Raw genomic sequence first — 56,035 nt, 5'->3', positions numbered from 1 at the left:
CTGCAACAGCCCACGCGCTTCCAGATCGGCAAATTGCTGGCGCAACAGGTGTGCCACCAGCATGCCCGGAATTTCCCCGGCGTGCAGGCTGGCCTGGATATACACCTTGCGCGGCCAGCCGCCACTGCCGCCTGCCGGCCCGAAGTGAAAGCTGGTGATGCTGCGCTGGGTACCCAGGCTGGGGGATAGTAGCGGATGATGTTCGGTACGCATGGATGCTCCTGTAGCAGATATGGCAGGCGGCTTGGCCAGATGGCACAGAACACCACAGCCAAGCGCCGACTTCAAGCAAAACCTGCGTCAGACGCAGATGCCTGCCTGTTTCAGCCGGGCATCAGCACACTGCGCAATGGCAGCCATTGCTCCAGCTTCTGTGCGAAAGGCATGGTATGGGCGGGACTGGAAGATGGCAGCGTCAGACGCGGCAGCAATGCAGTGTCACCGTGCAGCTGTTTGCTGCCGATTCGCGCTGCCGTTGCGCCATTGAAGGCAAGTGCCTGCAACTGCGGCAGGCCCATGCACAAGGTAGAGAGGTCGTTATGGCTGGCTGCGCGGATGGCAGTGTCCAGACTACCCTGCCGCTGCGCCTGGGCCACCACATCCCACAGCCCGACACCGCGCGCTTGCAGGCATGCCAGACGCTGGGCATAGGGCAATGCAATCAGGGGCTGTTGCAGCACCTGTTCCAGCAAACGCCAGAACTGGTTGCGCGGATGGGCGTAATACTGGGCGGCTTGTAGCGAGGCATCGCCGGGTAGCGAGCCCAGGATCAGCAGCCGGGTGTGCGCATCCACTACCGGGGGAAAGCAGGTTTTGGCCACGTCGGTCACGGCGTGGCGGCCTAGAACAGCTGACCTTGCTGGCGTGCCAGCCAGGCCTTGACCGGACCAAAGGACTTGCGATGCTCGGCCAGCGCACCGTATTGCTCCAGTGCCGCCAGATGCTCGGCGGTAGGATAGCCCTTGTGGCGGGCAAAACCGTATTGCGGATGCAGGGCATCCAGCGCAACCAGTTCGGCATCACGCGCTGTCTTGGCCAGAATGGAGGCCGCCGAAATGGCCTGCACCTTGGCATCGCCCTTGACGATGGCTTCGGCAGGCAGGGTAATCTGCTTTGGCACGCGGTTGCCGTCAATCAACACCTTGCCCGGCGATACCGCCAGCCCGGCCACCGCCCGACTCATGGCCAGCATGGTGGCTTGCAGGATGTTGATCTTGTCGATTTCCTCGACACTGGCGCTGGCAATGCACCAGGCCAGCGCATCCTGCTTGATTTGCACCGCCAGCGCATCGCGCCGGGCTTCACTCAGCACTTTGGAGTCCGCCAGCCCGGCAATGGGGCGGGCCGGGTCCAGAATGACCGCAGCGGCAAATACCGCACCGGCCAGAGGACCGCGCCCGGCCTCATCCACACCGGCAATCAGCTCGGTGCTCATGCAGGCTTCGCCTGACATCCGGCCTCCTGCAATACCGCTGCTGCGGCCAGCCCAGCCGTATCAGCCAGCAATGACTGATGCAGATCGGTAAACGTCTGCACCATCTCGGCCCGGGCATCCTTGTCTTCGTACAGCCGCTTCACTTCCGCCGTCAGTTTTTCTACGGTGGCGTCCTTTTGCAGCAGTTCCGGCACCACAAAACGTCCGCACAGGATATTGGGCAAGCCGACGTAAGGCAGCTTGATCTTGCGCTTCACCAGCAGGTAGGTCAGCCAGGACAGCTTGTAGCTGATCACCATCGGCCGCTTGGTCAGCGCCACTTCCAGCGTGGCGGTGCCACTGGTCACCAGCACCACGTCGCTGGCAATCATTGCCATCTGGGCGTGCCCAAACAACTTTCGCAGCGGCAAGTCCCAGGCCTTGTGACGGGTCAGCAGCTGATCGAACTGATCCATGGTGGCGCGGGTAGCCAGCGGCACCAGGAAGGTGGCATCGGGGTAATCGCGCAGCAGCATGCGGGCCACTTCGATATACAACGGTGCCATGAATTCCAGCTCACTTTTGCGGCTGCCCGGCATCAGGGTGAAAATGGGCCCCTGCCGCGGCAAACCCAGCTGTTCACGCATGGCCAGCTGGTCCGGCACCATCGGAATTGCGCTGGCCAGCGGATGGCCGACAAAATCCGCCCGCACCTTGGCCTGCTGATACAAGGCCGGCTCCATCGGAAACAGGCACAGCACGCGATTGACGGCACGGCCTATCTTGTAGATGCGCTCCAGCCGCCATGCCCATACGGACGGGCTGACGTAATGGATGGTGGCAATGCCCTGCTTCTTCAGTGCGGCTTCCAGCGCCAGATTGAAATCCGGCGCATCCACACCGATAAAGACATCCGGCTTTTCGGCCAACAGGCGGTCACGCAGGGTGCGACGGATACGCAGCAGCTCCGGCAGGCGCTTGAGCACTTCGGCATAGCCCATCACCGCCAGCCGGCTTTGCGGCGCGTGGCTGACAAAACCCCGCGCTTCCATGCGCGGGCCGCCGATACCGGCAAATTCGATATCGGCGTGTCTTGCCTGCAAGGCTTCCATCAGGTGAGCCGCCAGCAGGTCGCCGGAGGCCTCGCCAGCCACCATGGCCACCTTGAGCGCGCCTTTACGCTTGAACAAGGGTTCAGACATGGTTAGCGGATGATGCCTCGCTCGGACTGGGCAAAGAAGCGGGTGAACGGTTCCAGCTCGACATGGCCTTGCTGTGCTTCGGCCAGAATGGCTTCCTTGGCGGCATCGTATTGCAGACCCTGACGGTACAGGGCCTTGTAGGCATTGCGCACCCGGCGGATCTGCTCCGGGGTGAAGCCACGACGCTTCAGGCCTTCGGCATTGATGCCGGCCGGCACCGCACGGTTGCCATGCGCCATCACGTAGGGCGGCACATCCTGCGCCACCGCACTGGCAAAGGCGGTCATGGCGTGATCGCCGATGATGGCAAACTGGTGCACGCTGGTGAAACCACCCAGAATCACCCAGTCACCAATATGCACGTGGCCGCCCAGCGTGGCGTTGTTGGCAAAAATGGTGTTGTTGCCGATCTGGCAGTCATGGCCCAGATGCACATAAGCCATGATCCAGTTGTTGTTGCCCAGACGGGTCACACCCACATCCTGCGCCGTACCGATATTGAAGGTGCAGAATTCGCGGATGGTGTTGTTGTCGCCGATTTCCAGCCGGGTAGGTTCACCGGCGTACTTCTTGTCCTGCGGAATGGCACCCAGCGAGCTGAACTGGAAAATGCGGTTGTTCTTGCCGATGCTGGTATGCCCTTCGATCACCACGTGCGGACCTACCCAGGTACCGCTGTCAATGGATACATCCGGGCCAATGATGGAATAGGCACCGATTTCCACATCAGCGGCAATGTTTGCCTTGGGATCGACAATCGCTGTCGGATGAATGGCCATGCTCAGACCTCGCGTTTGGCACACATGATTTCGGCTTCACAAGCCACCTGACCATCCACCAGTGCGCGGGCATTGTATTTGCCGATGCCGCGCTTCACGGTGATTTGCTCCACTTCGAAAATCAGCTGGTCGCCCGGTACCACCTGGCGCTTGAAGCGGGCCTTGTCAATGCCGACAAAGAAGTACAGCTCGTTTTCGGCGCGCTCGCCCTGGCTCTTGATGGCCAGGATGCCGGCAGCCTGTGCCAGCGCTTCAATGATCAGCACGCCCGGCATGACCGGGTATTGCTCGAAGTGGCCGCAGAAGAAGGGTTCGTTGATGGTGACGTTTTTCAGCGCCTTGATGCGGGTGTCCGGCACCATTTCGGTCACGCGATCCACCAGCAGGAAGGGATAGCGGTGCGGCAGGCACTTCATGATTTCACGTACATCAATGTTTACGGCGTGTTCAGTCATTTGTATTGTCCTTGTTTTCTTTCAGCATGCCGATCTCGCGTTCGAGTTGTTTTATCCGCTTGGCGAGATCGTCCAGATGTCTTACATGAACGGCATTGCCCAGCCATTCCTTCATGGTTTGCAGCGGGTAGGACGAAGCGTAGGTATCCGGCTGGCGGATGGACTTCGACACCAGCGTACCGCCGCCGATATGCGTCTTGTCTGCCACTTCGATATGGCCGACAAACATGGCCGCCCCCCCTACCGTGCAATACGCGCCGATGGTGGTGCTGCCGGCAATGCCGACACAACCGGCGATCGCGGTATGCTCGCCAATCTGCACGTTGTGGGCAATCTGCACCAGATTGTCGATCTTGGCCCCGCGCCGGATGATGGTGTCTGCCAGCGCGCCACGGTCGATGGTGGTATTGGCACCCACTTCGACGTCGTCTTCCAGAATGGCACGGCCGGTTTGCGGAATCTTGAACCATTGATCCTTGGCCCATGCCAGGCCGAAGCCATCCGCCCCGATCACACTACCCGAATGCACGGCCACGCGATTGCCAAGCACACAGCCATGGTAAACCGTGACATTGGGATAAAGCACCACATCATCGCCCAGTACCGTACCAGCACCAATCACCACACCGGGATGCAGGATACAGCGCTCGCCAATCACGGCGCCGGCACCAATGCTGACGTGTTCGCGTACTTCGCTGCTGGCAGCAATGACAGCGCCCTCGCCGATCACCGCACTGGCATGGATGCCGGGCTGCGGCTGTGCAGGCGGGTGGAACAAGGTTGCCACCTTGGCAAAATACAGATAGGGGTCATCCACCACAATCCAGGAGCGTGCCGGGTCCAGCTCTGCCTCCAGCTTGGGCGAAACAATCACCGCACCGGCGGCACATCCGTCCAGCTGCTTGCGGTATTTGGGATTGGACAGAAAGGTAATATCGCTCGCGGTCGCCACATCCAGCGGTGCCAGGCGTTCGACCGTACGGTCTTCGCCCTTGAGCACACCACCCAGGCTGGCCACGATATGAGAAAGTGTGTACGCCATCAAAAATGAAAGCCGACCCCGGGTCGGCTTCTCCCGTAACAGTTAGGCAGGATTATTTTTCCAGTTCCTTCAGCACCTTACCGGTCAGGTCGTACTTAGGATTGACATAAACCACATCCTGCAGGATCAGGTCATATTGCTCGCGATCTGCGATCTGGCGCAGCACCCGGTTGGCGCGCTCCTGTACCGAAGCAAACTCTTCGTTGCGACGCTGGTTGAAGTCTTCCGACAACTCGCGGGCCTTGGCCTGATAGTCGCGGTCCAAGCCGGCATATTCGCGCTCGTAGCGTTTGCGGTCATCGATGGACAGCGTGCTCTTGGCCAGCAGGCCTTCCAGTTCCTTGGCACGCTTTTCCATTTTCTTCAGCTCGGCACGGCGGTCGGCGAATTCCTTGTCCAGCTTTTTCTGGATGGCAATCGCCGGTGCCGCCTCGCGGTACACCCGCTCGATGTTGACGAACCCCAGCTTGAAGTCTGCGGCCGAGGCCTGCAGGCTGACCATGGCCAGCCCGGCAATCAAGCACTTGAAAATTGATTTCATGTTCAGGCCTCTTTCGGTTTAGAAAACGGTACCCAGCTGGAACTGGAAGCTCTGGTACTTGTCGCCTTCCTTCTTGCGCAGGGCTTTGGCCAGACTGAACTTCATCGGTCCCAGCGGGGACAGCCAGGTCACGGCCGCACCGGTGGAGTAACGCAGTTCGCTGCTCGGGGTGCTGCCGCTGACGGTGCTATCCCAAACCGTACCGGAGTCAAAGAATACGCTGGCGCGTACCGACTTGTTGTCCTTCATGCCCGGGAAGGGGAACAGGATTTCGGCATTGGCCACCATCTTGCGGGTACCACCCAGATAGTCACCAGTGCTGGCGTCCTTCGGACCCAGGCTGTTGGAGTCGTAACCACGCACCGAACCCAGACCACCCAGATAGAAGTTCTGGAAGAACGGCAAGGTGGAAGTCTTGCCATAACCGTTGGCATAACCCACTTCACCGTTCAGCATCAGGGTGAAGGTTTTGGACAGCGGGAAGAACCACTGCTGCGAGTGCGTCAGACGGTACCACTCAAGGTCGCCGCCCGGCAGCGCCGCATCGGCTTGTACCTTGATGTTGGCACCACGGGTCGGCCACAGCGAGCTGTCACGGGTATCACGACCCCAGCCGGCAGTACCGATCAGCGACAGGTTGTTGCTGCCGTACTTGTTGACAAAGTCCAGATAACGGGTGGGGCTGTCGCTCCAGGTACCCACCTTGGTCTGCTCCAGACCCAGGCTGAAGTTGATGCGGTCGGTTTCCGTCACCGGCACGCCAAAGCGCATGGCGGCACCATCGGTGGATGTCTTGTAGTGCGTGGTGCTGGAGGACGAGCTGTTATACGGCTTGTACACGCGGTGGTACAGGTCGTAACCCAGACTTACGCCATCGGCAGTGAAGTACGGATCGGTAAACGACAAGGTGGCATTCTTGTTCACCGAGCCATTGGAAATACCGAAGGACATGTATTTGCCGGAGCCGAAAATATTGCTCTGCGAAACACTGGCAGACAGCTGGATACCCTCACCCTGCACAAAGCCCACACCAGCGGAGATACTGCCGGTGGCGCGTTCCTTCAGGGAGATGTTCATGTCCACCTGGTCTGGCGCATCCGCCACGGCCGGGGTTTCCACGTTCACATCTTCAAAGTAGCCCAGCAGCTCGACACGGTCCTTGCTGCGCTTCACATTGGCGGCGTTGTATACCGAGCCTTCCAGCTGACGCAGTTCACGGCGTACCACTTCGTCACGGGTCTTGGTATTGCCGGCAATATTGACACGGCGTACATAGGTCTTGCGACCCGGATCCACAAAGAAGGTAAAGCCGACTTGCTGCTTGTCGCGATTGATGTCCGGCAAGGCATTGACGTTGGCAAAGGCATAGCCTTCATTGCCCAGACGGTCACTCAGCGCCTTCACGCTGTCGGTCACCTTTTCATTGTCGAACACAGTGCCGGTTTTCACGGTAATCAGCTTGCGCAGCTCGGCTTCCGGCACTTTCAGGTCGCCAGCCAGCTTGATGTCAGCAACGGTGAACTTGCTGCCTTCATTGATGTTCAGCGTCAGGAACATTTGCTGCTTGTCGGCACTGATGGATACCTGGGTGGATTCGATATTGAATTCCAGATAGCCCTGGTTCTGGTAGAAGGCCTTGAGCTTCTCCAGATCGCCAGTCAGCTTTTGCTTGGAGTACTGGTTGTCCTTGGTCAGCCAGGAGAACCAGCCACCGGAAGTCAGCGACATCTCATCCAGCAGCTTGTCCTGGCTGAATGCCTTGTTGCCGACAAAATGGATGTCCTTGATCTGGGCAGTCACCCCTTCGGTGATATCCAGCGTCACCGCAACACGGTTGCGCTCCAGCTTGGTGACTTGCGGGGTAATCTCCACCGCATACTTGCCACGGCTGTAGTACTGACGCTTCAGCTCCTGCACCGCGCCGTCCAGCAGGGCCTGGTCAAAAATGCGGGATTCGGCAAAGCCGTTGTCCTTCAGGGCCTTTTTGAGCTGATCCTTGCTGAATTCCTTGGCGCCATTGATGTTGAGCTGGGTGATCACCGGTCGCTCGGCAACGGCGACAATCACCACGCCATCGCGCGATTCCACTCGCACATCATCAAAGAAGCCGGTGGCAAACAGGCTCTTGATGGACTCACGTGCCTTCTCGTCATTGAATGTATCGCCCACCTTGACCGGCAGGTAGTTGAAGACCGTACCGGCTTCGGTACGTTGCAGGCCTTCAACCCGGATATCCTTGATCACGAACGGATCCGCAGCCCAAACAGCTGTTGCCGTAGTCATGCCCAGCACAGCGGCCGCGAGTAATTTCAATTTCATAGGTTTGTTTTAACCCCCAAAAAGGCGGCTGATATCATTCAGCACAGCAAACAGCATCAGCGACGCCAGCAGGATGAATCCGATCTTCTGTCCAAACAGTTGCGCACGCTCGCTCAGCGGGCGGCCTTTGACCAGCTCCGCGACATAATACATTAAGTGCCCGCCATCCAGCACAGGTATTGGCAACAGATTCAACACACCGATGCTGACACTGATCAGCGCGAGAAATTCCAGGTAGGGACTCCAGCCTTCGCGGGCGGTCTGCCCGGCAATGCTGGCAATGGTCAGCGGGCCGGACAGATTATCCAGCGACGCCTGGCCAATCACCATGCGGCCCAGAAACTTCAGGCTCATCCAGGCGGTGTCGGTCATCTTGCGCCAGGCTTCCACCCCCGCTTCGGCAACGCCGGGCTTGTGCGTAAATGCCAGTTGTTTCATCCAGGCGGCATCCAGCAGCGGCGCTGCACCGATACGACCTATCATCACGTCGCCATCCGCCACGGTAGCCGGACGCAGCTTGATATCCTGCTGCTTGCCATCACGCTGTATGCGGATCAGCAGCTCCTTGCCCGGGCTCTCATGCACCAGGCGCACCCAGGCATCCCAGCTGGCCAGCGGCTTGCCATCCACGGCAATCAGCTTGTCCCCTGCTTTCAGCCCGGCTCGCGCCGCCACGCCACCTTCTTCCACACCGCCAATGGCAGGCAGATAGCGCATGGGCATGAAGCCGGGATTACCTTGCTCCAGCGCCTTGAGCGTGTCTTCATCCGCCTGGGCCGGGTCGATACTGCGCAGCACCGTGGCCGACTGGGCAGTCTTCACCTGCAGGCGCAGCGGCACATCGCCACTGCCTACCGCATCCACCAGCGCCAGGCGCAGGCCTTGCCAGTCATCCACCTTCTGCCCATTCACCGACAACACGCGGTCGCCAGGCTGGAAGCCTGCAGTGGCGGCCAGACTGGGGGTGATGACCGTGCCGATTTGCGGCAGCAGTTGTGTGACACCACCAGCAATCACCAACCAGTAAAACAGCACGGCCAGCACCAGATTGGCCAGCGGGCCAGCCGCCACAATGGCCATGCGCTTGTAAACCGACTGGGTATTGAATGCCAGATGGCGCTCTTCCGGCGCAACATCCATTTCGCGCTCATCCAGCATGCGCACGTAGCCACCCAGCGGAATGGGGCTGATGGCCCACTCGGTATCGCCACGACGGAAGGTATACAAAGGCGCACCAAAACCTACCGAGAACCGCAGGACTTTCACCCCGCACAAGCGTGCTACCCAGTAATGACCCAGTTCGTGAAAGGTAACCAGCACACCGATGGCCACCAGGAATGCCAGGAATGTCAGCATGAACCCACCTTGTTCATGGCAAAGCGACGCGCTTCACCATCCTTGTCCAGCAAGGCAGCCAGCGAGGTGCTGGGTGACAGGCTGACACCAGCCAGCGTGGCTTCCACCACGGCGGCAATATCGACAAAGCGCAAGCGCCCTTCCAGGAAGGCCGCCACCGCCACTTCATTGGCTGCATTGAGTACTGCAGGGGCGTCGCCACCACTGCGCAGCGAGTCAAACGCCAGCCCAAGACAGGGGAAACGAGCCAGATCGGGCTGTTCGAAACTCAGATTGCCCATACTGAAGAAATCCAGCGAGCTGACGCCAGCCTCGATGCGTTCCGGCCATGCCAGTGCGCAGGCAATCGGGGTACGCATGTCGGGAGAACCCAGCTGCGCCATCACCGAACCATCACGGTACTGCACCATGGAATGAATCACGCTCTGCGGATGCACCACCACGTCGATACGTTCCGGCGGAGCCGAAAACAGCCAGTGTGCTTCGATGACTTCCAGCCCCTTGTTCATCAGGCTGGCCGAATCGACGGAAATCTTGCGCCCCATCACCCAGTTGGGGTGACGACAGGCATCTTCCGCCGTGACGTGCAGCAAGTCTTCGGCACTGTGCTGACGGAAGGGCCCACCCGAGGCAGTGAGAATGATCTTGCGAATGCCGGAAGCATCCAGATTGCCGGCGTAATCATGCGGCAAGGACTGGAAAATGGCACTGTGTTCGCTATCCACCGGCAACAAGGTGGCCCCATGCTCGCGCACCGCCTCCATGAACAGGCGACCGGCCACCACCAGCGATTCCTTGTTGGCCAGCAATATTTTCTTGCCAGCGCGTGCCGCCGCCATGGCCGAAGGCAAGCCAGCCGCCCCGACGATGGCTGCCATCACCACATCCACTTCAGGCAAGCTGGCCACACGCTCCAGCGCTGCTGCGCCATGCAACACTTCGGTAGCCAGGCCTTGCTCTTGCAAGCGGCCTTGCAAATCATTGGCAGATACAGCATCCGCCACGACAACATAAAGGGGAGAAAAACGGCAGGCCTGTTCAAACAGACGGTCGACCTGATGATGACCACTGAGCGCCACCACGCGGTAGCGCTCGGGATGACGGGCAACCACATCCAGCGTATTGACGCCGATGCTGCCGGTTGCCCCAAGAACTGCAATGCCTTGAGGTTTCATGAGATGTGCTTACAGCCCGCCCAGCACGCGCAGCGCATTGCTGACTGCCAGAACGGCAATGAGACTATCGATTCGGTCATAAACGCCGCCATGACCAGGCAGCAGCTTGCTGCTGTCCTTGATGCCTGACGCACGTTTGAACCAGGATTCCAGCAAGTCGCCGCAAACGCTGACCGCAGTAAGCGGCAAGGCCAGCAATACCAGCGCCCACACTGGCAGGCCGACGGAAATCCAGCCCAGGCGGCTGACAATGACCACATAAACAGCCACGCCCACCAGCGCGCCGTAAACGCCTTCCCAGCTTTTGCCAGGGCTGATGGAAGGTGCCAGCTTGCGCTTGCCGAATGCCTTGCCGGAGAAGTAAGCGGCCACGTCCGCCACCCACACCAGGCCCATCACGGCCAGCAAGGTCAGCGCATGGCTGGCATCAGCCTGCGGCCGCCACTCGAGAAAGCCATACCAGGCCGGCAGCATCAGCACCCAGCCGAGCACGGCAGCCACGCCGGGGGACTTTACCGTCCAGCGACGGGCCAGCCACAAGGGCATCACCAGCAACCAGAACACCAGCGCCAGCAGGTGCGCAGCCTGCGGCATATGCCAGCCCTGCCACCAGGAGACACCGGCAAAAGCCGTGCTCAAGCCCAGATACCCCCACTTGGCCATGCCGCGCAGGGGCGTCATGCGGGCGTATTCCCACATGGCCAACAGGATGATCAGCCAGGAAAAAGCGGCCCAGGCATCCGCCGGAAACACGAACAATGCGGCCAGCATCAGCGGCAGCAACACCAGAGCGGTCAGTATGCGGGTCTTGAGCATGAGGGGTCAGTTTCTGCGCTGCTGTTCGGGCAGCTGCTCGCTGGTGCGGCCAAAACGGCGCTCGCGCGAGCGGTAGGAGTCCAGTGCCTGATCCAGTGCCGCACGGTTGAAATCCGGCCACAGCAGATCAGTGAAATACAACTCGGAATAAGCCAGTTGCCACAGCAGGAAATTGCTGATGCGCTGCTCGCCGCCAGTGCGGATGAACAGATCCGGCTCCGGAGCCCAGTGCGTGGACAGGCGGGAAGCCAGGTTTTCTTCAGTAATCTCACTGACACCATCGGCAATCAGGCCATTGACTGCATTGAGCACGTCCCAGCGGCCGCCATAATCGGCAGCGATACTGAGCACCAGCCCGTCATTACCCGCTGTCTTGTCTTCCGCCGCCTGGATGCGTTCGGCCAGCGCCGGACTGAAGCGCTCGCGCGTACCCAATACCCGCAGGCGGATATTATTGGCATGCAGCTTGCTGACTTCGTTTTCCAGCGCACGGATGAACAGGTCCATCAGGAAGCTCACCTCATCCGGCGGACGACGCCAGTTTTCAGTGGAGAAGGCAAACAGCGTCAGGTACTCCACCCCCAATTCCTTGCAGGTGGTGACAATTTCACGGACGGTGTCCAGGCCCTTCTTGTGCCCTGCCACCCGCGGCAGGAAACGCTTCTTGGCCCAGCGGCCATTGCCATCCATGATGATGGCGATATGCCGGGGTACGCAGCGCACCTCCGGCACGTCCTTGGTGGAGCTTCCAAACAAGGCTATTTCCTTTATACCGCCATCAGGTCCGCTTCTTTGGCCGCCAGCGCCTTGTCGATCTCGGCAATGTACTTGTCGGTCATTTTCTGGATGTCGTCCTGGCCGCGGCGCTCGTCGTCCTCGGTAATGGCCTTGTCCTTGATCAGGTTCTTGAATTCGTTATTGGCATCACGACGAATATTGCGCACAGCCACACGAGCGCCTTCAGCCTCGCTACGCACCACCTTGATCAGGTCACGGCGACGTTCTTCGGTCAGCATCGGCATCGGCACGCGGATGATGTCGCCCATGGAAGCCGGGTTCAGACCCAGATCGGAATCGCGAATGGCTTTCTCGATCTTGGCCACCATGTTCTTTTCCCATGCCTGTACGCCGATGGTACGGGCATCAATCAGGCTGACATTGGCTACCTGGTTTACCGGCACGTCGCTACCGTAGTAGTCGACCATGACATGATCAAGAATGCCGGTATGGGCGCGACCCGTACGTACTTTGGTCAGGTCGGTCTTGAACGCCTCCAGAGACTTGGTCATCTTCTGCTCGGCGGATTTCTTGACTTCATTAATCATGCTTGCTCCAAAAATCGGTACTTTGAAAAACAAGGCGGAAAGCGGCTTCCAGCCGTTTCCGCCCCTTGGTATTCATCAAGCTCAGCAGTGTACCAGCGTGCCTTCATCTTCGCCAAGCACTACGCGCTTGAGTGCGCCTTGCTTGAAGATGCTGAACACCTTGATGTTCAGGTGCTGGTCGCGGCACAGCGCGAAAGCGGTAGCATCCATCACCTTCAGGTTGCGGCCGATGGCTTCGTCAAAGGTCAGGGTCTGATAGCGTACGGCATCCGGGTTTTTCTTCGGATCGTCCGTGTACACGCCATCCACCTTGGTGGCCTTGAGCATGATGTCGACATTCATTTCCATGCCGCGCAGTGCTGCGGCGGTATCTGTCGTGAAGAAAGGGTTGCCGGTACCGGCACCAAAAATCACCACCTTGCCCTCTTCCAGATACTGCATGGCCTTGCCACGCACATAGGGCTCGGCAATCTGCTGCATGGTGAGGGCGGACTGCACACGCGCCACCACTCCCACCTTGCCCATGGCATCCTTCAGCGCCAGCGCATTCATCACGGTGGCCATCATGCCCATGTAGTCGGCCGTGGCACGGTCCATGCCGCTGGCAGCACTGGAGACGCCGCGGAAGATGTTGCCACCACCAATCACGATACCAACCTGTACGCCCAGCTCTACCACTTCCTTGATCTGACCGACAATCTGCTCGATGGTCGAGCGGTTGATGCCGTAGTTATCGTCGCCCATCAGGGCCTCACCGGACAGCTTGAGCAGAATGCGTTTATAGGAAGGAGCTTGGCTCATGGTAACCTCGAGTTGGGTGTGTTTGGGGCATTCAGTTTGCAAAACGGCACCCTGCAGGCAGGGTGCCGTTCGATCATACAGTCTTGTCAGACTTACAGCTTGGCAGCAGCAGCCACTTCAGCAGCATAGTCTACAACCTTCTTCTCGATGCCTTCGCCAACAACAAACATGGCGAATGCATTTACGGAAGCAGATTTTTCAGCCAGCAGTTTTTCTACAGTCACGTCCGGATTCTTGACGAAAGGCTGACCAACCAGGGTCACTTCAGCCAGGAACTTGTTGACGCGGCCTTCAACCATCTTGGCGACGATGTCGGCCGGCTTGCCGGATTCGGCAGCCTGAGCGGTGTAGATCTTGCGTTCCTGTTCCAGGGTTTCGGCCGGAACCTGATCCTTGGAAACACAGATCGGCTTGGAAGCAGCGATGTGCATGGCGATGTCACGACCCAGCGCTTCGTCACCCTTCAGGTCAACGATCACGCCGATCTTGGCACCGTGCAGGTAAGTAGCGATGGTACCGGTGGTTTCGTAACGAACGAAACGACGGATGGTCATGTTTTCGCCCAACTTGGCGATGGCAGCCTTGCGGATGTCTTCAACGGACTGGCCGTCGATCACAACAGCGGACAGGGCTTCAACATCAGCCGGGTTGGCAGTGGCAGCAGCTTGAGCAGCAGCATTGGCCAGTGCAACGAAAGTCGGGTCCTTGGCAACGAAGTCGGTTTCACAGTTCACTTCAACCAGGGCACCAACGCCGCCGGCAACGTAAGAACCGATGATACCTTCGGCAGCCAGACGACCAGCCATCTTGGAAGCCTTGTTGCCGGACTTGATGCGCAGAATTTCTTCAGCCTTGGCAGCGTCGCCTTCAGCTTCAACCAGGGCTTTCTTGCATTCCATCATGCCCAGGCCGGTAGCAGCGCGCAGATCCGAAACCATTTTTGCGGTGATTTCCGCCATTTGTAACTCCTGTATTCGATACGTAAGGGTAATCAGGTCTGAAAAAAGGGGCTTGCGCCCCCTTTCGAGTCTGCTTACTCAGCCTGGGCCGTTTCGGCGGCAGCTACGACTTCTTGCAGCGACTGGGCGCGGCCTTCCAGTACGGCGTCGGCGATGCCGCGAGCGTACAGGCGGATGGCACGGCTGGAGTCGTCGTTGCCCGGAATAACGTAGTCGATGCCATCCGGCGAGTTGTTGGTATCAACAACGCCGATTACCGGGATACCCAGTTTCTTGGCTTCAACGATGGTACCTTTCTGGTAGCCAGTGTCGATAACGAAGATGGCATCCGGCAGGCCCTTCATATCCTTGATACCGCCCAGCGAGCGTTCCAGCTTGTCAACTTCGCGTTGCAGGTCCAACAGTTCTTTCTTGTTGTAACCGGTATCAGCGCCTTCCAGGATGGCACGCTTTTCTTCAAGACGCTTGATGGACTGCTTCACGGTCTTGTAGTTGGTCAGCATGCCGCCGAGCCAGCGGTGATCAACAAACGGCATGCCAGCGCGGGCAGCTTCTTCACGGACGATCTCACGCGCCTGGCGCTTGGTACCAACAAACATTACGGTGCCCTTGTTGGCAGCCAGACGACGCACATATTCCTGGGCGCCGATGAACAGCGGCAGAGTCTTTTCCAGGTTGATGATGTGAATCTTGTTGCGGCTGCCAAAGATGTACTGAGCCATCTTCGGGTTCCAGAAACGGGTTTGGTGGCCGAAGTGAACGCCGGCCTCAAGCATTTGACGCATGGTAACGTTGGTGGACATGCAAAAACTCCTTAAAGGGTTAAGCCTCCATCCGCGCAGACAACCGCCATTTTGCGTTGGCGGCACCCTTTGGCGCGGATGTGCGTAGTGTTTCCCCTGCCCAATGCAGAGGACGCAGGATTCTAGCACCGCAAAGCCGCCTCACTCAAGCGTCTTGCCTTGATTTGCCTGCTCTTGCGCCAATTCCTGCCGTTTGCGCAGGCGGCGGCGTGTCATTCTTGCAATAAACAGGGTGGGCAAAAAGCCCAGGAAGAACAGAATGGAAAACGTTGCCCACAGACTGTTCTGTGCAACGGCCAGCATCAGCACTACGTAGAGCCAGCCAATCAATACCATGTACATAATCAAACAACCGTTTGAATTTTTCGGAAAAAACCTGAACAATAGCACCATAGTGTAAACCACCCGGCGGCCATCATCATGCAAACCCGATTTACCGAATCCTTCGGCATTCAATTGCCTCTTGTCTGCCCTGGCATGAGCTACATCGCCACCCCCGAACTGGTGGCCGCCACTGCCAACGCAGGCGGCCTGGGCATTCTGGCCACAGGGCCGCTCAATGCCATGCAAACCCGCGCCGCCATCCGCCGCATCCGCGAGTTGACCGACAAACCCTTTGGCATTGGCTGCACCCTGATGATGCCCGGCGCACATGACAATTGCGTGGTAGCACTGGAAGAACAAGTGCCGGTGATCAACTTCTCTCTGGGCAAGGGCGACTGGATTGTAAAGCGTGCACACGCCTACGGCGGCAAGGTGATTGCCACCGTCGTAACGGAAAAACACGCCATCTCGGCAGAGAAATCCGGTGTGGACGGCCTGCTGGTGACCGGCCACGAAGCTGCCGCGCATGGCGGCGAAGTCACTTCGCTGGTTCTGATTCCAGCCATTCGCAAGGTGAGCAAGCTACCCATCATCGCCGCCGGCGGCTTGGCAGTGGGGCCGGTCTGCTGGCCGCACTGGCACTGGGTGCCGATGCCATCGCCATGGGCAGCCGCCTGGCCATGACCCGTGAAAGCCCGGTACACGCCACCAGCAAGGAGATGATTCGCCAGCGCAGTGTCAGTGACACCCTGTATTCGCGAAATTTTGATGGCCTGTGGTGCCGCATGATGGACACCCCGGCCGCGCGCGCCGCCTGTCGCAAGCCGATGAACCTGCTGATGGCCGGCTGGAAGGCCAGCGCCGTTGCCCGCAAGCTGAAGATGCCGGTACTGAAGGTGGCACTGGGCGGCATGCTGAAAAAACCGCAGGAATTGCGCCAGCTGGCCTTGTTTGGCGCAGCCACCGAATCCATCCGCCTTGCCATTGAAGAAGGCAATCATCAACAAGGAGTGCAGTTGGTTGGCCAGGTGCAAGGCCTGATTGACGACATTCCTGGCGTGGCTGAACTCTTTTTGCGCGTGATGCAGGAGGCCGAAGACCAGCTATCGCGACTGAATGCCTTGCACAGCGCAACGACCGCACCGCGCAGCAATTCATGACAAAAGACTTTCCGCGCATCTTTCATGAAATATCTGTCTGATTGAATACATTAACTCAACAAACTACCCACCATGACGCAACAAGCTGCCACTGCACGGCGGCTTGTTGCATTGCCCCGCGTCCTTCTATCTCGTATTCTCACTACCCTGCCCACAGGCAGACCGCAGGCCGCCACAGAGCGGCCGCCTTGTTCATTTACCAAGAGAATACGCATGACCACCCCGCACCTGCTTGAGGACACCCCACCCCGCCCGCTCAATGGCCAGGATTACCGCACCCTGGCACTGGCCGCCCTGGGCGGCGCACTGGAGTTTTACGACTTCATCATTTTCGTGTTTTTCGCCCTGGTCATCGGCAAGCTGTTTTTTCCGCTGGACATGCCGGACTGGCTGCGTCAGTTCCAGACCTTCGGCATTTTCGCTGCCGGCTATCTGGCGCGCCCGCTGGGCGGCATCATCATGGCCCACTTTGGTGACAAGCTGGGACGCAAGCGCATGTTCACCCTATCCATCATCCTGATGGCGGTACCAACCTTGCTGATGGGCATGCTGCCCACTTATGCCAGCATCGGCATTGCCGCCCCGCTGGCTTTGCTTGCCTTGCGCATCCTGCAAGGGGCCGCCATCGGTGGCGAGGTGCCCGGTGCCTGGGTATTTGTCGCCGAGCACGTCCCTGCCCGTCACACCGGCTACGCTTGCGGCACCCTGACCGCCGGCCTGACTGCAGGTATCTTGCTGGGCTCCTTGCTGGCCACGCTGATCAACAGCAGCTTCAGCCCCGCGCAGATTGCCGACTGGGCATGGCGACTGCCATTCCTGATTGGCGGCGTGTTCGGCCTGGTGGCCATGTATTTGCGCCAATGGCTGGAAGAAACCCCTGTTTTCGCCGAAATGCAGGCCCGCAAGGCATTGGCCGAAGAGTTGCCACTCAAGACCGTCCTGAGCCAGCACAAGCCAGCCATCATCGTCTCCATGCTGCTGACCTGGCTGCTGTCCGCTGCCATCGTGGTGGTCATCCTGCTGACACCAACTTATTTGCAAAAGCAGTTCGGCATGGTGGCAACCACCACACTGAAGGCCAACAGCCTGGCCATTATTGCCCTGACCGCAGGCTGCATTCTGGCCGGTCGCATCATCGACCGACTGGGCAGCGGACCGACCTTCATTCTGGGCTGCCTGCTGCTGGGGCTGAGCAGTCATCATTTCTATACCACCGTCGCGCATGACGCGAGCCAGCTGTATGCGCTATATGCACTGACCGGGCTGTGCGTGGGCATTGTCGGTGCGGTGCCTTATGTGATGGTGCGCGCTTTCCCGCCAGCCATCCGCTTCACCGGGCTGTCGTTTTCCTACAATGTGTCGTATGCCATCTTCGGCGGCCTGACCCCCATGGTGGTGACACTGTGGCAACAGCACGACCCTCTGGCACCGGCACGCTATGTGCTCGCCCTGTGCATCATGGGCATGGCATTGGGTGGCTATCTGCTATGGCAGGAGCGCAGCCGGCGCTGATTCACCCGTGCGCACCTCGCCAACGGCCCGCTACGGGCCGTTTTTCATTTCCCGCCACAACCTGATCACATAGCCAGTTGCATAAAAATTTAAATACCAAGGAACCATACAACTACATCAGCAGTCCCTTATTAATCAAACCTTGTAACGCGCCACCTGCCAAACCCTTGCCAATCCGCGCCACTCCCGGCCTTGACCTGCACCTGTGCAGCCCACTCCACCAGACCACGGAGACGCCCATGCCAAACTTTCCCTGGCAGAACATTGCCCTTAACCCGCTGGCCGCCTTTGGCATCCTCCTCACCCTCGGGGTAATGGGCGGCCATATTGCCAATCGCATTGCCCGCCTGCCCGCCATGACCGGCTATGTGCTGATCGGCCTGATCATCGGCCCGGCCAGCCTGCACATCCTGAACGAAGACCTGCTGCGTGCCGCCGACCTGTTTGTCAATCTGGCACTGGGCCTGGCGCTGTTTGAAAGCGGACGCCGGGTTGATTTGCGCTGGCTGCGTGCCGAGCGCACCTTGCTGCTCAGCACGCTGACTTACTGCCTGCTGGTATTTGCTGCACTGTACACATTGCTGGTTTTTGCCGGACTGGACTGGCAAACCAGCACCACCATGGCCGCCATCGGCATGGCAAGCTCACCCATCGTCATTCTGGAAATGATGCGCGAGGGGCGCGCCGAAGGTCAGGTCAGCGACCGGCTGGCCACCGCCACCGCCCTGTCCAGCCTGCTGTCGCTGCTGGTCTTTGCCATTGCACTTGGCTCGGCTCACCTGTTCCGGCAACAGCCATCAGCAGACAGTCTGCTCACCCCGGCCTGGCTGATTCTGGGCTCCAGCCTGCTCGGCTTGCTGGCCGGCGTACTGGCCATTGCGCTCAACCACTGGCTGGGCCATCAGCGCCAGCACCGCACCGTACTGCTGTTCGGGCTGATTACCCTGCTGGTGGGCCTGGCCGTGATGCTGGGCACGCTACCATCGCTGGCCTTGCTGGTATTTGGCCTCGCCACCCGCAATTTGCGCGGCGGCGAAAGCATCAGCGAGCCCGACCTGCTGGCTGGCAGTCACTTTTTCTTTGTCGCCTTTTTCGTGGCAGCCGGTGCCTGGCTGCAACCACAAGCGCTGGCAAGCCATTGGCCGCTGGCCATCACCTACCTGCTGTTGCGTACCGGCATTGCCATGTTGTTCTGGTTTGCACTGGCACCCGCCAATTGCCTCACCCGTCGACGCGGCTTGTGGCTGGGGCTGGCACTCAACCCGCTGTCGGGCGGCAGTGCATGCTGCTGAGCATGGGTTCGCTGGCATTGGGCGCACAGGCAAATAACGCCGCGGCCTGCCTGATGGCAGTGCTGGTCATCAGCGAACTGGCCGGCCCCTGGCTGTGCCGACTGGCCCTGCAACAGGCAGGCGAACTGAGCAAGGAGCACTGACATGCTGGAATTCAACAACAGCACACCACTGACCCTGGGCGTGGAACTGGAACTGATGATAGTCAACCGCCGTGACTACAACCTGACCCGTGGCTCGGACGACTTGCTGCTGCTGATCGACCGTCAGCCACATGGTTATGACATCAAGCCGGAAATCACCCAGGGCATGATTGAAATCGGCACCGCCATTCACACCCATTGCAGCGAGATGCTGCAGGAACTGCAAGCCATCCGGCAGCTGTTGACCCGCAACGCGGAAAAACTGAATCTTGGCCTGGCCGGTGGCGGCGCCCACCCTTTTCAGCACTGGAGCGAGCAGCAGATTTACCCCAAGGCACGCTATCAGCTGGTTTCGGAACTGTATGGCTATCTGGCCAAGCAATTCACCGTCTACGGGCAGCACATTCACATCGGCTGCCCGGACGGCGACAGCGCCATCCGCCTGGGACACTATCTGGCGCGCTACATTCCCCATTTCATTGCCTTGTCCGCCGCCTCACCGTTTTATCAGGGCATGGACACCCGGTTTCAAACTTCACGCCTGACCAGTGTCAATGCCTTTCCCTTGTCCGGCTGCATGCCCTGCGTGGAAAGCTGGGACCAGTTCAATGACTATTTTCAGGACATGGCGAAACTGGGCATTGTCGCCAGCATGAAAGACTTTTACTGGGACATCCGCCCCAAACCGGAATACGGCACGGTGGAAATCCGCATCTGCGACACTCCGCTGGACATTGTCACGCCCACCTTGCTGGCCGCTTACGCCCAGATGCTGGCCCGGCACTGCATGGAACAGGAATGGCGTGACATCAGCCCCGCACACTACCTGACTTACAGCTACAACCGCTTTCAGGCTTGTCGTTTCGGCTTTGACGGTGTGCTGGTCAATAGCAGCAGCGGCCAGCAAACCAGCGTGCAGGAAGACTTGCTGAGTACCCTGAACCAGCTGCAGGCACATGCCGTCGCACTTGGCTGCGAAGCGGAACTGGCCGCACTGCGTGCGCGGGTACTGAAGCGTCAGTCCGACAGCCAATGGCTGCGCGATGTGTATCAGGACAGCGGTTCGCTTTCCGAGGTGGTACGTCGGCAAAGCAACTACTGGATGCACGATCAACCGGACTGAGCAGGGGAAATCCAGCAGACAATCCACCGTGTCTGCCGCTACACTGGCAGCTTAGCGTCCCGAAACCCCATCATGCCGCTCGAACTGCCCGAACATTTCAATCCCGCTCTGCCAACCCGCTGGTGCATTTTCGATGGCCCGCGCCTGTTATTGCAAAACCAGGCCCTGCCCGGAGATGCCGCGCGGCACTGGCCGCTGGCCAACCGCCTGTTCATCGACCAGCAACAAGGCTGCAATCTGTATGCTGCAGACCTGGTTGGCCCGCCACCTGCCGACTGCGAATGGCTGCCCTTACGCGCTGCATTGATGGCCTTGCCGCCGGAACAGACCGACGGCATTGCCCGCGCCGCCCAGCTGCGCCAGTTCCAGCACACCCACCGTTTTTGCGGCCATTGCGCCAGCCCTTTGCAACAGCACAGCCACGACCAGGGCAAGCACTGCCCCAGCTGCGGCCAGCTTTACTATCCGCGCCTGTCGCCCGCCATGATGGTGGCGGTTTATCGCGGACAGGAGCTGTTACTGGCACGCAGTCCGCACTTCCTGCCTGGCGTGTACAGCGCACTGGCCGGTTTTGTCGAACCGGGCGAAACACTGGAGCAATGCGTTCACCGCGAAACACAGGAAGAAGTGGGCGTGCGGGTAAAGAACCTGCGCTATGTCTGCTCGCAATCCTGGCCTTTCCCGCACTCGCTGATGCTGGCATTCACCGCCGAATACGATGGTGGGGAAATCCGTCCGCAAGAAGGCGAAATCGAAGACGCCGGCTGGTATCACATTGATGCCCTGCCCACCATTCCAGCCCAGCTGTCAGTGGCTTACCGGCTGATCCGCCATACGGCAGACTGGCTGCGCCTGCCAGCCGAACAACGCAGATAAAATAGCAAAGGGAGCCATTGGCTCCCTTTTCAGCTTATTGACAAACTCCTCTCGCGTTCTGAAAAGAAAGCGAGGCTCCCTTTCAGGGAAAGGGCGGGGGGATAGGGAATAGACGGGAAGGCTGCGGAAGAAATAACTTAGCCGAAAGGCCCGGCTTTGCCGGGTCCAGTGCCACCGTACCAAATCACTTCGTCAGCAGCCGGAAAAGGGAGCCATTGGCTCCCTTTTTGCATGGCTGCCCCAGTCACTCAGGCACTGAGCGGCTGCCCGGCCAGCATCTCCAGCACGGTATTCAATGCAGCAATCACTGTCTGCCGTCGCACTGCAGCACGGTCGCCGGCAAAATAGCTGACCCAGGCGCGTGAGCAGCCATCCGGCCCCGCCACCGCCAGCCACACCATGCCAACCGGCTTTTCCGCCGAGCCGCCACCCGGCCCGGCCACGCCGGACACGGCCACCGCCCAGTCTGCCGCCGCACGCTGACGGGCACCGGCAGCCATCTCCCGCACTACCGCCTCGCTGACCGCGCCATGCGCTTCCAGCGTAGCGGCGCTGACGCCCAGCAAATCCTGCTTGGCCTGATTGCTGTAGCTGACCATGCCATAGCCAAACCAGGCCGAGCTGCCGGCAATATCGGTCAGCGCGGCGGCAATCATGCCGCCGGTGCAGGATTCTGCAGTAGCCATTGTTTCACCACGCGCCAGCAAGGCCGCCCCCAGGCGGGCAGACAGCGTGCTCAGTTCCTTATCCATGCGTTTTCCTGAAATGGCGAATCAGCCCCAGGGTGGAGCTGTCGTGCTCGGCCGAGGAGACGGCGGCGGCATCCAGCTCCGGCAGAATGCGCCGCGCCAGCTGCTTGCCATACTCCACACCCCATTGATCAAACGAATTGATGCCCCAGATCACCCCCTGCACAAACACCTTGTGTTCGTACATGGCCATCAGCATGCCCAGGTTGTAGGGCGTCACCTTCTCCAGCGCAATGGTATTGGAAGGCTGATTACCAGGGAACAGTTTTTGCGGCAGCAACATGTCCAGCTCTTCACCCGGCAGATCCGGCAGCTCTGCCATCACTTCCGCCTCGCTCTTGCCGCGCATCAGCGCTTCGGACTGGGCAAAGCAGTTGGCCACCAGCACGCGGTGTTGCTGCTCCAGCCCGTAATGGCTGTTCATCGGCACGATGAAGTCGCAAGGCACCAGGCGGGTACCCTGATGCAGGAGCTGGAAGAAGGCATGCTGACTGTTGGCACCCTCTTCACCCCAGATGACCGGGCCGGTGTCAAAATCCAGCGGCTCGCCAAAACGGCCCACCCGCTTGCCATTGGACTCCATGTCCAGTTGCTGGATATGGGCTGGCAGGCGGCGCAAGCCATGGTCGTAAGGCATGATGGCGTGGGTATGCGCCTGGTAGAAGGTGTTGTACCAGATGCCGATCAGCGCCAGCAGCACCGGGATGTTGCCATCCAGCGGCGCACCGAAGAAATGCTGATCCATGGCGTAGCCGCCATCCAGGAATTCGCGAAAATTGTCATAGCCTATCGACAGCATCACCGACAAACCGATGGCCGACCACACCGAATAACGGCCACCCACCCAGTCCCAGAAACCAAACATGTGCTCGGTATCAATGCCGAAGGCCGACACCGCAGCGGCATTGGTGGACACCGCAACGAAATGGCGGGCAATGTCCGCCTGGCTGGCCGAACGCAAGAACCAGGCCTTGGCCGCTTCGGCATTGAGCAGGGTTTCCGGCGTGGTGAAGGATTTGGACGCAATCACGAACAAGGTAGTGGCCGGGTCCAGTTGCTGCAGGGTACGGGCAATGTGCTGGCCATCGACATTGGAAACGAAATGCACGGTCAGATCCGGATGGGAATAGGCCGCCAGCGCCTCCTGCACCACCAGCGGCCCCAGGTCAGACCCGCCAATACCCAGATTCACCACCGCACGGATGGGCTGGCCGGTATAACCCAGCCACTGGCCGCTGCGCACCTTGTCGGTAAACACCCTCATGCGCTGCAGTACCTCATGCACCGCCGGTACCACGTCCTCGCCATCCAGCAACAGGCTTTCCTGCTGCGGCAAGCGCAAGGCGGTATGCAGTACCGAACGTTTTTCGCTGACATTGATGCGTTCGCCCTCACGCATGCGGGCCATCCATGCCGGCAGCTCGGCTTCATGCGCCAGATCAATCAACAGCTCCAGCGTCCGTTCAGTAATGCGGTTTTTCGAGTAATCCAGCAGCAAGCCATCCAGCTGCAAGGAAAAACGCTTGAAACGTTGCGGGTCTGCATGAAAGAGTTCGCGCATCTGCATGAAACGGGTGGCGCGCTGATGCTGGTGGAGCTTGGCCCAGATCGGGCTGTGATTGATACCGGCTTTGCTGTCGTCAAACATGGTCGTGAAGGGCTTGCAATCAAAAATGGATAATCGGTTTTGCATTGACCGCCAAGGGCGGATGGCGGGAACTGACAAGAAAAAGGGGACTGGCGTCCCCTTGCAGAATGCATATTACCATTTGTAGCACGCACACTACATCACAACTTGATGAAATGCTCGCGGTAGTACTTCAGTTCTTCGATGGATTCCTCGATATCCGCCAGCGCTTCGTGCTTGCCGCGCTTCACCACACCGCGGGCGACTTCCGGCTTCCAGCGCTTGCACAGCTCCTTCAGAGTGGAGACATCCAGATTGCGGTAGTGGAAATACTCTTCCAGCTGCGGCATCCAGCGCACCATGAAGCGGCGGTCCTGATGAATGGTGTTGCCACACATCGGCGTGGTACGGGCCGGTACATAGTCCGCCATGAATGCCAGCAAAGTGGCCTCGGCCTCTGCTTCAGTCAGGGTGGACGCCTTGACCTTGTCAATCAGGCCGCTCTTGCCATGAGTGTTCTTGTTCCAGTCATCCATGCCGTCCAGCACGCTGTCCGGCTGATGAATCACCAATACCGGCGACTGGCCAAGGATGTTGAGCTGGCTGTCAGTGGCAATCATTGCCACTTCGATGATGCGGTCGGTTTCAGGATTCAGCCCGGTCATTTCCATGTCGAGCCAGATGAGGTTGTTCTGATCTTGTGCCATACTGTCCAATCTTTACGTGTCTGCGTATTTTCCTTCATTGCCGCCCTGGCGGCAAACCCACCTGCGTAAATCATGACCGAGGCATTCTGCACCCTGTTTCTGGCCGCACTGGCGGTCACCCTGTCACTCAAGCTATGGCTGGGCCTGCGCCATCTGCGCCATATCGCCCGCCACCGCCACAGCGTACCGGCCGACTTTGCCGGCAGCATCACCCTGCAACAACATCAGCACGCTGCCGATTACAGCATGGCCAAAACCCGGCTGAGCCTGTTGTCGCCGTCATCGATACCGGCCTGATCCTGTGCCTGACACTGGGCGGCGGGCTGGACTGGATCAGCTGGCAAATCCAGCAACTGCATACCAGCGCCATGCTGAGCGGCATATTGCTGGTGGTGGCAGTCACCATCATCAGCTCGACCATCAGCCTGCCCATTTCGCTGTATAGCACTTTCCGCATTGAAGCCCGCTACGGCTTCAACAAAATGACCTTGCGCATGTTCGTGCTGGACCTGATCAAGGGCAGCCTGATCGGTGCCATCATCGGCCTGCCCTTGCTGGCGCTGGTACTGTGGCTGATGGCACAGGCCGGACCGTTGTGGTGGTTGTGGGTGTGGCTGGTATGGTCGGCCTTCCAGCTATTGATGGTAGCGCTCTACCCCACGCTGATTGCCCCCTTGTTCAACCGCTTCAGTCCGCTGGAAGACCTTGAACTCAAACAACGCATTGAGGCCTTGCTTGCCCGCACCGGCTTTAAAAGCCAGGGTGTGTTCGTGATGGATGGCTCACGCCGCTCCAGCCACGGCAATGCCTACTTCACCGGCTTTGGCAGCGCCAAGCGCATTGTGTTTTTTGACACACTGCTGAAACAACTGGCACCGCAAGAAATTGAAGCAGTGCTCGCCCACGAACTGGGCCACTTCAAGCGCAAGCACATCGTCAAGCGCATCAGCTTTGCCTTTGCCCTGTCGCTGGGTTTCCTCTTCATTCTGGGACAGTTGCTGGATGCCAGCTGGTTCTATACCGCACTGGGCGTCAGCACCCCCAGCACGGCGATGGCGCTGATCCTGTTCTTCATGGCTGTACCCGCCTTCACTTTCCCGCTGACACCCTTGTCCAGCCTGATGTCGCGCCGCCACGAATACGAAGCAGACAGCTTTGCCGCCAGCCAGGCGGAAGCCCAGCATCTGATTGATGCCCTGGTGAAACTTTACCGTGACAATGCGTCCACCCTGACCCCGGACCCATTGCACTCCGCCTTTTACGACTCCCACCCACCGGCGAGCCTGCGCATCGCCCACCTGAAAGGAGCCAGCACATGAATCTGCTCGAACTGCACTGCGAAACCGCCCACGGCCTGAGCCCGCTGGACGCCAACACCACCAGCCAGTTTCTGGCCAAACTGCCAGACTGGGAAATCAAGGGTATCGAGTTGTGCAAGACCTTCCGTTTTGCCGACTACTACCAGACCATGGCCTTTGTGAATGCCCTGGCCTGGATTGCCCATCAGGAAGATCACCACCCCGACCTGTCGGTGCACTACAACCGCGTGGTGGTGTGCTTCAGCACGCACGATGCCGGCGGCCTGACCCTGAATGACTTCATTTGCGCGGCCAAAACCGAAGCACTGCAAGGACGCGCATGAGAGCAGCCATCGGACAGATCATCCGCAGCCACGGTCGGCGTTTCATCGTTGAGGCAGAGGGCCAGACTTATGGCTGCTCCACCCGCGGCAAGCGCGTGGACTTTGCCTGTGGCGACCGCGTGGAAATCCTCATCCAGAACAAGGAACAGGCAGTCATTGAAGAAAGCCTGCCGCGCAGCAGCCTGCTGTACCGGCAGGACGAATGGAAAACCAAGGTCATTGCCGCAAACGTCAGCCGCATCCTGTTCGTGATTGCCGCCGTCCCCAGCCCCAGTGAAGAACTGCTCAACCGCTGCCTGATTGCCGCCGAAGCAGCCGATATCGACCCGGTCATCCTGATCAACAAGGCCGACCTGCCCGAGACGGCCGCACTGGTGGAAAAACTGCAACCCTACTCCAAGCTTGGCTACAAGATGATCACCCTGTCAGCCAAGCAGGACATGACGCCTCTACTGCCGCTGCTGGATGGCGAAACCTGCGTGTTTGTCGGCCAGTCCGGCATGGGAAAGTCCACGCTCACCAATGCCTTACTGCCGGAAGCCAACGCCCGCATCGGTGACATTTCCGAGGCACTGGATTCCGGCCGCCACACCACCACCCATGCCACGCTCTATCACCTGCACAAACTGTCTGCCGGCACGACCTGATCGACTCCCCCGGCCTGCAGGAATTCGGCCTCAAGCATTTGCAGGCCAGTGACCTGCTACACTATTTCCCGGAGATGCGCCCGTTGATCGGCCAATGCCGATTTCATAACTGCACGCACCGCAAAGAGCCGGACTGCGCCGTCAAGCAAGCCGCCGCAGATGGCTTGATCGCGCAACAAAGACTGGATTTACTCCAACGTTTGAGTAATGAATTGTTAAATCAATCGGCATAAAACGTTTTGTCATCCAAGCTGTTTACAATTCTTTGTAGGACTCATATTCTGGTAAGAAAAATTACATCAGACTGAGATCAGCGACTTTTACCCCGACAAAGACAAGGAGCCAGCATCATGACAAAACGCATCGCACTCGTAACCGGAGGCATGGGCGGCATTGGAACCGCCATCTGCAAGGCTCTGGCCGAATCCGGCCACACCGTCATCACCACCTACAGCAAGCCAGGCAAGGAACAAGCCTGGTTGGCCGACATGAAGGGCATGGGTTTTGACGACATCCATGCCTATCAGTGTGATGTCACCGACACCGCGGCCTGCGCCGCCATGCTGGCCAAGGCACAGGCTGAAGTGGGTGCCGTGGATGTACTGGTGAACAATGCCGGCATCACCCGCGATGGCACGTTCAAGAAGCAAACCAAGGATGACTGGGACGCCGTCATCAAAACCAATCTGGATTCGCTGTTCAACATGGTGAAGCCGGTACTGGATGGCATGGTGGAGCGTGGCTTTGGTCGTATCATCAATATTTCTTCCATTAACGGGCAGAAAGGTCAGTTCGGCCAGACCAACTACTCCGCAGCCAAGGCCGGCATGCACGGCTTTACCATGGCGCTGGCACAGGAAGTTGCACGCAAGGGTGTAACCGTCAACACCATCTCCCCGGGCTATATCGCTACCGACATGGTAATGGCTGTGCCGGAGGAAGTGCGCAACAAGATCATCGCCAACATTCCGGTAGGCCGCCTGGGCAAGCCGGAAGAAATTGCCGGGCTGATCAACTACCTGGCATCCGATGTATCCGGCTTCATGACCGGTGCCAACCTGGCCATCAACGGTGGTCAGCACATGATGTAACAAGCCACAGAAAGGCTTGACACAAAACCCGGCTCCAAGCCGGGTTTTTTATTGGCAATTCTGGCAGAAACATTCTGCTATGCTGTCGACCTTGCAATACAACCGAGCACAACATGGCTGAACATTTGACCATTCAGGGCGAAACCAAGGAAGAAAAGTACCAGACACTGCTGCCGCAAGCACAAGCCCTGGTGCAATACGAAGACGACCAGATTGCCGCGCTGGCCAACCTGACCGCCGCCCTGCACAGCACATTCGACTGGCTGTGGACCGGCTTTTATCTGGTAAAAAACCAGCAACTGGTATTGGGACCATTCCAGGGGCCGATCGCCTGCACCCGCATTGCCCACGGCAAAGGCGTATGCGGCAGCGCCTGGGCGCAGAACCGCACCCTGGTGGTGCCGGACGTGGATGCATTCCCCGGCCATATCGCCTGCTCATCCAGTGCCCGCTCGGAAATCGTGGTGCCGGTACACAACAGCCGGGGTGAAGTGGTGGCTGTACTGGACGTTGACTCCAGCAGTCTCGACCAGTTTGATGCCACCGACGCCCGCTATCTGGAACAGATCTGCCAGGCACTGCAACATTTGTTCTGAATGCATTCTGAGTGGTAACCATCAAAAAAACGGATGCCGTGGCATCCGTTTATCTTACAGCGGGCAACTCATAGAGGTGACAGCTGCTGACTGAGCCAGGACTCTTTTCCGGCCTCGTCCAGCTCCAGCAACCCAGCCCCCGCCTCTTGCATGGCTTGCGCCAGCCGGGTCACCTGCCGCGCCACACCGGCTGACAGCTCGGCAGCCAGCCTTGCGTTCTCACCGGCCATGGCCAATAAGCGCGCATTGCCTTGCTCATTGATGGCCTGCTGACGCTCTGTTGCTTCTTGCAGCTCCAGATTGCGCTGCTCCAGCATTTCCAGCCGCGCCTGCTGCTTGCCAGCTTCACGCTCCCGGTCTGCCAGCCGTTCGCGCCATTGCTGCTCCGCCTGTGCCGCTTGCTGGCGCAAGGTCTGCATTTCCTCATTCAGCAAGGCAGTCGCCTGCTTCATGGTGATTCGTTCTTCTTCCACCTGTTCGTACAGGCGCAAGCGCAAACCTTCCAGCCGCTCATACGCCAGCGACTCACGCCGCTCCGCCTCCTGCCTTGCTTCCTGCAAGCGCAATTCATGGCGGGCTTCTGTTTCAGCCTGGCGCGCATCGCTATCCTGCCTCGCCTGCTGCACAGCGGCACGCTCCTGTACCAGTTGCTGCTCCAGCCCCTGACAGCACGACTCAAGCTGCGCATATTGCTGCGTCAAGGTCTGCAGCTTTAGCTCCAGAGCCTGCTGATGCTCGGTACGCAGCGCTATTTCTCGCAAGGCGGATTGCAAGGAAGACTCCACCCCCTCCAACTGCACTTGCATGGCCTGCTGCGCCTGCCTGGCACTCGCAACTTCCGCCTCCGCCTCCTCCCGCACGGCCTCCCATTGCTGCTCTGCCGCCTCGCAGGATTTCTGCCAGATCATGCCAAACGCTTCGGCCAGGCCAGACGGCCAATCCGGGTGACGCGACGAGCTGGCCATGCGCGACAAAAAATCCTGCCGCCATTCTTTCAGGGTGTTGTTGATGGTGGTGTTGGAACCAGTCCCTAACCGGGCACGCACTTCCACCACGGTAGGCCATACCCCCTCACCCACCAGCTCCAACGCCACCTGCCTGATACGGGAATAAATATCAGCTGCCATCTTGCCACCTCGCCAACAGTTCAATAGAGACAATATAACACAATTGCACATTCATAAATTATTACGTATTACGTTATATTTATACACTCATAGCAATATTTTTTCCGATTACTATACTTATCGGAAGTTAATGTCCAAATAAGCCACCTGCGCCACCCCAAAAAACACCCACCACCAAGAGAGCAAAAAAATACCCGGCTTGCGCCGGGCTTTTCCTAACCACTCCAACCTATCCCCAATAACGGACTCACTCCTCACCCATCACTCAGCCGATTCACCAACAGCCAACAAACTCAGTCACCATGCACGCCAGCCACCTGTCGCAACTCCTGCACCATTTGCGACAGGCGATCCTGCAGCTGGGTAGTATCCGACTGGGAACCCAGCATGGACTCGATTCCCTCATCCAGCGCACGATGCAGCAGCACCTCCTGCGAATTGGTCAACAACATGGAAACACAAGCCTCATCAATACGCTGACGAATATCCTCCAGCGCAATACGTCCTGCCACCTGATTGTCCCGCTGCGCCCGATCCACCTCCCCCAGGGTCTGTATCATGCGCATGGCCACCGCCACCACCTGTCTGTCACGCTGCCGCGCCGCAGCCAGCACAGCCAGGGATCCAACATGCACATTGGCAGCCTCCACCAGCATGGTCAGATGATCCCGCAGCCGCCCGCACCTATCCTCATCCTCAACTGGCATGTCGCGCAGCAACAAGGAAACCTCAGGATAGTTGATGATCATGCGATTCTTGAACTGCACCATGCGCCCCATGCCCGCCAGATGCTCCAGCACCGACAACTCCAGCGGACTGGCATCCCCATCGCTGCTGCGATTGAGGACGCCCGCACCAGCACGCAACTGCACACACCCTTGCAAGCCATACAGGCGCAAGCCAGCCACCAGGGCATCAGCCAACTCAGCCATGCTGCCAGCCGCACCCAGTTGCTTGATCACCTCCAGCAAGGCCCCCATCTCACTCATGCTGACCATGGCCGTCATGGCTGCCGAGCTGGCGTCACGCACCTGACCATCCAGCCGCCGCCGCTCGCTGCTCGCCTCGATCAGGCGACGCAACTTTGCTTCCAGCTCCAGTGCCGAGAACGGCTTGACGATATAGTCCTCACCACCTGCTTCATAGCCGCTCAAACGGTCTTCAACCGCCTCGCGCGCCGAGACAAACACTACCGGAACATGCGCAAAGCGCTCATCCGCCCGAACGAGACGACAGGTCTCGAAGCCATCCATCCCGGGCTGCATTTCCACGTCCAGCACAATTGCAGCCAGCTCTAGCTGCGGCAGCAGCTCCAGCGCCTGCTCGCCACTTTCCGCATCCACCACTTCAAAGCAATGCGCCAGGCCGGCCTTCATCAGGCGCCGTGTGATCAGCACATCATCGACCACCAGTATTGTTGGTTTTTCACTCATCAGACCCCCTGCGCCCTTTTGATGTAAAGCAATCACCCTTTGATCTATAGCTGGGCAAGCACACACAATACAAGCCGGGCGCAGCAATTGGGCTCAGGCCAGATGCAAGGGAGTCAACAAGGGCCGACCCGAGAAATGGGCAAGCAGGTTATCCAGCATCAACTGGGCCATGGCCGTCCGCGTTTCCACGGTAGCGCTGGCCACATGCGGCGTCAGCACCACATTGGGCAAGTCAAACAACGCCTCCGGCACTTGCGGCTCCTGCTCGAACACATCCAGCCCGGCTCCACCCAGACGCCCATCCAGCAGGCGCTCCACCAGCGCGGCCTGATCCACCACCGAACCTCGCGCGATATTGATCAGCACGCCCTCCGGCCCCAACGCATCCAGCACCCGGCCACCCACCACATGGTGCGTAGCCGCACCACCCGGCAGCGCCAGCACCAGCACATCAACCGCAGCAGCCATCTCAAGCAGATCGGCATAGTAGGGATAAGCAACCTCCACCTTGCGACCCGGGCCGTGGTAGCTCACTTGCATATCAAAGGCTTCAGCACGGCGTGCAATGGCCCGCCCGATATTACCCAGCCCAACAATGCCGCAACGCTTGCCGTGCAGGCTGCGTGCCAAAGGAAATCCCCCTTGCAGCCAGCACCCCTGCCGCACGAATGCATCCGCCTGCACCAGCTGACGAAATACCGCCAGCAACAAAGCCAATGCCGTATCAGCCACACAGCGGTCCAGCACGCCCGGCGTGGTGGTGACGGCAATGCCATGCTCTCGCGCATAATCCAGATCAATGGCATCAAACCCCACACCTACGCAAGCTACCAGCTCGACAGCAGGCAGCGCCTGCAATAACTGGCGCGCAGCCCCGGCAGCGCCGGTTGTAACTACCGCCCGCACCGCTGGCCACACCTCACCCGCCAACAAGGCGTCCTGCAATTCCCAGCCATGCAGGCAGTCAAACTGCGCACTCAGTTGCGCCATCAAGGCTGGCGCCAAAGGCACGGTAATGAAAATGACCGGCCGATTTGTTTGTTGCATCATTTTGCTCACTCCATCAGGGAAAATTCATGCTACCACCCGGTCCGCGGACCAAGCCCGGACTGACATGCAAAATCCTTGTCGCAAGCCCGGCCTGCTTCTAGAATCGGGCACAACATGCCAGACACCCTTCCTGCACTTCCAGCAAGCCCGCCACTGATCGCAGCCCAGTCCGACCAACAGGCCGTCCTGCTGTGGCTCAGCGAATTCATGGACCGGCCCGCCACCTTGCGCAGCTACCGCAAGGAAACCGAGCGCTTCCTGCTGTGGCTGAGCGACCGCAACAAGCAATTGCAGCAGGTGCAGCGCGAAGACGTGCTGGACTACCAACGCTTTCTGCAAGCCCCATGGCCGCCGGAACGCTGGATCGGCCCGGCACGCTCGCGCCAGCACCCGCACTGGAAGCCGTTCACCGGCCCACTGCAGCCTGGCAGTATCCGGCAGGCACTCACCATTTTGTCCGCACTGTTCAGCTACCTGAGCGAGGCAGGCTACCGCCGCGGCAACCCGTTCAAGCTGGTGCGCAAGCGCCAACAGGCAACAACACTGCCGGTGGAGCGTTTTTTCGACCAGCAAAGCTGGCAGGCCATCCTGCACGCCATCGACACACTTCCCGCCGAATCGCGCCGCGACCAGCAGCAGGCAGCACGTGCGCGCTGGCTGATTACCCTGCTCTATCTGACCGGCGCAAGACGCCAGGAAGTTGCACAGGCCAGAATGGGCGACTTCAGCCAGCGCCGTCAGCAATGGTGGTGGCGCGTACAGGGCAAGGGCGGCAGCCATGCCGACATTCCGGTTTCTGACGAACTGATGACTGCCATGGCCGCTTATCGAAACAGCCTGGGACTGAGCGCACAGCCGGAGCATCAGGAGGACACACCACTGGCTTGCAAGCTGCCCGGAGAAAAAAACCAGACCTTGCAGCCCATCAGCGACAAGGCCATTTATCTGATCTGCCGTGAAATATTTCAACGCGCCGCCAGCCAAAGCGCTGACGAAGCGGTGCGCAGCCGCCTGATACAAGCCAGCACCCACTGGCTGCGCCACACCGCCGCCAGTCATCAGCTGGATGCCGGCATCCCCTTGCTGATGGTGAGCCTGAACCTGCGCCACGCCAGCATCCAGACCACCCGTCGCTACCTGCACAGCGAAGACGATGCCCGCCACGCAGCCACCGGCCTGCACCGCATGCAGGACCGCAAAACCGTCACCGAACCTGCCGGAAATCCGGAGTCCGGCACACCGCCGGACAGCAACACACCCTAAGGCCCCTTCCCAAAATGGCCGGTTCCGCGTACCATCCCGCCTCGCTTTTCGGGATGGAATCATGAATACAAGCAGCGCTGCGCGGGCATGCGGCATCGACTTTGGCACCTCAAACTCCACCGTTGGCTGGCTGCGCCCCGGCACAGACACGCTGATTGCACTGGAAGACGGCAAGATCACCCTGCCCTCGGTTGTTTTCTTCAACTACGAAGAAGACCACTCGGTGTTTGGCCGCAAGGCATTGCTGGAATATACCGAAGGCTATGAAGGCCGCCTGATGCGCTCCCTCAAGAGCCTGCTGGGCAGCAGCCTGATCGACAGCCAGACCGAAGTGCAAGGACGCGCGCTGCCGTTCCGCCACCTGCTTACCCTGTTCATCCAGGAAGTCAAACAACGTGCTGACCGCGCTGCTGGTCGCCCGTTCGAGCAAGTGGTACTGGGTCGCCCGGTGTTCTTTGTCGACGACAACCCGAAAGCTGATGCTCTGGCTGAAGAAACCCTGGCCCAGATCGCCCGCCAGGTAGGCTTCAAGGACATTTCCTTCCAGTTTGAGCCACTGGCTGCTGCATTCGACTACGAGTCCTCCATCACCCGCGAAGAACTGGTGCTGATCGTGGATATCGGCGGCGGCACCTCGGACTTTTCCCTGGTACGCCTGTCGCCGGAGCGCCGCCTGCTGGATGACCGCCGTGACGACATCCTGGCCACCGGTGGCGTACACATCGGCGGAACGGACTTCGACAAGCAACTAAGCCTGCACGGCGTGATGCCACTGTTCGGTTTCAAGAGCCGTCTGCGCAACAATGCCGAAATGCCCTCGGCGCAATACTTCAATCTGGCGACCTGGCACACCATCAACTTTGCCTACACCCGCAAGGCATGGATGGATTTGCAGGATATTCATCGCGACGTGGAAGACCCGCGCGCCTTCGACCGCCTGTTCAAGCTGATCCAGGAACGTGCCGGCCACTGGCTGGCCATGCAGGTGGAAGAAGCCAAGATTGCCCTGTCCGGCAACGACAGCCACCGCCTTGACCTGGAGCTGATCGAAGACGGCCTGTATGCCGAACTACTGCGCGAACAGTTCAACAGCAGCATTGCCAGCATGTTGGGACAAATCGGCAAGACCATCGACAAGCTGCTGCATGATGCCGACATCCAGGCCAGCCAGATCGATACCGTGTTCTTTACCGGCGGCTCCAGTGGCGTGCCGGCGCTGCGCCAGTGCGTGCAGGACCAGCTGCCCAATGCCCGCCACGTGGAAGGCAATCTGTTTGGCAGCATCGGTAGCGGTCTTGCCATCGAAGCCAGAAAACGTTACGGCTGACGCCCAAACAAAAAGGCTGCCCCACTGGAGCAGCCTCTTTTACTTTCCCGAACCGTATCAGCCTTGCCGTTTGCGCGAGGCTTTTTTTCCGCCCGGCGGCAGTTCAAAACCAAACAGCATGCCGGTGCGACCGGTTTGCGACTGGCAGGCAATCTGCAAGGCACGGTTGATCGCTTCTTTCTTGCTCACCCCCCACCACTCGATCATCTTGTCCAGCGACTTCTGCGCATCGCGACTCAGCTCCACGGTCACCGACAGCTCTTGCAGGCGGTTACGGCGCTGCTCGCGGCTGCGGCGCTTGCGCTCCGCCACCGTCATGGCACGCTCACCCAAGGGCTTGCGTCCAGGCTTTTTCTGCACGCCGCCGATCAGGTCAAAAGTGTAGTGATCGCAGGGATCTTTCATTGGATGGGTGACGGGTCACAATCAAGAGGGGCGCAAGAATACCACAAAGCCGCAGCAGATGGGGCAGACCGGCCTGCGGCACGTGCAATTAAGCGCATCGCATAAGCCACAGACCAATACTTACAAGGGATTGGCCGCGAAGGTATCGCACTGTGCGATATCGCCACTGTCAAAGCCACGCTTGAACCAGCGCACGCGCTGCTCGCTGCTGCCATGGGTAAAGCTGTCCGGCACCACGGCATGGCCGGCGGAGCGCTGCAGGGTATCGTCACCGATTTTCGACGCCGCATTGAGCGCAGTTTCCAGATCGCCCGCCTCCAGAATGTGGCGCGCCTTGTCAGCATGACTGCCCCACACTCCGGCAAAGCAATCGGCCTGCAACTCCAGCCGCACCGACAGCGCATTGGACTTGCGCTCCGAAGCACCACGCCGTGCCGCATCCACCTTGCCGGAAATGCCCAGCAGGTTTTGCACGTGGTGACCCACTTCATGGGCAATCACATAAGCCTCGGCAAACTCACCGGGCGCACCCAGCTGTTGGTTCAGCGTGCGATAGAACGCCAGGTCGATATACACCTTGCGATCGGCCGGGCAGTAAAACGGCCCCATGGCTGACTCACCGCGCCCACAGGCGGTAGGCGTGCTGTTGCTGAACATCACCAGCTTGGGCCGCTCGTAACTGCCACCACGCTGCTGGAAAATCTGTCCCCAGACGTCTTCGGTATCAGCCAGCACCACCCGCACCAGCTTGGCCTCGCGCTCCTCTTCCGCCGAATGCACTTTGGGCTGCTGCGGCTGGGTCTGCACCTGCTGATGGCCGCCGCCACTCAGGGCGGAAATCACCTGCAAAGGGTTGGCACCAAACACCAGCCAGGCCACCAGACCAATGGCCACCGTGCCCAGCCCTATGCTGCCGCCACCAAGACTGAAGCCGCCAGAGGAGCCGCTTTCTTCGTCGCGCCTGTCCTCGACATTGTCACTTTCGCGATTGCCATCCCAACGCATGAAGCTCTCCTTGCAAAAATCAGACCGGCAGCCAGCTTGCCAGCAGCGCCTGCACCACCAGGGCAAAACCGGCGGCAATGATGTCGTCCAGCATCACACCGAAACCACCATGTACGCGCCGGTCGAACCAGCCTATCGGCCAGGGTTTTACAATATCAAACAGACGGAACAGCGCAAAGGCCAGCAGCCAGCCTGCCCAAGCAGCCGGTGCCCAGGCCAGCACCAACAGCATGGCCACCACTTCGTCCCAGACAATACCGCCGTAGTCGTGCACACCCAGCGCATCGCCGGTTTTCTGGCAGGCCCACACCCCCAGCACAAACAGCGGCAGGCATAGCAGACTGATCAGCAGCGGCCCCGCACCCAGCGCCAGCAACAGGAAAAACAGCGGATAGGCCACCAGCGTACCCCAGGTACCCGGCGCCTTGCGGGCCAGGCCGCTGCCAAAGCCAAAAGCCAGCAAATGCGCCGGATGGCGCATCAAAAACGCCCAGTCCGGGCGGAAGGCCGGAGCCTGCTTATGCGAAGTGGTCATAACCCGCCTTTTTCAATGTCATCGCTACGCCCTGCCCATCCAGCAGGCGCACACCGCTGCCAGCCACGATATGGCCGATACGCGTCACCCGGCAGCCTGCTGCCTTGCCTGCGGCTTCCACTGTCTCACGCGCAGCCTGCGGCGCGGTAAAGCACAGCTCGTAATCATCACCACCGGCTGCCAGATAGTCCAGCCAGCGCGCGCGCTCGGCTTCCAGCTGCGGCAAGGATGGCAGGCTGTCGGCGCGGATTTCCGCCGCCACGCCAGAAGCAGTCAGGATATGCCCCAGATCGGCCAATAGCCCGTCTGACACATCAGCTGCCGCATGCGCCACGCCAAGCAGGGCCTGCCCCAGCTCCAGCCGCGGCACCGGAAAATCCAGCTTGCACTGGCAAGCCGCCAGTACATCCTCACTCAAGCCAGCGTCTGCCAGCAGCCCATTACGCACGGCAACGGCGATGGCACCCAGGCCCAGCTCACCACTCACCCACACATCATCGCCCACTTGCGCGGCATCGCGCCGCAAGGCCTGGCCTTGCGGTGTTTCACCCATGATGGTGACGGACAGTGTCAGCGGCCCGCGCGTGGTGTCGCCACCGGCCAGGTCCACGCCGTATTGCCCGGCCAGCGCAAACAGCCCTCGGCTGAAATCGCGCGCCCAGGCTTCGTCCAGCTGCGGCAAGGCCAGCGACAGGAAAGCCCAGCGCGGCTTCGCACCCATGGCAGCCATGTCGGACAGATTCACTGCCAAGGTTTTGTGCCCCAGCGCCTGCGGGCTGACATCGGCAAAGAAATGCCGTCCTTCCACCAGCATGTCGACAGAAACATGCAGGTCCTGGCCCGGCGTCGGGCGCAGGATGGCAGCATCGTCGCCAATACCCAGCACTGCGGAGGGGGCCTGGCGGGTGAAGTACTGGCGAATCAGGTCGAATTCGTTCATGAAGATAGATTCCGGGTCTGGATGCAAAAACACCCGCCGTAGCGGGTGTCAGCATCAGACATCAGCGTCATCAGCCCTGACGACGCGAACGCTGCGAGGCAACCTCGTCAGCACGTACATCAGCAGCCAGCTTGTCCAGCACGCCATTGACGAATTTATGGCCGTCGGTGCCACCAAAGGTTTTGGTGATTTCGATGGCTTCGTTGATGATGACCGGGTACGGCGTTTCCGGATGCTGGGTCAGTTCCAGCGCAGCCATCAGCAGCACGGCACGTTCCACCGGGCTGACTTCTTCTTCGTTGCGTTCGTAGTACGGGCGGATCTGGCCGGACAGCAGCGGCACATCCTTCAGTACACCGTATAGCACTGCGCGGAACAGGGTTTCATCCGCCTTGGCGAAGTATTCGTTTTCGCGCAGGTGCTTTTCAATCAGCGAAGCCGGACGATCCGGATTCAATTCCCATTCATAAATGCCCTGAACGGCAAATTCGCGGGCACGGCGACGGGCGGTTTTCATATCGGTTTCCTAAAAAGAGCAAGTGAGCGGCAAGCCCGCAAGGGTCAGCCGCGCAGCGTTTTGTGCAGATTGGCCATTTCCACCGCAACGCGGGCTGCGTCGCGGCCTTTTTCCAGCATGCGTACTTCAGCCTGCTCGTCATTCTCGGTGGTGAGGATGGCATTGGCGATGGGAATGTCGAAGTCCAGACCGACACGGGTCACACCAGCACCGGATTCATTGGAAACCAGCTCGAAGTGGTAGGTTTCGCCACGAATGATGGCACCCAGCGCCACCAGCGCGTCGAACTTGCCACTCTTGGCCATGGTTTGCAGCACCAGCGGCACTTCCAGAGCACCCGGCACGGTGGCCAGGGTTACATCGGCGGCGGCCACACCCAGCGTTTTCAGCTCGGCCAGGCAAGCATCACGCAAGCCATGGCAAACCTCTTCGGTAAAGCGGGCCTGAACGATACCGACCTTGAGGCCTTGACCGTTGAAATCGGGGGCAATGCGCTGGATAGCTTCAAGCATGTGAGTCCTCACGGCAAAAATCAGATAAGGCAATCATATAAGCCCCTGACAGCCGGGCTAGCGGCGCCATCAGGGGATGGTCATGACGGAAAACCGGTTATTTTAACCGATTTCGATATGAAAGTGTTCAGGCTGGCAAAATCCGGTGACTTCCAGATTGAAACCGGCCATCGACGGTACGTTCAGCGGCGGCGACATCAGCTTCATCTTGCCCACACCCAGCGACTTGAGCATTTGCGCACCCACGCCGAAGGTTTTGCCATCCCATGGCGAGCGCTTCACGTTCTGCCCCAGCGCACGCTGCAGCAGGTCATCACCGGTTTCATCCCGATACAGCAGGATGACCACGCCCTTGCCGGCTTCATCGATGGCTTCCAGCGCACCGGGAACCGTCCAGGAATGCGGACGCGAAGTCGGGTCCAGCACATCCATGATGGACAGCGGCTCGTGCACGCGTACCAGGGTTTCCTCGTTTTCGTCCAGCTGACCCTTGACCAGTGCCAGATGGGTTTCGCGGGTGGTGACGTCGCGGAATACGTGCAGATCGAACGCACCGAACGGGGTTTCCACCGGGCGCTGACCCACCTCTTCCACCAGTGATTCGGTACGGCTGCGGTAGTGGATGAGGTCGGCGATGGTGCCCACCTTCAGGCCATGAGTCTTGGCGAACTCCAGCAATTCCGGCATGCGCGCCATGGTGCCGTCGTCATTCATGATTTCGCAGATCACCCCGGCCGGCTCCAGGCCAGCCAGCATCGGCAGGTCGCAGGCCGCTTCGGTATGGCCGGCACGAATCAGCACACCACCGTTTTGCGCCTTGAGCGGGAAGATATGGCCAGGCTGTACCAGATCACTGGCCTTGGCATTGCGCGCCACGGCGGCCTGCACGGTGCGGGCGCGGTCGGCGGCAGAAATGCCGGTGGTGACGCCTTCAGCCGCTTCGATGGAAACAGTGAAGTTGGTACCAAAGGAAGTACCGTTATTGGCTGCCATCATCGGCAGCTCCAGCAGCTTGCAACGCTGCTCGGTCAGGGTAAGGCAGATCAGGCCGCGCGCATGCTTGGCCATGAAGTTGATGGCTTCCGGTGTGACGAACTCGGCCGCCATCACGATATCGCCTTCGTTTTCCCGATCTTCCGCATCAGCCAGCACCACCATCTTGCCTGCCTTGATATCGGCAATGATGTCCTGCACCGGAGAAATAACCATTTGCTACATCCTTTTTATAGAGTGCGTGCCGCACGACGATTGCGCACGGGCGACAGAAAGCTGTTTGGCCGTAGCCCGGCGGTTGCGTCCTCACACCGGCTCACGACCCTGCCTCTTGGCATATCTTGTTGAACATGGAGCCAATCGGTCCGGCATCAAGCCGCCGGAGCGAAATTTCACGGCAAAACCAGGGTTACACCGGATGGCGCTGCGCCAGCACCCGCTCCACGGTATCGACAATGGCCTGGGTTTGCGGGTCGATTTCGATATTGATGGCATCCCCCGGTTGGCGGAACTGGATGATGGTGCGCTCCAGCGTTTCCGGAATCAGGTGCACGCAAAAGCGGTTGCCATCCACAGAACCAATGGTGAGGCTGCAACCGTCAATACCGATATAGCCCTTGGCAAACACATATTTGGTGAATTCTGCCGGCAGGCTGAACCATACCGTGCAGTTGTTCGGCGTACGGATGACTTCTTCCACCCGCGCCAGGCAAATGACGTGACCGGACATGGCATGGCCGCCGATTTCATCGCCAAATTTCGCCGCGCGCTCCACATTCACCCTGTCGCCCACTTGCAAAGCGCCCAGATTGGTCAGCCGCAGGGTTTCGGCCATCAGGTCGAAGGCCACCAGGTCTTCATTCACCTCGGTCACGGTCAGGCAGCAGCCGTTATGCGCAATGGACGCGCCCAGCTCGATACCGCCGGACAGCGCCTGCGGCAGCCTTACTACATGACGACGAAAATCCTGCTTTTCCTCGATGGCCACCACCTCGGCCATGCCCTGCACGATACCGGTAAACATGCCTGCTCCTGTTCTGTCCTGCCTGCCGGTCAATACCGGCAACGAAACACTGATGATAACCAAATCATGCCACGCTGCCGACCCGCTTTCCCGCTCCGGCCAGCCCTTCATGGTGACAAGTGCCGCTATCCTACTGATGTCAAAAAGAAAAACCGGCGCAAACTATTTGCAGCGCCCGAGGTTTTGTTGTGCGCAGCTATCCTGTAAAATCACCGCCTTCTCAAGATCAAGCCTGTTCCTAATCCATGTCCGCAGAATTGTCCCGCATTGCCGAGGAAGTGGCGCGCCGCCGCACCTTCGCCATCATTTCCCACCCTGACGCCGGTAAAACCACGCTCACCGAAAAACTGCTGCTGTTTTCAGGCGCATCCAGATGGCCGGTACGGTAAAAGGCAAGAAGGGCGGCAAGTTTGCCACCTCGGACTGGATGGAAATCGAAAAGCAGCGTGGCATTTCGGTAGCTTCCTCGGTAATGCAGTTCGACTACCGCGAGCATACCGTCAACCTGCTGGACACCCCGGGCCACCAGGACTTCTCCGAAGATACCTACCGCGTGCTGACCGCCGTGGACAGCGCGCTGATGGTGATTGACGCTGCCAAGGGCGTGGAAGAGCAAACCATCAAGCTGCTGAATGTCTGCCGCCTGCGCAATACGCCCATCGTTACCTTCATGAACAAGTACGACCGTGAAGTGCGCGATTCGCTGGAATTGCTGGACGAAGTGGAAAACGTGCTGAAGATCCGCTGCGCGCCGATTACCTGGCCTATCGGCATGGGCAAGACCTTCCGCGGCGTGTACAGCCTGCTGAACGACGAAGTCATCCTGTTTGAAGCCGGCAGCGAAAAGCTGATTACCGATATCGAAGTGATCAAGGGCATCGACAATCCGCGCCTGGACGAGCTGTTTCCGCTGGAAATGGACAATCTGCGCATGGAAATCGAACTGGTCAAGGGTGCTTCCAACGAATGGAATCTGGAAGAATTCCTGGCTGGCGAACTCACCCCGGTATTCTTTGGCTCCGCCATCAACAACTTTGGCGTGCGCGAAATCCTGGATGCACTGATCAACTGGGCCCCGGCTCCGCAAGACCGTGACGCCACCGTGCGCATGGTCAACCCCACCGAAGGCAAGTTCTCCGGCTTCGTGTTCAAGATCCAGGCCAATATGGACCCCAAGCACCGCGACCGCATTGCGTTCTTGCGCGTGTGTTCCGGCCAGTTCGAGCGCGGCATGAAAATGAAGCATCTGCGCCTGAACCGTGACATTGCCGCCTCCAGCGTGGTGACTTTCATGTCGCACGACCGCGAGATCGTGGAAGAAGCCTTTGCCGGCGACATCATCGGCATCCCCAACCACGGCAACATCCAGATTGGCGACAGCTTTTCCTCGGGCGAAGAACTGGCCTTCACCGGCATTCCCTTCTTTGCCCCGGAACTGTTCCGCTCGGTACGCATCAAGAACCCGCTGAAACTGAAGCAGCTGCAAAAAGGCCTGCAACAGCTGGGCGAGGAAGGCGCAGTACAGGTATTCAAGCCGCACAGCGGCGGCGACCTGATCCTGGGTGCCGTGGGCGTGCTGCAGTATGAAGTGGTGGCTTCGCGCCTGGCGGCAGAATACGGCGTGGATGCGGTGTTTGAATCGGCCAGCATCTGGTCGGCGCGCTGGTTCACCTGCGACGACCGCAAGAAGCTGGACGAATTCGTCAAGGCACTGCAAATGAACATTGCCACCGACGCCGGCGGCAACCTGGCTTATCTGGCTCCCAACCGCGTCAACCTGCAACTGACGCAGGAACGCTGGCCGGACATCGTGTTCCACGAAACCCGTGAACACGCGGTCAAGCTGAACGACTGAGCCTGACAGCGCCATGTCCGACCTGATCGACCTGCTACGTCAGCTGCGCACCGATTACAGCCACGAAATCGTGCGCTCGCTGATGCTGGTGACCGTGCTGCTGCTGATCCGGCTGGTGGTCGGCCATATCCTGTCCAGCAATGTCAACGTGCCGGTGGAGGAGCGCCGTCGCTGGTCGGTCTCCACCCGCAATGTGCTGTTCATCTCCGGCCTGGCCGGGATAGGCCTGATCTGGGCGGAAGAGCTGCAAACCATCGCAGTGTCCATGCTGGCCTTTGCCGCGGCGCTTATCCTGGCCACCAAGGAGCTGATTTTGTGCGTGTCGGGCTTCGTGGTGCGCCATGCGTCGAACAGCTACAGCCTGGGGGATCATATCGAGGTGGGCAATATACGCGGCCGGGTGGTGGATATCGGCCTGTTGTCCACCACGGTGATGGAGATAGGGCCGCAGCACAATGCCCATCAGATGACCGGCCGCGCCCTCACCTTTCCCAACAGCCTGCTGCTGTCGCAGGCGGTGATCCGGGAAAATTACATGGGTGACTATGTAATGCACATCATCAATGTGCCGGTGGGTTACCAGATTCCCCCTACCCGCGCCCAGCACCTGTTGCTGGCGGCGGCAGAAGAACACTGCCAGCAGCACGTGGCAGCCGCCAAGGTACACATGGAACGCATGGCCGAGCGTTACCTGGTGGACACTCCGTCGGTGGAGCCGCGCATCGGCATGCAGGCGGTGGACGAAAAGCGCTACCAGCTGATTCTGCGTATCGCCATTCCGGCCAAGGAGCGGCAGCGCATCGAGCAGGCCATCATTTATCAGTTCATGGCCGCCTGCTATCCCGATACGGCCACGGCAGGGCAAACCGCAAGCCAGTCAAATAATTAGAGCTTAAACTCCAAACAGCAGTTATAATCTGCGCTTGCCCCATTGCTTCGGTGCCTCATGAGCAAACCCCGCATCAAGACCTACGACCGCATCATTCAGGAAAGCCTGAAACTGTTCAATGAACAGGGCGAGCGCAATATCACCACCAATCATATCGCTGCTCATCTGGGCATCAGTCCGGGCAATCTGTACTACCACTTCCGCAACAAGGAAGAGATCGTCTACCAGATCTTCCTGATGTACCGCGACTTCATCAATCAGCGTCTGGCCGTGCCGGAAGAGCGAGACATGACGGTAGCGGACCTGGTGAATTATCTGGACACCGCTTTCCTCGCCATGTGGCAGTTCCGCTTCATGTTCTACGACCTGCCGGGCATGCTGGCGCGCAGCCCGCAGTTGCAGTCGGAGTACCACCAGTTCGTCAATACCGAACTGAAAGGCATTCTGGGCGAACATTTCCGCGAGTTCATCCGCCTTGGCCTGCTCAAGATGGACGAAGAAGATATCGAGGCCGTCAGCATCAATATCTGGCTGGTGGTGAAATTCTGGTTTGCCTTCGAGCAGACTTCACGGCCCAAGTCGCCCATTACCGAGGCTTCCGGCCATCGCGGTGTACGTCAGGTGATGGCGCTGCTCAAGCCTTATGTGCAGCCGGACTTCATGGCTGCCTTCCAGCAGCTGCAAGCACGCCACGCCGGCTGAACAGCAACCGGGTGAAACACAAGGCCGTTTCCGCATGGAAACGGCCTTGTTGCTTATCGCCCCGCCAGTCAGGCTCAATCAAACTGACGACGGAACAGCAGCAAGCCCGCCCCGAACACCAGCACGCCAATGCCGCCCATGCCCAGAATGGCACTCTGCAAATCAGCCAACCCCTGCCCTTTGAGCAAAATCCCGAAGGCAATGTCCAGGTAATAATGCAGCGGCGAGGCGAACATCAGGCCGCGCAGCCAGCCGGGCATGGCTTCCGGTGGCGTCCAGGCGCCAGACAAAAACAGCATGGGTGCCAGAATCAGAATCGACAGCATGCCTGCCTGTGCCAGATTGCGCGCAATGGTGGCGGCAAACAGCCCCAGCCCGGCGGTGGTGAACACATACAGGCCGGACAGGGCAAAAAACAGCAGCAGACTGCCCTTTACCGGAATGACAAATACCGGAATCAGCACCAGGAACAGGCTGAGCGCCACCCCGCACAGAATCACCCCGGTCATCGACACCACCTTGGGCAGCAAGATGCCAAACGGGGATAGTGGCGACACGATCAGCTGCTCCACCGTGCCACGCTCCTTCTCGCGCACCATGGCGGCCGCGGGCAGCAGCACCGCAAATACGGTGGCAATGTTCAGCATTTCCGATATCCCCATGAACCAGCTGTCTTCCTGATTGGGGTTGTACCAGACACGGATATCGTTCTGTACTTGTGGCAGATTGCGGGTGGCCGCCTCCCCCATGCCCAGCCGCTGCATCGCACTTTCCAGCCCGTACTGGCTGACAATCTGCTGCGCATGGCTGGTGGCGAGGAACCCCAGCACCGAATTGGTGGTATCCACCTGCATGGCCAGGCTGGTGGGCTGGCCATTGGCCAGATCCCGGCCAAACTGCGGCGGCACCGACAGCACCAGCATGGCGCGGCCCTGATCCAGCGCTGCCAGTGCCGCCGCATCCTGTCCCACGGTGCCGTCAATGCGGAAATACGGTTGCTGGAAGCGGGAGAGCAGTTCGCGGGACTGCGGGCTGCGGTCCAGGTCCTGCACCAGCGTGGCGGCATGGTTCAGGGACAAGGACACACCGGACGCCGCCAGAAAGATATCCGCGGTAAAGGCATACACGATAAAGGCCAGCAATACCCGGTCACGCCCCAGCTGCTTCAGTTCCTTCATCAGCATGACGGCAAAGCGCCGCCAGGCCAGTTGCCATTCTGCTTTCATATGTTCGGCCTCTTGCTGAACAGCTGGTAGCCGGCGGCAAACAGCAGGCAGGCGTACAGCGCCAGCACCGCCAGCGGCCGCCACAAGGACATCAGCCCCACGCCTTTCAGGAAGCAGCCCACCACGATGTCGGTGTAATACATGGCCGGCATCAGCTGTGCCACCACATGCGCGCCAGCCCCCAGCGATACGATGGGAATGATCAGGCCGGAATACAGTACCGCCGGAATCATGGTCACCACCATGGTGACAATCATCGCCGCCACCTGGGTGCGCACCAGCACCGACACCAACAGGCCGATGCCGGTGGTGCACAGCACATACACCAGCGTGGCAGGCAGGAAAAACAGCAGGCTGCCCTTGAACGGCACCTGATACAGCAATACCGCCAGCAACCACAGCAACAGGATGTTGACGCTGGAAATGGCTACATACGGAGCCAGCTTGCCCACCAGAAACTCGCCACGGCTGACATTGGAGGCATAGATATTGAAGATGGAACCGTTCTCTTTTTCCCGCACCACGCCCAGCGCAGTAAGGAATGGTGGTGACAGCATCAGGATGACCATGATCAGCTTGGGTGCCAGCGACCAGATGCTGGACACGCTCTGGTTGTACAGATAGCGCGATTCCAGCGCGATGGGCGTCAGCTGCGCCAGAGCATCCTGTTGCGACAAGCCAGTAGCATGCGACACCGCCTGCGCTACCGCCGCCAGACTGAAGGCGGCATTGATGGCCGTGACATAGCCCTTGGTGGTCATGGCGCGGCTAGGGAAGCTGCCATCCACCAAGGTCTGGATGGCAGCCGGACGAGCCTGGGCCAGCGTCTTGCCAAACTGTGGAGGAATCACCAGCACCACCCGCACTGCGCCGGAACCAATCAACTGCGCCGCATCGCGCTCATCCCCGGCATAGCCGCGAAACCGGAAATAGCGCGAATCGATAAAGCGGTAGGCATAGTCTCGGCTGGCGGCGCTGCGGTCGTGGTCCACCACGGCAAACGGGATGTTTTCCACATCCAGCGACAGACCGTAGCCAAACAACAGCATCAGCAAGGCCGGTACCACAAAGGCCAGGGTGAAGAACAGGCGGTCGCGCACGATTTCACGCCATTCCTTGCCTGCGATGGCCACTACACGTTGCAGATTCATGCGACACTCCCGGTGGCATGTGATTGCGCTTCCAGCTGGCTGACACGCTGCACGAACACATCCTCCATGGCGATGGGGCGGGCTTGCGGCGGCCGTTCCACACCCAGCCCGCGCAGCACCTGTTGTAGCCGTTCTACATCCGGGGTCAGCACATGCAAGGCACTGCCATAAGGCGACACATTGGCAAAACCGGCGGCCTGCAAGGGGGAAACCAGGGCTGCCGCATTGTCGGCATACACCCGGTACAGCTGGCCGGCCTCGGCCAGTACCTGCTGTTTCATCTGCTGCGGCGAGGCATCCGCCACCACCCGTCCGGCAAACATCAGTGCCAGATGGTCGCAATGTTCAGCCTCGCTCATGTAATGGGTGGTCACCAGCATGGCCACGCCATCCTGCCGTGACAGGCGGAACAGGATGTCCCAGAAGGCGCGCCGCCCCAGGGGGTCCACCCCGCTGGTGGGTTCATCCAGAAACAATACCCGTGGCTGATGCACCAGCGCGCAGCCCAGTGCCAGCCGCTGGCGCAAGCCCATGGGCAGGGCGGCGGCCAGATCGTTTTCGTGACCATGCAGGCCCGCCATGTCCAGAATCCACTGCAAGCGCACATCGCGGGCCTTGCGGTCCAGACCATAGATACCGGCATACAGGCGGATGTTTTCCACCACGCTCAGGTCCAGATACAAGGAAAACGCCTGCGACATATAACCGATGCGTGACTTGATCAGCGCACCGGCCTGCTTCATGTCCGCCCCGGCCACGCGCCCGCTGCCACTGCTGGGCGGCAGGATGCCGGTGAGCATCTTGATGGCCGTGGTCTTACCAGCACCATTGGCCCCCAACAGGCCGAAGATTTCCCCTTGCCGCACCTGAAAGCTGACATCGCCCACTGCGACAAAATCACCAAAGCGCTTGACCAGCCCCTTGGCCTCGATAGCCAGCTCCTGGCTGGCCGAACCGGGTGCTGCCGGTGCCGCCATGGTGTCCGGCGCAGTGGTACCCGTCTGCTTGCCGCCCAGCATGGCGACAAACACGTCTTCCAGCTCGGCATCCAGCACATCCAGCTGCTGGCACTCCAGCCCTTGCAGCACATCGACCACCTGCTGGCGGGCAGCAGGCTGATCTGGCTCAGGCATAAACAGGCGGATCTCCGGCCCCATCGCTTCGCACTGCGGCCAGCGCGCCACCAGCCGCTGCATGGCGCTCAACTGCGGCTGCACCCGGCACTGCACGATGCAGCCCGGCACCCGTTGCAGGATTTGCGCCGGGCTGCCCTCGGCCAGTTTGCTGCCCTGATGCAGCAGGCTCATGCGGGTAAAGCGGCTGGCCTCGTCCATATAGGCAGTGGACACCAGCGCCGTCAGGCCCTGCCCGGCGATCAGGGTGGCCAGAATGGCCCAGAAGTCGCGGCGCGATACCGGATCCACCCCGGTGGTGGGTTCATCCAGAATGATCAGCTGCGGCGCGTGTATCAGCGTGCACACCAGCCCCAGCTTTTGCTTCATGCCGCCGGACAGCTGTTTCATCGGCCGATGACGAAACGCTGCCAGCCGGGTGATGGCAAGCAACTGCTCCTTGCGGGCAGCCGCTTCTTCGCGTGGCACCAGCCGCAGCCGGGCAAAAAAGTCGACATTTTCCTCGATGGACAAATCGCCATACAGGTTCTGCCCCAGGCCTTGTGGCATCAGGCCGATACGCCCCTTGATGGCTTCGGCATGACGTTCGCTGTCCAGTAACTGGCCAAACACCTCCAGCTGGCCCTGCTCGTAGGACAACACGCCGGCCACCGCCTTCATCAGGCTGGATTTGCCGGCTCCGTCCGGGCCGATCAGCCCGTACAGCTCGCCACGGTGCACTTCGAGGTCCAGTCCTTGTACGGCAAACTGGCCACCGTACTGCTTGCCGAAGCCGCTGGCCTTGATGATGGTATCGCTCATGGCTACCAGCGCGGGGCTTGCCAGGCCACGCCATCCTTCCAGCGGATGACGGCATCGGCCGGCAAGCCGGGCGTCAGGCGCAATTGCGGATTGCTGCTCAGGCTGAGTTTGACCGCATACACCAGTTTCACCCGCTCATCAGGGGTTTGCACTTCCTTGGGGGTGAATTCGGCACGGGCGGCAATATGGCTGACGGTGGCGTCAAACGGATGCGCGGGGAAGGCGTCGGTGCTGATTTGCGCGGGCAAGCCAAGGCGGATCTTGCCGATCTGGTTTTCCGGAACATACACCTTGAGGTAAAGGTGGTTCAGGTCCACCAGCTCCAGCACCCCGCCGCCTGCTGCCAGCATTTCACCCGGCTCGCGCAAGCGATTGCTGACCATGCCACCGGAAGGCGCGGTCAATTGCAATTCGCGCAGCACGGCAGTGGCTTCGGCCACCGCAGCTTCGGCCTGATGGATTTGCTCTGCCGCCTGTACAGCCTGGCTGCGCGCGCTGACGGCAGCCAGTTGCATCTGCTCGGCATGCATGCGGTCTACCGAGCCGCGCGCCAGCAAGTCGGCAAAACGGGCGGCATCCTTGTCCGCCTGGGCCGAAGCCGCAGCAGCACGTTGCTGCTGGGCACGGGCGGCGGCCAGACTGGCTTGCGCAGCCCGCAAGCGGGCAGTTACCTCATCCGAATGCAGGCGGGCCAATAACTGGCCGCTGCTGACCATATCCCCTTCGCGCACCAGCACGCTCTCCAGCCGTCCCGGATATTTGCTGGCTACCAGTACGCTGTCGCCCTCCAGTCGGCCGTTGGCCTGGATCAATCCTTCCGGCAGGCCCCGGTCTCGCGCCTGCCAGATGCCATAAGCCAGCGCACCGGCCAGCGCCAGCACCACACCTGCCATCACGACTCTGCTTGTTTTCATGTCACAACTCACCGATGGCCCGTTGCAAGGCCACCACCGCCAGGGCGTGGTCGTAACGGGCGTTGAACAGATTGCGCTGGCTGTCTGCGCGCCGTACTTCGGCGGCCAGCACTTCGGTCTGATTGGCCAGGCCATTGCGATAGCGGTCGCGCTGGATGGCCAGGTATTCGTCTGCCGACAGCAAGGCGGCCTCGGCCACGCGGATGCGGGCTGTGGCTTCGATTTGCTGGCTATGGCTGCGCTCCACTTCCAGCGCAATCAGGCTGCGGGCCTCCTGCAACTGGTCCTGCACCGCGCTGGCTTGTTCGCTGACACTGCCGGCACGGGCGCGGATCAGGCCGCTGTCGAACACGCTCCAACTGACTCCCAGTCCGACCGAACCCACGCCCTTGTTCACCAGATAAGGATTGTTCAGGTAGCTGTAGGCGGCATACACCCCCAGCTGCGGCTGGCTTTCCGCGCGCACACTGCGGGCAGTGGCCTGCAAGGATTCGGACCATTCTGCAAGGCCCGCCAGCTCCGGCCTTTGCTGCATGGCACGCTGCTGCAAAGCAGCCAGACTGCGTCCGTCACCGGCCAGTTCCAGTTCATCCACCTGCACCGGCTGGCTGAAGTCACGCCCCAGCAGGCGGTTGTAGGCAGCCTGGCTCAGCGTCTCTGCCTGCCGGGCCGAAATCAGCTTTTGCTCGGCATCCGCCACCGCCAGCGCTGCCCCCAGCACATCACCCCGTGCCACCACGCCTTTGCGGAAGAAATTGTTCACATCCCGCTGATAGGCTTGCAGGCTGTGCAGATACTGGCTGGCCACCGCTGCCGCATGGCGCGCGCGCAACACATTGACATAGGCTTCCGCCACTTGCAGGCGCAAGGCCTGGCGTACCTGTTCCTGCGCGTAACGACTGGCCGATGTTGCTGCCGCAGCAGACTGCTGCAGGGCGGTGAGCCTGCCGCCGGTATACAGGGGCAGCCCAAGCCGGGCATTGGCATAGCGCACATCCCGGTTACTGAGCGGTGCATCCACCGAGGCTGGCAGATGCAGACCCAGCGCACCCAGACCTTGCGTCAGCGGGCTGATATCCAGCCGCGCGGTCGGCGTGCTGTCCAGCTGGCTGACACCGGCATCCAGTGTCAAAGCCGGCCCGGCTGCGGCATGAGCGGCATCCTCTTGCAGGCGGGCGGCATCCACCTTACGTGTTTCGGCGCGCAGACTGTGACTGTATTGTTCGGCCTGCTGCCAGGCTTGCTGCAATGACTCCGCCAGCACCGGGCAACTCAGTACGGACAGCCCCAGCCACAGCGGTAAAAACTTGCATGAAAATGCCATTGAAGTAATGAACACTCATTCATCAATAATGACTTCAGTATATTGCAACTGCATGGACGGTTGTTGCGCTTGATCAGTCAAACCGAAGCAAAAACGGGATGAGAGACAATACAAAGCCCGAAAATGCCAGATACGCGGCATTTTCGGGCTTTTGCTCTAGAAATTCAGGCTTTCAATGCCGCGCGCAACTGATGTGCGGCACGCAGGGCAAAGGCATAGATGGACAATTGCGGATTGGCACCGATGCTGGTGGGGAAGATGGAACCGTCGATAATGCTCAGGTTACGCAGCGTCCAGTGGCGGCCGTATTCGTCCACCACACCGCTGTCCGGCTGGCTGCTCATGGCGGCTCCACCCATCACATGGGCACTGACCAGACGAGCCAGCAAGGGCTTGAGCGCCAAACCGGCTATCATTTCCCGCGTTTCCTTCCAGCTGGAAAGCAGCGGGGCCTGTTCGTGAATCACCTGTACCTGACGCGCACCGGCGGCGAACTGCAGTTCCGCCATGGTGAGCCAGCTACGCCGCACGCCATCCCACAGCACATCGTTCAGCGGGTAATCCAGCTCGGGCGAACCATCGGCGCGCAAGCGCACCACCCCGCCCTGACTGTCCGGGTGAAAGCCATCGCGCAGCAGGGCCAGCATCACATGCAGATGGGGCAGTTGCTGCATCAGGCTGGCGGTTTGCTGACCAAAGCCTGACAGCGTCACCCCCACCAGCAAGGGATGCACCGGCGGCACTTCCAGCTTGTAACCCAGCGGACCGTCCAGTGGCTGGGTGTGCATGAAGTGGTCGGAATACACGGTTTGCGGTGCACCGTTATAGGCTTCGATGCGCTGCGGCATCACCGCACCGCAAATGGCGACCGGATGCAGAAAGGTGCGCTGGCCGACATGACTGTCCGCCAGGCCGCTGCGCAGCAAGATGGCTGGCGTGCCGATGGAGCCTGCCGCCAGCACCACATGGCCAGCACTCACCCGGAAACGACGACCGGTGAGGCTGTGGCCATCAGCGGCCAGCAGCACGCCTTCCGCCCCTTGCAAGGCCTTGCCGTCGGCAGTGGGAAGTAGCCGCTCCACGCGAGCCCGCGCCAACAAGCCGGCCTTGTGCTGCAAGGCTGCAGGAATGGTGGTCACCAGCATGGATTGCTTGGCATTGGTGGCACAGCCCATGCCGCAATATCCCAGGTTCCAGCAACCGCGCACATTGCGCCGGATGCGGCCATGCCTGAGGCCCAGCGCCTGACAGCCTTGTTCCAGCACGCTGTTGTTGGGGTTGGGGTCGGTCTGCCAGTCGGCAATGCCCAGCCGCGCTTCGGCCATGTCGAACCACGGGGTCATGGCTTGCGGGTTCAGCCCGTGCAGGCCATAGCGTTCACCCCACCAGTTGAGCGTGTCGGCAGGCGTGCGAAAGGCGCTGGTCCAGTTGACCGTGGTACTGCCACCCACGGTACGGCCCTGCAGGATATTGATGCCCTTGTCGGCGGTCTTGCGACTGGCTGCCTCCTGATACAGCTCGGGATAGGCCTTGGCTTCCAGCAGACGGAAGTCGCGCGATGTCCGCAAGGCTCCCTCTTCCACCATCAGCACATCCAGCCCGGCCTGGGCCAGCACTTCGGCCGTCATGCCGCCGCCCGCACCGGTGCCGATGATCAGCACGTCGCAGTGCAGTTGCAGGTCCTGCTGCCGGCTGGCACCGTCCAGCACGCGCCAGCCGTCGGCCACGCCCTGGGCAATCGGATCGGGCAAGCTCATCGGTGTCGTCATGGCAGCAGACTCATGATTTGTGGTGGTTGCTGATAACCCATTGCGCTCCAGCTGGCCGGGTTGCCAAACCAGGCGGCATTGATCAGCGCATGCAAGGCCTGGTACGCCGAGCGCAGCAATAACAAGGGGCTGTGCTGCCAGCTACGCAGGAAAGCAGTCAGCTCGCTCTCCGTCGCCTGCGCCCAGGGCTTGCGCACGCCGGCCAGCCAGCGCCGCGCCCAGCGATTGGCCAGCAGGTCGAACAACTGGCGCAACTCCTGCTGGATGGCGGGCAGCAGATTGCTGATTGCCACATCCACCCCGCGCACGATGTCGTTCACGGGCAAGCCGGGCAGGCCCAGCATGACCGCGCAATGCTGCGGATTATTTGCGCATCGACCGGCTGCAGGAAATGCAGGGCCGGTTCGGCGCGAGCCGGCCAGTCCGCCTGCGGAGTGGCCAGCAGGCCTGCGGCCAGCAGCACCACACTGCCGGCCATGCCGGTCTTGATCAGTTGGCGGCGGGTAAGCATGTCAGCCTCGCAACATCAGTCGGAGCAGCCATTCCACCGTCCGGCCATATGGCGGACGGGTCAACCAGCTGCCGGCCCAGCGGCTTTGGGTGAATACCGGCTTGAGCTTGGAGAAGGTGAGGAAACCTTCGTAGCCGTGGTAATGCCCCATGCCGGAAGGCCCCACGCCGCCAAACGGCATGTCGTCCTGCGCCACGTGCAGGATGGTTTCATTGATGCATACGCCACCGGATACGGTTTGTTGCAGCACCTTGTCGATGCGCACCGGGTCGCGATCAAACAGGTAAAGCGCCAGTGGGCGCGGCCGGGTGTTGATGTACTCCAGCGCCTCGTCAAAGCGGTCATAACTGACCACCGGCAGGATGGGGCCGAAGATTTCCTCCTGCATCAGCGCGCAATGGGCCGGACAATCCAGCACCAGGGTCAGCGGCAGCTTGCGCACTGCGGCCAGGTCTTCCCCGGCCGGATTGATCTGCCGAACCCTCGCCCCGGCAGCAATGGCTTCGTCCAGCCATTGTTGCAGGCGCTGGTAATGCCGTGGATGGATGATGCTGCTGTAGTCCGGGTTATGCGCCAGCGTGGGATAGGCACGGGTGGCAACGGCATCCAGCATGGCCAGCAGGCGGTCACGGTCCTTGGCATTCACCAGCACATAGTCAGGTGCCACGCAGGTTTGACCGGCATTGAGCAATTTGCCTGCCACGATGGATTCGGCAGCGCGGGCAAAGTCGGCATCGCGCGCCACCAGGGCGGGCGACTTGCCCCCCAGTTCCAGCGTCACCGGGGTGAGATTATCCGCCGCCGCCCGCATCACATGGCGTCCCACCGCGGTGGAACCGGTAAACAGCAGGTGGTCAAACGGCAGGCGGGTAAAGGCCTGTGCCAGCGTCGCATCGCCATTGACCACCGTCACCAGCCCCGGCTCGAAATACTGCGCCACCAGTCTGGCCAGCAGCGCACCGGTGGCCGGGGTGAGCTCGGACATCTTGATCATCACCCGGTTACCCGCCGCCAGTGCACCAATCAAGGGGCCAAATGCCAGAAACAGCGGATAGTTCCACGGCACCACCACACCCACCACACCCAATGGCTGCGGTATCACCTGATTGCGCGCCGGGCGGAACCACAGCGAAACGGCACGGCGTTGCGGCCGCATCCAGCGGCCCAGCTGGCGTCGTGCACTGCGCAGCTCTTCCAGACTGGGAAACAGTTCCAGCAAGCGGGTTTCCACACTGCTGCGCTGGCCGAAGTCGGCATTCACCGCCTCGATCAAGGCAGTGCGGTTCTGTTGTATCAACTGTTCCAGCGCCGTCAACCAGCCACGGCGCATGGCCAGATCGGGAAACCTTGCCGCATCGGCGGCATGGCGCATGGCGGCATAGGCCTGCTGCAGACCCTGTTCGGTGTCTGGCGGCATCGGCATGACAGGCATTGTGCTATCCTCGTGTTGTTCCATCCGGCAAACGGTCGTTTAGAGCCACGACTCTAAAGCCAGAATAGCATCAGAATTTTCCTCTGTCACCCGTGTATCCATCATGTTGATCGATTTCTTTTATGCCCTGCGCGATGCCCGCTTGCCGGTATCACTCAAGGAATTCCTGACCCTGCTGGAAGCACTCAGGCAAAACGTGGCTTTTGGCAGCCTGGATGCTTTTTACTATCTGTCGCGCGCCACGCTGATCAAGGACGAAAAGCATTACGACCGCTTCGATCAGGTGTTCGGCCACTACTTCGAAGGCAAGACGCTGAATCTGGATGACTTGCAGCGCGATATTCCGGAGGACTGGCTGCGCAAGCAGGTTGAGAAATTCCTCAGCCCGGAAGAACAGCAGCAATTGCAGGCCATGGGCTGGGACAAACTGATGGAAACCCTGCGCCAGCGGCTGGAAGAACAGAAAGAGCGGCATCAGGGCGGCAACAAATGGATAGGCACCGACGGCACCAGCCCGTTTGGTGCTTATGGCTACAACCCGGAAGGCATACGCATTGGCCAGGCGGAGTCGCGCCATCGCCGTGCGGTGAAAGTGTGGGACAAGCGCGAATTCCGCAATTTCGACGATGCCGCCGAGCTGGGCAGCCGCAACATCAAGCTGGCCTTGCGTCGGCTGCGCGAGTTTGCCCGTGACGGTGCCGACGAAGAGCTGGACCTGGAAGCCACCATTGCCGGCACCGCCCGCAAGGCCGGCCTGCTGGACCTGCGCATGCGCCGCACCCTGCGCAATACGGTAAAGGTACTGTTGCTGTTTGATGTCGGCGGCTCGATGGACGACCACATCAAGGCGGTGGAAGAACTGTTCTCCGCCGTCAAGACCGAGTTCAAGCACCTGGAGTACTACTACTTCCACAACTGCGTGTATGAAACGGTGTGGAAGGACAACCGGCGGCGGCAAGGCAGCAGCCTGTCCACGCTGGACCTGCTGCATACCTTTGGCAGGGATTACAAGCTGATCCTGGTGGGCGATGCCACCATGAGCCCTTACGAAATCAGCCATCCGGGTGGCAGCGTGGAGCACATGAACCCGGAGGCTGGCGCAGTGTGGATGCAGCGCCTGCTGAGCCACTTCCGCCATGCCGCCTGGCTCAACCCGGTGGCCGAGCAATACTGGGGCTACACCCCGTCCCTGCAACTGATGCAGCAACTGATGCAACAGCGCATGTTTCCGCTCACCCTGGAAGGCGTGGACCGCGCCATGCGCAGCCTGAAGCAAGGGGGAGCCTTGCTTCAGGCTGCTGACAAGGTAATTTGATACGATTGCACTGGACCCGGCAAAGCCGGGCCTTCCGACCAAGCACCCGATTCCGCAGCCTTGCCATCTAATCCCAATCCCCCCGCCCTTTCCCCGAAAGGGAGCCTCGCTTTCTTTGCAGAAAGCGAGCGGGGGGGTGTCCACCATCTGATGAGTTCGAAGCAAGAGGGAGCCTTGCTGGCTCCCTAGTTTGACGGGGGAAAGTGCTGCCCATGGCCATCGAAGGCCTTGACCTGATCGCGCCCGGCCAGCTTTGCCTCGTACAAGGCCTGGTCGGCCAATGCCAGAGCGACACTGGCGTCCTGCTGGCTGCGGGCAAAGCTGCTGACGCCGATGCTGGTTCGTACCTGCAACTGGCATCCCCACCTGGATGACATGGCTGCGCACCGCCTCGCGCAGCCGTTCG

General features: G+C 60.1%; 58 protein-coding genes and 3 pseudogenes (1 of these 61 cut by a window edge). 19 read left to right on the top strand and 42 right to left on the bottom strand.

Annotated elements, in window-relative coordinates; all coding sequences use genetic code 11:
- From AWT75_RS08935 to AWT75_RS08850, 18 genes are all read right to left on the bottom strand, one after another.
- Positions 1-213: the 5' portion of a succinylglutamate desuccinylase/aspartoacylase family protein gene (locus tag AWT75_RS08935; protein WP_062788915.1), read on the bottom strand. 915 nt of this gene lie to the left of the window's left edge; only the first 213 of its 1,128 coding nucleotides appear in the window; the start codon lies at positions 211-213; its stop codon lies off the left edge, out of view.
- A gap of 110 nt (positions 214-323) precedes the next feature.
- Entirely contained in the window at positions 324-830 is a 507-nt protein-coding gene (locus tag AWT75_RS08930) for a DNA-deoxyinosine glycosylase (RefSeq protein WP_239689525.1), read from the bottom strand.
- Positions 831-841: 11 nt separating this feature from the next.
- Positions 842-1,435, bottom strand: coding sequence for a ribonuclease HII (gene rnhB / locus AWT75_RS08925; protein WP_193394072.1), 594 nt, complete (start codon positions 1,433-1,435; stop codon positions 842-844).
- Positions 1,432-2,616, bottom strand: a complete 1,185-nt coding sequence (gene lpxB / locus AWT75_RS08920; RefSeq protein WP_062788914.1) for a lipid-A-disaccharide synthase — start codon at positions 2,614-2,616, stop codon at positions 1,432-1,434. Before lpxB ends, rnhB begins: the two co-directional genes overlap by 4 nt.
- A gap of 2 nt (positions 2,617-2,618) precedes the next feature.
- Positions 2,619-3,395 carry an acyl-ACP--UDP-N-acetylglucosamine O-acyltransferase gene (gene lpxA, locus AWT75_RS08915; RefSeq protein ID WP_062788913.1) on the bottom strand — a complete coding sequence of 259 codons (777 nt, stop codon included), beginning with the start codon at positions 3,393-3,395 and terminating at the stop codon, positions 2,619-2,621.
- Between the two features lie 2 nt (positions 3,396-3,397).
- Positions 3,398-3,850 carry a 3-hydroxyacyl-ACP dehydratase FabZ gene (gene fabZ / locus AWT75_RS08910; RefSeq protein WP_045845007.1) on the bottom strand — a complete coding sequence of 151 codons (453 nt, stop codon included), beginning with the start codon at positions 3,848-3,850 and terminating at the stop codon, positions 3,398-3,400.
- A complete protein-coding gene (lpxD, locus tag AWT75_RS08905; protein WP_062788912.1) occupies positions 3,843-4,892 on the bottom strand; it encodes a UDP-3-O-(3-hydroxymyristoyl)glucosamine N-acyltransferase in 1,050 nt (349 codons plus the stop codon). The genes fabZ and lpxD overlap by 8 nt, the downstream gene beginning before the upstream one ends.
- 52 nt (positions 4,893-4,944) lie before the next feature.
- Positions 4,945-5,433 carry an OmpH/Skp family outer membrane protein gene (locus AWT75_RS08900; RefSeq protein WP_045845005.1) on the bottom strand — a complete coding sequence of 163 codons (489 nt, stop codon included), beginning with the start codon at positions 5,431-5,433 and terminating at the stop codon, positions 4,945-4,947.
- An 18-nt stretch (positions 5,434-5,451) separates the two neighbouring features.
- Positions 5,452-7,752, bottom strand: coding sequence for an outer membrane protein assembly factor BamA (bamA, locus tag AWT75_RS08895; protein ID WP_062788911.1), 2,301 nt, complete (start codon positions 7,750-7,752; stop codon positions 5,452-5,454).
- 9 nt (positions 7,753-7,761) lie between these two features.
- Entirely contained in the window at positions 7,762-9,108 is a 1,347-nt protein-coding gene (rseP, locus tag AWT75_RS08890; protein WP_062788910.1) for an RIP metalloprotease RseP, read from the bottom strand.
- Positions 9,102-10,283 (bottom strand): 1-deoxy-D-xylulose-5-phosphate reductoisomerase, encoded by a 1,182-nt coding sequence (gene ispC, locus AWT75_RS08885; protein ID WP_062788909.1) that lies wholly within the window; start codon positions 10,281-10,283, stop codon positions 9,102-9,104. Before ispC ends, rseP begins: the two co-directional genes overlap by 7 nt.
- A 9-nt stretch (positions 10,284-10,292) precedes the next feature.
- Complete coding sequence (locus AWT75_RS08880; protein WP_062788908.1) at positions 10,293-11,099, bottom strand: phosphatidate cytidylyltransferase; 807 nt, start codon at positions 11,097-11,099, stop codon at positions 10,293-10,295.
- 6 nt (positions 11,100-11,105) lie between these two features.
- On the bottom strand, positions 11,106-11,855 hold the full coding sequence (locus tag AWT75_RS08875) for an isoprenyl transferase (protein WP_045845000.1): 750 nt from the start codon (positions 11,853-11,855) through the stop codon (positions 11,106-11,108).
- A gap of 11 nt (positions 11,856-11,866) precedes the next feature.
- Positions 11,867-12,424, bottom strand: a complete 558-nt coding sequence (frr, locus tag AWT75_RS08870) for a ribosome recycling factor (protein WP_045845049.1) — start codon at positions 12,422-12,424, stop codon at positions 11,867-11,869.
- An 81-nt stretch (positions 12,425-12,505) separates the two neighbouring features.
- Positions 12,506-13,225 (bottom strand): UMP kinase, encoded by a 720-nt coding sequence (gene pyrH, locus AWT75_RS08865; protein ID WP_045844999.1) that lies wholly within the window; start codon positions 13,223-13,225, stop codon positions 12,506-12,508.
- Between the two features lie 92 nt (positions 13,226-13,317).
- Positions 13,318-14,184, bottom strand: a complete 867-nt coding sequence (tsf, locus tag AWT75_RS08860) for a translation elongation factor Ts (RefSeq protein ID WP_045844998.1) — start codon at positions 14,182-14,184, stop codon at positions 13,318-13,320.
- Positions 14,185-14,258: 74 nt separating this feature from the next.
- Complete coding sequence (rpsB, locus tag AWT75_RS08855; RefSeq protein ID WP_045844997.1) at positions 14,259-14,987, bottom strand: 30S ribosomal protein S2; 729 nt, start codon at positions 14,985-14,987, stop codon at positions 14,259-14,261.
- 141 nt (positions 14,988-15,128) lie between these two features.
- Positions 15,129-15,323, bottom strand: coding sequence for a hypothetical protein (locus tag AWT75_RS08850; RefSeq protein WP_239689524.1), 195 nt, complete (start codon positions 15,321-15,323; stop codon positions 15,129-15,131).
- An 84-nt stretch (positions 15,324-15,407) separates the two neighbouring features.
- Between AWT75_RS08850 and AWT75_RS23465 the strand changes: the two genes are divergently transcribed.
- The 7 genes from AWT75_RS23465 to nudC all read left to right on the top strand — a co-directional run bounded on the left by AWT75_RS23465 (position 15,408) and on the right by nudC (position 21,417).
- Positions 15,408-15,995 carry an NAD(P)H-dependent flavin oxidoreductase gene (locus AWT75_RS23465; RefSeq protein WP_204376911.1) on the top strand — a complete coding sequence of 196 codons (588 nt, stop codon included), beginning with the start codon at positions 15,408-15,410 and terminating at the stop codon, positions 15,993-15,995.
- Complete coding sequence (locus AWT75_RS23460) at positions 15,974-16,471, top strand: nitronate monooxygenase (protein ID WP_204376913.1); 498 nt, start codon at positions 15,974-15,976, stop codon at positions 16,469-16,471. Before AWT75_RS23465 ends, AWT75_RS23460 begins: the two co-directional genes overlap by 22 nt.
- 213 nt (positions 16,472-16,684) lie before the next feature.
- Complete coding sequence (locus AWT75_RS08840) at positions 16,685-17,983, top strand: MFS transporter (protein ID WP_062788907.1); 1,299 nt, start codon at positions 16,685-16,687, stop codon at positions 17,981-17,983.
- A gap of 239 nt (positions 17,984-18,222) precedes the next feature.
- The gene (locus AWT75_RS08835) at positions 18,223-19,275 is read left to right on the top strand and encodes a cation:proton antiporter (protein WP_239689523.1); all 1,053 of its coding nucleotides are present in this window, start codon (positions 18,223-18,225) and stop codon (positions 19,273-19,275) included.
- A complete protein-coding gene (locus AWT75_RS22770) occupies positions 19,266-19,418 on the top strand; it encodes a hypothetical protein (RefSeq protein WP_239689522.1) in 153 nt (50 codons plus the stop codon). The genes AWT75_RS08835 and AWT75_RS22770 overlap by 10 nt, the downstream gene beginning before the upstream one ends.
- 1 nt (position 19,419) lies before the next feature.
- Positions 19,420-20,541, top strand: coding sequence for a YbdK family carboxylate-amine ligase (locus tag AWT75_RS08830; protein WP_062788906.1), 1,122 nt, complete (start codon positions 19,420-19,422; stop codon positions 20,539-20,541).
- A gap of 72 nt (positions 20,542-20,613) precedes the next feature.
- Entirely contained in the window at positions 20,614-21,417 is an 804-nt protein-coding gene (gene nudC, locus AWT75_RS08825) for an NAD(+) diphosphatase (RefSeq protein WP_045844991.1), read from the top strand.
- Positions 21,418-21,665: 248 nt separating this feature from the next.
- Here the strand turns inward: nudC and AWT75_RS08820 are convergent, their stop codons facing one another.
- The 3 genes from AWT75_RS08820 to orn all read right to left on the bottom strand — a co-directional run bounded on the left by AWT75_RS08820 (position 21,666) and on the right by orn (position 24,500).
- Complete coding sequence (locus tag AWT75_RS08820; protein WP_062788905.1) at positions 21,666-22,169, bottom strand: CinA family protein; 504 nt, start codon at positions 22,167-22,169, stop codon at positions 21,666-21,668.
- Entirely contained in the window at positions 22,162-23,814 is a 1,653-nt protein-coding gene (gene pgi, locus AWT75_RS08815; protein WP_045844989.1) for a glucose-6-phosphate isomerase, read from the bottom strand. The genes AWT75_RS08820 and pgi overlap by 8 nt, the downstream gene beginning before the upstream one ends.
- Before the next feature lie 140 nt (positions 23,815-23,954).
- Entirely contained in the window at positions 23,955-24,500 is a 546-nt protein-coding gene (gene orn / locus AWT75_RS08810; RefSeq protein ID WP_062788904.1) for an oligoribonuclease, read from the bottom strand.
- Between the two features lie 72 nt (positions 24,501-24,572).
- Between orn and AWT75_RS23695 the strand changes: the two are divergent.
- The 6 genes and pseudogenes from AWT75_RS23695 to AWT75_RS08785 all read left to right on the top strand — a co-directional run.
- A pseudogene (locus AWT75_RS23695) lies at positions 24,573-25,126 on the top strand (M48 family metalloprotease); the annotation flags it as partial.
- A gap of 15 nt (positions 25,127-25,141) precedes the next feature.
- A complete protein-coding gene (locus AWT75_RS23690) occupies positions 25,142-25,819 on the top strand; it encodes a M48 family metallopeptidase (RefSeq protein WP_338021295.1) in 678 nt (225 codons plus the stop codon).
- The gene (locus tag AWT75_RS08800) at positions 25,816-26,142 is read left to right on the top strand and encodes a 4a-hydroxytetrahydrobiopterin dehydratase (RefSeq protein WP_052693713.1); all 327 of its coding nucleotides are present in this window, start codon (positions 25,816-25,818) and stop codon (positions 26,140-26,142) included. Before AWT75_RS23690 ends, AWT75_RS08800 begins: the two co-directional genes overlap by 4 nt.
- Positions 26,139-27,022: pseudogene (rsgA, locus tag AWT75_RS08795) on the top strand (ribosome small subunit-dependent GTPase A). The gene AWT75_RS08800 and the pseudogene rsgA overlap by 4 nt, the downstream one beginning before the upstream one ends.
- Positions 27,023-27,139: 117 nt before the next feature.
- Positions 27,140-27,880, top strand: coding sequence for an acetoacetyl-CoA reductase (phbB, locus tag AWT75_RS08790; protein WP_045844985.1), 741 nt, complete (start codon positions 27,140-27,142; stop codon positions 27,878-27,880).
- Between the two features lie 113 nt (positions 27,881-27,993).
- A complete protein-coding gene (locus AWT75_RS08785; RefSeq protein ID WP_045844984.1) occupies positions 27,994-28,476 on the top strand; it encodes a GAF domain-containing protein in 483 nt (160 codons plus the stop codon).
- A 68-nt stretch (positions 28,477-28,544) separates the two neighbouring features.
- On the opposite strand, the gene AWT75_RS08780 is transcribed toward AWT75_RS08785, so the two are convergent.
- From AWT75_RS08780 to AWT75_RS08770, 3 genes are all read right to left on the bottom strand, one after another.
- Complete coding sequence (locus AWT75_RS08780) at positions 28,545-29,603, bottom strand: DNA-binding protein (protein ID WP_062788903.1); 1,059 nt, start codon at positions 29,601-29,603, stop codon at positions 28,545-28,547.
- A 293-nt stretch (positions 29,604-29,896) separates the two neighbouring features.
- Positions 29,897-31,036 (bottom strand): response regulator, encoded by a 1,140-nt coding sequence (locus AWT75_RS08775; RefSeq protein ID WP_062788902.1) that lies wholly within the window; start codon positions 31,034-31,036, stop codon positions 29,897-29,899.
- 93 nt (positions 31,037-31,129) lie between these two features.
- Positions 31,130-32,086 (bottom strand): 2-hydroxyacid dehydrogenase, encoded by a 957-nt coding sequence (locus tag AWT75_RS08770; protein ID WP_062788901.1) that lies wholly within the window; start codon positions 32,084-32,086, stop codon positions 31,130-31,132.
- Between the two features lie 114 nt (positions 32,087-32,200).
- Here AWT75_RS08770 and AWT75_RS08765 point away from each other — a divergent pair, with 114 nt between their 5' ends.
- Together AWT75_RS08765 and AWT75_RS08760 are read left to right on the top strand one after the other, a co-directional pair.
- Entirely contained in the window at positions 32,201-33,349 is a 1,149-nt protein-coding gene (locus tag AWT75_RS08765; protein ID WP_062788900.1) for a tyrosine-type recombinase/integrase, read from the top strand.
- 61 nt (positions 33,350-33,410) lie between these two features.
- Positions 33,411-34,676 (top strand): Hsp70 family protein, encoded by a 1,266-nt coding sequence (locus AWT75_RS08760; RefSeq protein ID WP_062788899.1) that lies wholly within the window; start codon positions 33,411-33,413, stop codon positions 34,674-34,676.
- Between the two features lie 57 nt (positions 34,677-34,733).
- On the opposite strand, the gene AWT75_RS08755 is transcribed toward AWT75_RS08760, so the two are convergent.
- The 8 genes from AWT75_RS08755 to AWT75_RS08720 form a co-directional block, all read right to left on the bottom strand.
- Positions 34,734-35,081, bottom strand: a complete 348-nt coding sequence (locus AWT75_RS08755) for a hypothetical protein (protein WP_045844979.1) — start codon at positions 35,079-35,081, stop codon at positions 34,734-34,736.
- 120 nt (positions 35,082-35,201) lie between these two features.
- Positions 35,202-36,086 (bottom strand): KPN_02809 family neutral zinc metallopeptidase, encoded by an 885-nt coding sequence (gene ypfJ, locus AWT75_RS08750; RefSeq protein WP_062788898.1) that lies wholly within the window; start codon positions 36,084-36,086, stop codon positions 35,202-35,204.
- Positions 36,087-36,105: 19 nt separating this feature from the next.
- The gene (locus AWT75_RS08745) at positions 36,106-36,621 is read right to left on the bottom strand and encodes a phosphatidylglycerophosphatase A family protein (protein WP_045844977.1); all 516 of its coding nucleotides are present in this window, start codon (positions 36,619-36,621) and stop codon (positions 36,106-36,108) included.
- Positions 36,605-37,561 (bottom strand): thiamine-phosphate kinase, encoded by a 957-nt coding sequence (gene thiL, locus AWT75_RS08740; protein ID WP_062788897.1) that lies wholly within the window; start codon positions 37,559-37,561, stop codon positions 36,605-36,607. The genes AWT75_RS08745 and thiL overlap by 17 nt, the downstream gene beginning before the upstream one ends.
- Before the next feature lie 70 nt (positions 37,562-37,631).
- Positions 37,632-38,078, bottom strand: a complete 447-nt coding sequence (nusB, locus tag AWT75_RS08735) for a transcription antitermination factor NusB (protein WP_045844975.1) — start codon at positions 38,076-38,078, stop codon at positions 37,632-37,634.
- A gap of 44 nt (positions 38,079-38,122) precedes the next feature.
- Positions 38,123-38,590 carry a 6,7-dimethyl-8-ribityllumazine synthase gene (gene ribH / locus AWT75_RS08730; RefSeq protein WP_045844974.1) on the bottom strand — a complete coding sequence of 156 codons (468 nt, stop codon included), beginning with the start codon at positions 38,588-38,590 and terminating at the stop codon, positions 38,123-38,125.
- A gap of 102 nt (positions 38,591-38,692) precedes the next feature.
- Positions 38,693-39,799, bottom strand: coding sequence for a bifunctional 3,4-dihydroxy-2-butanone-4-phosphate synthase/GTP cyclohydrolase II (gene ribBA / locus AWT75_RS08725; RefSeq protein WP_045844973.1), 1,107 nt, complete (start codon positions 39,797-39,799; stop codon positions 38,693-38,695).
- Between the two features lie 193 nt (positions 39,800-39,992).
- Positions 39,993-40,607 (bottom strand): riboflavin synthase, encoded by a 615-nt coding sequence (locus tag AWT75_RS08720; protein ID WP_062788896.1) that lies wholly within the window; start codon positions 40,605-40,607, stop codon positions 39,993-39,995.
- A gap of 245 nt (positions 40,608-40,852) precedes the next feature.
- On the opposite strand from AWT75_RS08720, the pseudogene AWT75_RS08715 reads away from it, so the two are divergent.
- The 3 genes and pseudogenes from AWT75_RS08715 to AWT75_RS08705 all read left to right on the top strand — a co-directional run bounded on the left by AWT75_RS08715 (position 40,853) and on the right by AWT75_RS08705 (position 44,053).
- Positions 40,853-42,462, top strand: a pseudogene (locus AWT75_RS08715) (peptide chain release factor 3).
- A gap of 13 nt (positions 42,463-42,475) precedes the next feature.
- Positions 42,476-43,351 carry a mechanosensitive ion channel domain-containing protein gene (locus AWT75_RS08710; protein ID WP_062788895.1) on the top strand — a complete coding sequence of 292 codons (876 nt, stop codon included), beginning with the start codon at positions 42,476-42,478 and terminating at the stop codon, positions 43,349-43,351.
- A 57-nt stretch (positions 43,352-43,408) separates the two neighbouring features.
- Positions 43,409-44,053 (top strand): TetR/AcrR family transcriptional regulator, encoded by a 645-nt coding sequence (locus tag AWT75_RS08705; protein WP_045844969.1) that lies wholly within the window; start codon positions 43,409-43,411, stop codon positions 44,051-44,053.
- Positions 44,054-44,127: 74 nt separating this feature from the next.
- On the opposite strand, the gene AWT75_RS08700 is transcribed toward AWT75_RS08705, so the two are convergent.
- The 9 genes from AWT75_RS08700 to AWT75_RS08660 form a co-directional block, all read right to left on the bottom strand.
- Complete coding sequence (locus tag AWT75_RS08700; protein WP_062788894.1) at positions 44,128-45,279, bottom strand: ABC transporter permease; 1,152 nt, start codon at positions 45,277-45,279, stop codon at positions 44,128-44,130.
- Positions 45,276-46,430 (bottom strand): ABC transporter permease, encoded by a 1,155-nt coding sequence (locus tag AWT75_RS08695; protein WP_062788893.1) that lies wholly within the window; start codon positions 46,428-46,430, stop codon positions 45,276-45,278. Before AWT75_RS08695 ends, AWT75_RS08700 begins: the two co-directional genes overlap by 4 nt.
- Positions 46,427-48,364, bottom strand: coding sequence for an ATP-binding cassette domain-containing protein (locus AWT75_RS08690; RefSeq protein ID WP_062788892.1), 1,938 nt, complete (start codon positions 48,362-48,364; stop codon positions 46,427-46,429). Before AWT75_RS08690 ends, AWT75_RS08695 begins: the two co-directional genes overlap by 4 nt.
- A 2-nt stretch (positions 48,365-48,366) precedes the next feature.
- The gene (locus tag AWT75_RS08685) at positions 48,367-49,278 is read right to left on the bottom strand and encodes an HlyD family secretion protein (protein ID WP_082696020.1); all 912 of its coding nucleotides are present in this window, start codon (positions 49,276-49,278) and stop codon (positions 48,367-48,369) included.
- A 1-nt stretch (position 49,279) separates the two neighbouring features.
- Positions 49,280-50,602 carry a TolC family protein gene (locus AWT75_RS08680; protein WP_062788890.1) on the bottom strand — a complete coding sequence of 441 codons (1,323 nt, stop codon included), beginning with the start codon at positions 50,600-50,602 and terminating at the stop codon, positions 49,280-49,282.
- A gap of 164 nt (positions 50,603-50,766) precedes the next feature.
- On the bottom strand, positions 50,767-52,359 hold the full coding sequence (locus AWT75_RS08675) for a GMC family oxidoreductase (RefSeq protein ID WP_153013278.1): 1,593 nt from the start codon (positions 52,357-52,359) through the stop codon (positions 50,767-50,769).
- 8 nt (positions 52,360-52,367) lie between these two features.
- On the bottom strand, positions 52,368-52,715 hold the full coding sequence (locus AWT75_RS08670) for a hypothetical protein (RefSeq protein ID WP_062788888.1): 348 nt from the start codon (positions 52,713-52,715) through the stop codon (positions 52,368-52,370).
- The gene (locus AWT75_RS08665; RefSeq protein ID WP_062788887.1) at positions 52,688-52,882 is read right to left on the bottom strand and encodes a hypothetical protein; all 195 of its coding nucleotides are present in this window, start codon (positions 52,880-52,882) and stop codon (positions 52,688-52,690) included. Before AWT75_RS08665 ends, AWT75_RS08670 begins: the two co-directional genes overlap by 28 nt.
- A 1-nt stretch (position 52,883) precedes the next feature.
- Positions 52,884-54,314, bottom strand: coding sequence for a coniferyl aldehyde dehydrogenase (locus AWT75_RS08660; RefSeq protein ID WP_153013277.1), 1,431 nt, complete (start codon positions 54,312-54,314; stop codon positions 52,884-52,886).
- Positions 54,315-54,417: 103 nt separating this feature from the next.
- Between AWT75_RS08660 and AWT75_RS08655 the strand changes: the two genes are divergently transcribed.
- A complete protein-coding gene (locus AWT75_RS08655; protein WP_062788885.1) occupies positions 54,418-55,629 on the top strand; it encodes a vWA domain-containing protein in 1,212 nt (403 codons plus the stop codon).
- A gap of 185 nt (positions 55,630-55,814) precedes the next feature.
- Here AWT75_RS08655 and AWT75_RS20815 read toward each other — a convergent pair.
- Positions 55,815-56,035, bottom strand: a 221-nt coding sequence (locus AWT75_RS20815; protein WP_204376910.1) for a diguanylate cyclase domain-containing protein, incomplete at its 5' end; no start/stop codon positions are given.

The organism is Aquitalea pelogenes (assembly GCF_001515305.1).
GTDB lineage: Bacteria > Pseudomonadota > Gammaproteobacteria > Burkholderiales > Chromobacteriaceae > Aquitalea > Aquitalea pelogenes.
This window is presented reverse-complemented; position numbering and strand designations above follow the sequence as displayed.

Excerpts from the sequence above, each read along its gene's own strand:
- AWT75_RS08655 (WP_062788885.1), top strand. The coding sequence starts at position 54,418 with ATGTTGATCGATTTCTTTTATGCCCTGCGCGATGCCCGCTTGCCGGTA.
- ispC (WP_062788909.1), bottom strand. The coding sequence starts at position 10,283 with ATGAAACCTCAAGGCATTGCAGTTCTTGGGGCAACCGGCAGCATCGGC.
- AWT75_RS08800 (WP_052693713.1), top strand. The coding sequence starts at position 25,816 with ATGAATCTGCTCGAACTGCACTGCGAAACCGCCCACGGCCTGAGCCCG.
- AWT75_RS08660 (WP_153013277.1), bottom strand. The coding sequence starts at position 54,314 with ATGCCTGTCATGCCGATGCCGCCAGACACCGAACAGGGTCTGCAGCAG.
- rseP (WP_062788910.1), bottom strand. The coding sequence starts at position 9,108 with ATGCTGACATTCCTGGCATTCCTGGTGGCCATCGGTGTGCTGGTTACC.
- phbB (WP_045844985.1), top strand. The coding sequence starts at position 27,140 with ATGACAAAACGCATCGCACTCGTAACCGGAGGCATGGGCGGCATTGGA.
- AWT75_RS08680 (WP_062788890.1), bottom strand. The coding sequence starts at position 50,602 with ATGGCATTTTCATGCAAGTTTTTACCGCTGTGGCTGGGGCTGTCCGTA.
- rnhB (WP_193394072.1), bottom strand. The coding sequence starts at position 1,435 with ATGAGCACCGAGCTGATTGCCGGTGTGGATGAGGCCGGGCGCGGTCCT.
- AWT75_RS08710 (WP_062788895.1), top strand. The coding sequence starts at position 42,476 with ATGTCCGACCTGATCGACCTGCTACGTCAGCTGCGCACCGATTACAGC.
- AWT75_RS08665 (WP_062788887.1), bottom strand. The coding sequence starts at position 52,882 with ATGCTTACCCGCCGCCAACTGATCAAGACCGGCATGGCCGGCAGTGTG.
- AWT75_RS08670 (WP_062788888.1), bottom strand. The coding sequence starts at position 52,715 with ATGCTGGGCCTGCCCGGCTTGCCCGTGAACGACATCGTGCGCGGGGTG.
- bamA (WP_062788911.1), bottom strand. The coding sequence starts at position 7,752 with ATGAAATTGAAATTACTCGCGGCCGCTGTGCTGGGCATGACTACGGCA.
- AWT75_RS22770 (WP_239689522.1), top strand. The coding sequence starts at position 19,266 with ATGCTGCTGAGCATGGGTTCGCTGGCATTGGGCGCACAGGCAAATAAC.
- rpsB (WP_045844997.1), bottom strand. The coding sequence starts at position 14,987 with ATGTCCACCAACGTTACCATGCGTCAAATGCTTGAGGCCGGCGTTCAC.
- AWT75_RS08820 (WP_062788905.1), bottom strand. The coding sequence starts at position 22,169 with ATGGATAAGGAACTGAGCACGCTGTCTGCCCGCCTGGGGGCGGCCTTG.
- AWT75_RS08780 (WP_062788903.1), bottom strand. The coding sequence starts at position 29,603 with ATGGCAGCTGATATTTATTCCCGTATCAGGCAGGTGGCGTTGGAGCTG.
- AWT75_RS08835 (WP_239689523.1), top strand. The coding sequence starts at position 18,223 with ATGCCAAACTTTCCCTGGCAGAACATTGCCCTTAACCCGCTGGCCGCC.
- pgi (WP_045844989.1), bottom strand. The coding sequence starts at position 23,814 with ATGTTTGACGACAGCAAAGCCGGTATCAATCACAGCCCGATCTGGGCC.
- AWT75_RS08705 (WP_045844969.1), top strand. The coding sequence starts at position 43,409 with ATGAGCAAACCCCGCATCAAGACCTACGACCGCATCATTCAGGAAAGC.
- AWT75_RS08700 (WP_062788894.1), bottom strand. The coding sequence starts at position 45,279 with ATGAAAGCAGAATGGCAACTGGCCTGGCGGCGCTTTGCCGTCATGCTG.
- AWT75_RS08850 (WP_239689524.1), bottom strand. The coding sequence starts at position 15,323 with ATGGTATTGATTGGCTGGCTCTACGTAGTGCTGATGCTGGCCGTTGCA.
- thiL (WP_062788897.1), bottom strand. The coding sequence starts at position 37,561 with ATGAACGAATTCGACCTGATTCGCCAGTACTTCACCCGCCAGGCCCCC.
- AWT75_RS08840 (WP_062788907.1), top strand. The coding sequence starts at position 16,685 with ATGACCACCCCGCACCTGCTTGAGGACACCCCACCCCGCCCGCTCAAT.
- AWT75_RS23460 (WP_204376913.1), top strand. The coding sequence starts at position 15,974 with ATGGGCAGCCGCCTGGCCATGACCCGTGAAAGCCCGGTACACGCCACC.
- tsf (WP_045844998.1), bottom strand. The coding sequence starts at position 14,184 with ATGGCGGAAATCACCGCAAAAATGGTTTCGGATCTGCGCGCTGCTACC.
- AWT75_RS08765 (WP_062788900.1), top strand. The coding sequence starts at position 32,201 with ATGCCAGACACCCTTCCTGCACTTCCAGCAAGCCCGCCACTGATCGCA.
- AWT75_RS08685 (WP_082696020.1), bottom strand. The coding sequence starts at position 49,278 with ATGAAAACAAGCAGAGTCGTGATGGCAGGTGTGGTGCTGGCGCTGGCC.
- AWT75_RS08775 (WP_062788902.1), bottom strand. The coding sequence starts at position 31,036 with ATGAGTGAAAAACCAACAATACTGGTGGTCGATGATGTGCTGATCACA.
- ribH (WP_045844974.1), bottom strand. The coding sequence starts at position 38,590 with ATGCTTGAAGCTATCCAGCGCATTGCCCCCGATTTCAACGGTCAAGGC.
- pyrH (WP_045844999.1), bottom strand. The coding sequence starts at position 13,225 with ATGAGCCAAGCTCCTTCCTATAAACGCATTCTGCTCAAGCTGTCCGGT.
- AWT75_RS08760 (WP_062788899.1), top strand. The coding sequence starts at position 33,411 with ATGAATACAAGCAGCGCTGCGCGGGCATGCGGCATCGACTTTGGCACC.
- AWT75_RS08675 (WP_153013278.1), bottom strand. The coding sequence starts at position 52,359 with ATGAGCTTGCCCGATCCGATTGCCCAGGGCGTGGCCGACGGCTGGCGC.
- ribBA (WP_045844973.1), bottom strand. The coding sequence starts at position 39,799 with ATGGTTATTTCTCCGGTGCAGGACATCATTGCCGATATCAAGGCAGGC.
- AWT75_RS08745 (WP_045844977.1), bottom strand. The coding sequence starts at position 36,621 with ATGACCACTTCGCATAAGCAGGCTCCGGCCTTCCGCCCGGACTGGGCG.
- AWT75_RS08695 (WP_062788893.1), bottom strand. The coding sequence starts at position 46,430 with ATGAATCTGCAACGTGTAGTGGCCATCGCAGGCAAGGAATGGCGTGAA.
- nudC (WP_045844991.1), top strand. The coding sequence starts at position 20,614 with ATGCCGCTCGAACTGCCCGAACATTTCAATCCCGCTCTGCCAACCCGC.
- lpxA (WP_062788913.1), bottom strand. The coding sequence starts at position 3,395 with ATGGCCATTCATCCGACAGCGATTGTCGATCCCAAGGCAAACATTGCC.
- nusB (WP_045844975.1), bottom strand. The coding sequence starts at position 38,078 with ATGAAAACCGCCCGTCGCCGTGCCCGCGAATTTGCCGTTCAGGGCATT.
- AWT75_RS08755 (WP_045844979.1), bottom strand. The coding sequence starts at position 35,081 with ATGAAAGATCCCTGCGATCACTACACTTTTGACCTGATCGGCGGCGTG.
- ypfJ (WP_062788898.1), bottom strand. The coding sequence starts at position 36,086 with ATGCGTTGGGATGGCAATCGCGAAAGTGACAATGTCGAGGACAGGCGC.
- AWT75_RS08880 (WP_062788908.1), bottom strand. The coding sequence starts at position 11,099 with ATGCTCAAGACCCGCATACTGACCGCTCTGGTGTTGCTGCCGCTGATG.
- AWT75_RS08690 (WP_062788892.1), bottom strand. The coding sequence starts at position 48,364 with ATGAGCGATACCATCATCAAGGCCAGCGGCTTCGGCAAGCAGTACGGT.
- AWT75_RS23465 (WP_204376911.1), top strand. The coding sequence starts at position 15,408 with ATGCAAACCCGATTTACCGAATCCTTCGGCATTCAATTGCCTCTTGTC.
- lpxB (WP_062788914.1), bottom strand. The coding sequence starts at position 2,616 with ATGTCTGAACCCTTGTTCAAGCGTAAAGGCGCGCTCAAGGTGGCCATG.
- AWT75_RS08720 (WP_062788896.1), bottom strand. The coding sequence starts at position 40,607 with ATGTTTACCGGTATCGTGCAGGGCATGGCCGAGGTGGTGGCCATCGAG.
- frr (WP_045845049.1), bottom strand. The coding sequence starts at position 12,424 with ATGATTAATGAAGTCAAGAAATCCGCCGAGCAGAAGATGACCAAGTCT.
- orn (WP_062788904.1), bottom strand. The coding sequence starts at position 24,500 with ATGGCACAAGATCAGAACAACCTCATCTGGCTCGACATGGAAATGACC.
- AWT75_RS23690 (WP_338021295.1), top strand. The coding sequence starts at position 25,142 with ATGGTAGCGCTCTACCCCACGCTGATTGCCCCCTTGTTCAACCGCTTC.
- AWT75_RS08900 (WP_045845005.1), bottom strand. The coding sequence starts at position 5,433 with ATGAAATCAATTTTCAAGTGCTTGATTGCCGGGCTGGCCATGGTCAGC.
- fabZ (WP_045845007.1), bottom strand. The coding sequence starts at position 3,850 with ATGACTGAACACGCCGTAAACATTGATGTACGTGAAATCATGAAGTGC.
- lpxD (WP_062788912.1), bottom strand. The coding sequence starts at position 4,892 with ATGGCGTACACACTTTCTCATATCGTGGCCAGCCTGGGTGGTGTGCTC.
- AWT75_RS08785 (WP_045844984.1), top strand. The coding sequence starts at position 27,994 with ATGGCTGAACATTTGACCATTCAGGGCGAAACCAAGGAAGAAAAGTAC.
- AWT75_RS08770 (WP_062788901.1), bottom strand. The coding sequence starts at position 32,086 with ATGATGCAACAAACAAATCGGCCGGTCATTTTCATTACCGTGCCTTTG.
- AWT75_RS08830 (WP_062788906.1), top strand. The coding sequence starts at position 19,420 with ATGCTGGAATTCAACAACAGCACACCACTGACCCTGGGCGTGGAACTG.